This window comes from Streptomyces griseorubiginosus (genome assembly GCF_017614965.1).
Taxonomy (GTDB): domain Bacteria; phylum Actinomycetota; class Actinomycetes; order Streptomycetales; family Streptomycetaceae; genus Streptomyces; species Streptomyces griseorubiginosus_B.
The window spans coordinates 1-40,443 of sequence record NZ_WVUG01000046.1 but is presented as its reverse complement, the minus strand read 5'-3'; the positions used below and the strand labels follow the sequence as shown (position 1 = coordinate 40,443).

Here is a 40,443-nt window from a genome sequence, read left to right as displayed (position 1 = left end):
CGCTCCGGCGGTCCCGTCGGCGACGGTCCCGCCCGCCGCGGCACCCCCGGCGCCCGAACCCGCCATACCACCGCCCGACTTGCCGCGGGACGTGGCCGCCGAACCGGCCGCGGCCGCCACGGCGGCCTTGCGCATGGAGCGCAGCGCACCGCGCAGCTTCTCCCCGGCCTCCTCGCCCCGCTTGCTCCCGGAGCCGCCCGAACCGCCCTTGCCCGCGGGCCGGTCCGGCTGCGCCGGGATGGGCACGACCTTGGTCGCGTCCGCCGGCGGCTCCGGCTCGGCCCTGCGCTCGGGCGCGTGGATGACGGCGTTGAGCATCGCCCGCGCCCGGGCGTCGTCGAGCCGCTGCGCCGGGTCCTTGGTGAGCAGCCCGTAGATGACGTCCTTCAGCGGACCCGCGTTCTTCGGCTCCTCCAGCGGCTCGGTCATCACCGCGGTCAGGGTCGCGATCGCGGAGCCCTTGTCGTAGGGCGGCACGCCCTCGACCGCCGCGTACAGCAGTCCGCCGAGCGACCACAGGTCGGCCGCGGGACCCGGCTTGTGCCCGCGGGCCCGCTCCGGGGAGATGTAGGAGGGCGCGCCGACGAGCATGCCGGTGGAGGTGATGGACGGGTCGCCCTCGACCTGGGCGATGCCGAAGTCGGTGAGCACCACCCGGTCGGTGTCGGACTCCAGCAGGACGTTCGACGGCTTCACGTCGCGGTGCAGGATCCCCTCGCGGTGCGCCGAGCGCAGCACGTCCAGGATGGCGAGCCCGACCTCGGCGGCCCGCTTGGGCTCCAGCAGCCCGTCCTCCCGGATCACCTCGGCCAGCGACCTGCCCTCGACGAGCTCCATCACGATCCACGGCCGGTCGTCCTCGTCGACCACGTCGAAGACCGTCACCGCGCTGTTGTTGCGGATCCGCGCGATCGCCTTGGCCTCGCGCAGCGTCCGCGTGATCAGCCGGCGCTTCTCGTCGTCGTCGATGTTCGACGGGAACCGCAGCTCCTTGACGGCGACCGTCCTGCCCAGGGTCTCGTCCTCGGCCCGCCACACCGTGCCCATGCCGCCCCGGCCGAGCACGTCGTGCAGCCGGTACCGCCCGGCGAGAAGACGCTCGCTCTTGTCCTGACGAGAGTCCTGACGAGTGTCCTGACGAGATGTACCCGCCCGCTCCGCCTCCGACATGCGTCCCCTCATACAACCCGCCCTGACAGAGCCTCCATTGTCCCTCACCCGACAAGTGCCCGACGCCCAGGGTGCCTCTCGCCCTACGACGGCCCGCGCACACCGGTCCGACGGCCGACCGACCTCTCTCAGGCCCCTTACAGGACCATCACAACCACCACAAAGCCACCTCCTGACCACCAGACCCGGACCAAGTCCGCGTCTCGCCACCCTGGATGATGGGCCGTGACAAGGGAGGAGCCCGCCATGCCGTCGCTTCGAGCGCTGCTGGTCCTGCCCGTGTCCCTGGCGCTGCTCGCCCTGGCCCCGGCCGACTCCACCGCGCCCCGGCCGCCGACCACGGACACCGTCCTCCCGCTGCTGGTCACGCGGGGCGGCGCCCCGGCCGCGGCGCTGCTGGTCCGCGACGGAGCCGGCAGCCGCTACGCCCGGGCCGGCACCGGCATCACCCGCGACGACCACTTCCGCGCCGGGAGCATGACGAAGACGTTCATCGCGACGCTCGTCCTGCAACTGGCCGAAGAGCACCGGCTGAAGCTGTCCGACACCGTGGAGCAGCACCTGCCCGGCCTGGTGCGCGGGGCCGGCAACGACGGCCGCACGATCACTCTGCGCGCCCTGCTCACCCACACCAGCGGTCTGCACGACTTCACCGCCGACACCAAGGGCCTGGTCCCCCTCTCCCCTCGTCAGGCCGTACGCATGGCCCTCACCCACCCTCCGGCCCACCCCGGCCGCTTCTCCTACTCGAACACCAACTACGTCCTCCTCGGCATGGTCGTCCGGCAGGTGACCGGCCACTCCTACGCCGCCGAGGCCGAGCGCCGCATCATCGCTCCGCTGGGTCTGACCGGCACCTCCTTCCCTGGCTCCCGCATGTCACTGCCCTCCCCGCACGGCCGCGCCTACGCCGCCGACGGAACCGACGTCACCGAACTCGACCCGCGGGTGGCCGGGGCCGCGGGCGAGCTGGTGACCACGCTCACCGATCTGGACCGCTTCTACGCGGCCCTGCTCGGCGGGCGTCTGCTGCCCCCGCGCCGGCTGCGCGAGATGCGCGACACCCGCGCCGCACACGGCTTGTACGGCATGGGCCTGTATCCGGAGAAGCTGCCGTGCGGCACCACGGTGTGGGGACACAACGGCCGCATCCTCGGCAGCTACGTGCGCACCGCGGCCACCGTCGACGGCCGTCGCGTCCTCACCTACCGGGTGAACACGACGGCGATCACAGACCCCGACCTCGAACCGGCCCTGCTCGCCGCCGAGTTCTGCCCCCGCACCTCGTAGAACGACCCGGTTCCGAACCGCCTTACAACGGCACGATGTCCGGTGCCCCCAGCCGCGCCGCGTCCGCCGTCAGGTCGTCCGGCTGCCGCTGGGACTCCCGCTCGGCCTCCACCCGCTTCTCGTAGTGCTCGACCTCGCGCTCGATCTGATCCTTGTCCCAGCCCAGCACCGGCGCCATCAGCTCGGCGGCCTCATGAGCGCTGCGCGTCCCCCGGTCGAAGGTTTCGATGGAGATACGGGTGCGCCGGGTCATGACGTCGTCCAGATGCCGCGCCCCCTCGTGCGAGGCGGCGTACACGATCTCGGCGCGCAGATAGTCGTCGGCGGCCGGCATCGGCTCACCCAGCGAGGAGTCGGAGGCGATGAGGTCGAGGAGTTCCTCGGCCATCGAGCCGTAACGGTTCAGCAGATGCTCCACGCGCACCACGTGCAGCCCCGTCCGGGCCGCGATCCGCGCTCGCGCGTTCCACAGTGCCCGGTACCCCTCGGCGCCCAGCAGTGGCACGTCCTCCGTGACGCACTCGGCGACCCGCATGTCGAGCCCGTGCACCGCCTCGTCGACGGCGTCCTTGGCCATGACCCGGTAGGTCGTGTACTTGCCGCCCGCCACGACCACCAGCCCCGGCACCGGATGCGCCACGGTGTGCTCGCGCGACAGCTTGCTGGTGGCGTCGGACTCGCCGGCCAGCAGCGGGCGCAGCCCCGCGTACACGCCCTGGACGTCGTCGCGGGTGAGCGGCACCGCGAGCACCGAGTTCACATGTTCCAGCAGATAGTCGATGTCCGCGCTGGAGGCGGCCGGGTGCGCCTTGTCGAGGTCCCAGTCGGTGTCGGTCGTGCCGACGATCCAGTGCCGGCCCCAGGGGATGACGAAGAGGACGGACTTCTCCGTGCGCAGGATCAGGCCCGTCGAGGAGTTGATGCGGTCCTTCGGCACGACCAGGTGGATGCCCTTGGAGGCGCGGACGTGGAACTGCCCGCGCTCACCGACCATCGCCTGGGTGTCGTCGGTCCACACCCCGGTCGCGTTGACGACCTGCTTGGCGCGGATCTCGTACTCGCCGCCCGCCTCGACGTCCTGCACGCGCGCGCCCACGACCCGCTCGCCCTCCCGCAGGAAACCCGTCACCCGGGCGCGGTTGGCGCACCTGGCGCCATAGGCGGCCGCCGTGCGCACCAGGGTGGCCACGTAACGCGCGTCGTCCATCTGGGCGTCGTAGTACTGCAGGGCGCCGACCAGTGCGTCCTTCTTCAGAGCGGGCGCGACGCGCAGGGCGTGACGGCGGGTCAGGTGACGGTGGGTCGGCAGACCGCGTCCGTGTCCGCGGGCCATCGACATCGCGTCGTAGAGCGCGACGCCCGAGCCGGCGTACAGCCGCTCCCAGCCCTGGTGCTGCAGCGGGTACAGGAACGGCACCGGTTTGACGAGATGCGGGGCGAGGCGCTCCAGCAGCAGCCCGCGCTCCTTCAGGGCCTCCCGTACGAGGGCGAAGTCCAGCATCTCCAGATAGCGCAGTCCGCCATGGATCAGCTTGCTGGACCTGCTGGAGGTGCCCGATGCCCAGTCACGCGCCTCGACCAGGCCGGTGGACAGGCCGCGGGTCACGGCGTCGAGGGCGGTGCCCGCACCGACCACACCGCCGCCCACCACCAGCACGTCCAGCTCGCGCTCGGCCATTGCCGCCAGTGACTCGGCTCGCTGCGCCGGCCCCAGTGTCGCTGTCCTCACCGCTGCCTCCCGCTATCGATAGCGCCGGCCGCACCCGTCGGGCGAAGCCCGTGTCGTACCCCCCATGCCCAAATTCTGACCGTCTTGCCCGACTTCAGCCACCACGGCTCCCCACCCTGTGGACAACTTTCCCGGGACGACCGGAAAACACAGGCGACCAATCCCGCATAACGGTCATATTTACTCCTAGTCTGACATTGCGCTCGCCCATCCTGTCCACCGGGCTTGCGCACCTGTCCCGCTTCGGTTACTGGGAAGGACGGCCCACGCCATGCCCGCAGATCTCGCCGTCATCGGACTCGGCCCGTTCGGCCTGCCCCTGGCCCAGGCCGCCGTGGCCGCGGGCATCCCCACGCTCGGTTACCGCACCGGGCCGGAGCCCGGCTCCCTCAGCCCCGCCGAACTGCGCCGGATGCTCTCGGGGGGCTTCCGGCACGCCACCAGCCCCGCCGAGCTGGGCCGCGTCCGCACCGCGGTCATCTGCGCGCCGACCCCGCCCGGCCCGGACGGCGGTCTCGACCTCACCCAGGTGGAGGCGGCGGCCCGCACCCTGGCCGCGCACCTGCGCCCGCACACCACGGTCATCCTCGAGTCGGCGGTTCCCCCGGGCACCACGCAGGACCTGCTGCGCCCGATCCTCGAAGAGGGTTCACGGCTGCGTGCGGGGCGCGATTTCCACCTCGCCTACTCCCCCAGTCGGGTGGACCCCGGCAACCGCGACGTCACGCCCGCCGGCACGCCCAAGGTCATCGGCGGCCTCACCCCCGCCTGCACCGAGTCGGCCGCGGCCTTCTACGGCCGTCTCACCGACAAGGTGGTACGCGCGCGTGGCCTGCGTGAAGCGGAGACCGTCCAGCTCCTGGAGACGAATTTCCGGCACGTCAACATCGCCCTCGTCAACGAGATGGCCGTCCTCTGCCACGACCTCGGCATCGACCTCTGGGACGTGATCCGCTGCGCGGAGACCAAGCCGTTCGGCTTCCACGCCTTCCGCCCCGGCCCCGGCGTCGGCGGCCACGCCGTCCCCCAGGACCTGACCGTCCCCGCCGGCCGCACCCTGCGCATGGTCGAACTGGCCCAGCAGGTCAACAGCCAGATGCCGCGTTACGTCGTCCAGCGCGCGGCCACGCTCCTGAACGAACACGGCAAGTCCGCCCGCGGCGCCCGCGTCCTCCTGCTCGGCGTCACCTACAAGCCCGACCTCGCCGACCAACAGGCCACCCCTGCGCGCGAGATCGCCGTCCGCCTGATGGAACTGGGCGCCTCCGTCAGCTACCACGACCCGCACGTCCCGTCCTGGAACGTCCTCGACCGCCCGGTCCCGCGCGCCGACTCCCTCTACGAGGCCGCCGCCGACGCCGACCTGACGATCCTCCTCCAGCACCACCGCACGTACGACCTCCAGGGCCTGTCGGTGAAGGCCCAGCTGCTCCTGGACACGCGCGGGGCGGCGCCGACGGGGGCGGCGCACCGGCTCTGACGGCAAATTCACTGGTGGCCGTGTCAGTCCTGCCTGTTAGTCTCCCCTCACTCGTCGCACAGTCGTGCGCACGTTTCTCCGCTTCACCATTCCGCTCGTTCCATCCCGTGGGGGGATTTCTGTCATGAGCCAGTCAGCTCCACCGCCACAGCAGCCGCCTGCCCAGCCGCAGGCCGAGACCCAGCCGCAGCCACAGCCGCAGCCGGTCGACGGCAACCCGTACGCCCAGCAGCCGACCGACGGCGTTCCGTACGCCCCGCAGCCGGGCGCCGTACCCCCGCCTCCGGCACCGGGGGTCCCGTACGGGGCCGTCCCCGCTCCCGCTCCGGTGCGGAACAACATCGGCGTCGGTCTGGTGGCCGCCTTCGCCGCCGCCGTGGTCGCCGCCGGCGTCTACGGCGCGATCATCGGCCTGACCAAGCACGAGATCGGCTGGGCGGCGGTCGGCGTCGGCTTCCTCGTGGGACTCGCCGCGGGCCGTCTCGGCGGCCGCAACCCCGTGCTGCCGGTCGCGAGCGCGGCGCTGTCCCTGGGCTCCGTCTACATCGGCCAGCTGGTGGGCGAGGCGATGATCGGCGCGAAGGAGACCCCGCTCAGCTTCAACGAGCTGTTCTTCCAGCACTTCGACGTGGTCCAGGAGGCCTGGAAGGCGGACGCCGACCCGCTGACCTTCGTGTTCTTCGCGATCGCCGCGTACGTCGCCTTCACGGGGGCCAAGAAGGCGGCGCTCTGACGCTGCCGGTGCGCGGCGGAGGGGCGGCGCGTCGGTGGTGAAGGGGGGCGCGTGGGTGCGTCGGACTTCGGGGCTGGTGGCATGGGGGGCGCGGCGCGGGTACCTTACGGAGACAGGTGGGGCCGGTCGCAGGGGCTTACTGCGACAGGCTCGTGGATGGATCACGGAGTGTCCGCCCCTAGTTTGCTTGGGGACGGCCGCTCACCATCACACCCACTGGGTGGAGCCCACCGCAGCGGGTACTGCGGCAGGCTCCTGGATGGTTCACGGAGTGTCCGCCCCTAGGTTGTCTGGGGGCGGCCGCTCAGCGTCCCGCCAACAAGGTGGAGCCCACCGCAGGGGCTAGCTGCGGCAGGCTCCCGGATGGTTCACGGAGTGTCCGCCCCTAGGTTGCTTGGGGGCGGCCGCTCACCATCCGAAAATCCGCAAGATCCACCTCCTCCGGCACTTCACCATCCACAGACGGATCCGATCCCAGCGAGTGGGCTTGCGGTGACGTCCCATGGACGCCCCCTTCCACGACACCGCCCAGTAGCCCGGTGAGACGGTCCGTCGGAAATCGGGCCGGGCCCCGAGGAGCGGGGTCCGGAACCAAGTCCTTGGAAGGGGGCGCTCCAGCAACTTGGGGCGCCGACACGGACGTTATCGCCCCCGACCCGGCTGACCAGCCCGTATCTGCCCCGAACGCAACCGCACGCCCCCACACCACCCCACGCGCCCCGCGCAAGCCCCGGGCACACGAAGGGGGCCGGTCACCCCTCAGGTGACCGGCCCCCTTTCCGCCGTAACCCCTACCGCTTGTGCTGCGAGTCCGCCACCGTCACCTCGACGCGCTGGAACTCCTTCAGCTCGCTGTAGCCGGTCGTGGCCATCGCCCGGCGCAGAGCGCCGAAGAAGTTCATGGAGCCGTCGGGGGTGTGCGAGGGGCCCGTCAAGACCTCCTCGATCGTGCCGACGGTGCCGAGGTCAACCTTCTTGCCGCGCGGCAGCTCCTCGTTGACGGCCTCCATGCCCCAGTGGTGGCCGCGGCCCGGCGCGTCGGTCGCCCGCGCGAGCGGGGAGCCCATCATCACCGAGTCGGCACCGCAGGCGATCGCCTTCGGCAGGTCGCCGGACCAGCCCACGCCACCGTCGGCGATGACGTGCACATACCGGCCGCCGGACTCGTCCATGTAGTCGCGCCGGGCCGCCGCCACGTCCGCGACCGCGGTCGCCATCGGGACCTGGATGCCCAGCACGTTCCTCGTGGTGTGCGCCGCGCCGCCGCCGAAGCCGACCAGGACGCCCGCCGCGCCCGTGCGCATCAGGTGCAGGGCCGCCGTGTAGGTGGCGCAGCCGCCGACGATCACCGGGACGTCGAGCTCGTAGATGAACTGCTTCAGGTTCAGCGGCTCGTGCGAGCCGGAGACGTGCTCCGCGGAGACCGTCGTACCGCGGATGACGAAGATGTCGACGCCCGCGTCCACGACCGCCTTGGAGAACTGCGCCGTGCGCTGCGGGGAGAGCGCGGCGGCCGTGACCACGCCGGAGTCGCGCACCTCCTTGATGCGCGCGCCGATCAGCTCCTCCTTGATGGGGGCCGCGTAGATCTCCTGGAGACGGCGGGTGGCCGACTCGACGGGCACTTCGGCGATCTCGTCGAGGAGGGGCTGCGGGTCCTCGTACCGCGTCCACAGCCCTTCGAGGTTGAGCACACCGAGACCGCCGAGCTCGCCGATGCGGATCGCGGTGGCCGGGGAGACGACCGAGTCCATGGGGGCGGCCAGGAACGGCAGCTCGAAGCGGTAGGCGTCGATCTGCCAGGCGATCGAGACCTCCTTCGGGTCCCGCGTACGGCGGCTGGGGACGACGGCGATGTCGTCGAAGGCGTACGCCCGGCGGCCGCGCTTGCCGCGCCCGATCTCGATCTCAGTCACGTCTGTGGCCTTTCCCTGATGCGTTTCAGCGTCTTCCAGTATCGCCGACGGGTACGACAAGGGCGGCCCCGGATGCTTCCGGGACCGCCCCTCGCACGGCTGTCTGCCTACTTGCTGCTGTAGTTCGGCGCCTCGACCGTCATCTGGATGTCGTGCGGGTGGCTCTCCTTCAGGCCCGCGGAGGTGATCCGCACGAAGCGGCCCTTGGACTCCATCTCGTCGATGGTGGCCGCGCCCACGTAACCCATGGTCTGGCGCAGACCGCCGACGAGCTGGTGCAGGACGCTGGAGAGCGGGCCGCGGTAGGGCACCTGGCCCTCGATGCCCTCGGGCACGAGCTTGTCGTCGGAGGCGACCTCCGCCTGGAAGTAGCGGTCCTTCGAGTACGACTTGCCCTGGCCGCGGGACTGCATGGCGCCGAGCGAGCCCATGCCGCGGTACGACTTGAACTGCTTGCCGTTGATGAACTGCAGCTCGCCGGGCGACTCCTCGCAGCCCGCGAGCAGCGAGCCCAGCATCACGGTGTCGGCGCCGGCGGCGAGGGCCTTGCCGATGTCGCCGGAGTACTGCAGGCCGCCGTCGCCGATGAGCGGGATGCCGGCCGGGCGGGCGGCGAGGGAGGCCTCGTAGATGGCGGTGACCTGCGGGACGCCGATGCCGGCGACGACCCGGGTCGTGCAGATCGAGCCGGGGCCCACGCCGACCTTGATGCCGTCCACGCCGGCGTCGATCAGCGCCTGGGCGCCGTCGCGGGTGGCGACGTTGCCGCCGATCACGTCGACGCTCACGCTGGACTTGATCTTCGACATCCAGCTGAGCGCGTTGCTGTTGTGGCCGTGCGAGGTGTCGACGACCAGGAAGTCCACGCCGGCCTCGGCCAGCGCCTGGGCGCGCTCCAGCGCCTCGGGGCTCGCGCCGACCGCGGCGCCGACGAGCAGGCGGCCCTCCGAGTCCTTGGCGGCGTTCGGGTACTTCTCCGCCTTGACGAAGTCCTTGACGGTGATCAGGCCCTTGAGGACGCCGTTGTCGTCGACCAGGGGAAGCTTCTCGATCTTGTGCCTGCGCAGCAGTTCCATGGCGTCCACGCCGGAGATGCCGACCTTGCCGGTGACCAGCGGCATCGGCGTCATGACCTCGCGCACCTGGCGGCTGCGGTCGCTCTCGAAGGCCATGTCACGGTTGGTGACGATGCCGAGGAGCTTGCCGGCCGGATCGGTGACGGGGACACCGCTGATGCGGAACTTGGCGCACAGCGCGTCCGCGTCGGCGAGCGTGGCCTCCGGGTGCACCGTGATGGGGTCGGTGACCATGCCGGACTCCGACCGCTTGACCAGGTCGACCTGGTTGACCTGGTCCTCGACCGAGAGGTTGCGGTGCAGCACGCCGACACCGCCGAGGCGGGCCATCGCGATGGCCATGCGGGACTCGGTCACCTTGTCCATCGCCGCCGACAGCAGCGGGATGTTGACCCGGACGTTGCGCGAGATGCGGGACGAGGTGTCGACCGCGTTGGGGAGGACCTCGGAGGCTCCCGGCAGCAGCAGCACGTCGTCGTAGGTCAGCCCGAGTGTCGCGAATTTACCGGGCACTCCGTCGACGTTCGCAGTCATGACACCTTCCCCAAATGGCCTTGATCGGTGCGGATGTCCATGCTAACGGGAAGCAGGGCCGTCGAATTCCACGGTTCCGCGTGACCTCGGGCTTCGTATGTTCGTACGGAATCCCCGAGCGGCCTGTTCAAGAAAGGCGCCGGCTTCGGGAAAGCCGCCGACCGCCCAGGAATTACTGTTCCGCCAGTGCCCTGAGCCGGCTCAGGGCCCGGTGCTGCGCCACCCGGACCGCGCCGGGTGACATTCCCAACATCTGACCTGTCTCCTCGGCCGTGAGCCCCACCGCGATGCGCAGCAGCAACAGCTCCCGCTGGTTCTCCGGCAGGTTGGCCAGCAGTTTCTTGGCCCATTCGGCGTCGCTGCTGAGCAGCGCGCGCTCCTCCGGGCCCAGCGAGTCGTCCGGCCGCTCCGGCATCTCGTCGGACGGGACCGCCGTCGAGCCGGGGTGCCGCATCGCCGCCCGCTGCAGGTCGGCGACCTTGTGCGCGGCGATGGCGAAGACGAACGCCTCGAAGGGGCGGCCGGTGTCCCGGTAGCGCGGCAGCGCGAGCAGGACGGCCACGCAGACCTCCTGCGCCAGGTCCTCCACGAAGTGCCGGGCGTCGCCCGGCAGCCGGGACAGCCGGGTGCGGCAGTACCGCAGCGCCAGCGGGTGGACATGGGCGAGCAGATCGTGCGTGGCCTGCTCGTCCCCGTCCACCGCGCGATGGACGAGTGCACCGATCGCCCCTGCGGCGTTCGCCGCCTCGTCGTCGCGCATCGGTCCATGGTGCCTTGCGGCCGTGTCGTCCGTGGCACCGCGTCCGATGTTGTGCACCGAAGCGTTATGAGCAGGTGCGCCGGAACTCATCCCCTGCGCCCTCCCCTTCCGCTCGACCGACTCGTCCCCGAGAGACTCCACATCTTCAAGGATGCGGCATCCGCGCCGAAACGAGCAGCGGGTACCGACGGAGCCGATTGACCTGCGTCGCAAACCGCGCCCTGAAGGGGCGCGGAGCTGCATCAACTGCGGCTACCGCCGCGTGGGCGTGACCAGGCACGAACGGCCCGCACCAGAACGACAGCCGTTACGACCGAGCTCTCAGCGAACCAGACCCCACCGGAAGCCAAGTGCCACCGCATGCGCCCGGTCGGACGCACCCAGCTTCTTGAACAACCGCCGGGCATGCGTCTTCACGGTGTCCTCGGACAGGAACAGCTCCCGCCCGATCTCCGCGTTGGACCGCCCGTGGCTCATCCCTTCGAGCACCTGGATCTCCCGCGCGGTGAGCGTCGGCGCCGCCCCCATCTCGGCGGACCGCAGCCGCCGCGGGGCGAGCCGCCAGGTCGGGTCGGCGAGCGCCTGCGTCACCGTCGCGCGCAACTCCGCGCGGGAGGCGTCCTTGTGGAGGTAGCCCCGCGCCCCGGCGGCGACCGCGAGAGCGACACCGTCCAGGTCCTCGGCGACGGTCAGCATGATGATGCGCGCGCCCGGGTCGGCGGACAGCAGCCGGCGCACGGTCTCGACGCCGCCCAGTCCGGGCATGCGTACGTCCATCAGGATCAGGTCCGAGCGGTCGGCGCCCCAGCGGCGGAGGACTTCCTCGCCGTTGGCCGCGGTCGTCACGCGCTCGACGCCGGGCACGGTCGCGACCGCGCGGCGGAGCGCCTCTCGGGCAAGCGGGGAGTCGTCGCAGACGAGGACGGATGTCATGGCCGCCCTCCGCAGCTGATGCACGTCACCTTGAGCCTCCAGGCTGGTACGAAATCGTCACCTGTGCGGTCGACTGTCTCGGACACTAGCCCGAGCACTTCTTGTTTCAACCGCCTCCGCACTCTCAACGACGGTCACTCGAAAGAGTTACGGGGCCGTGTGCCATCTTCGGCACTCTACGTGAGGGAGCGGACACGGTGCAGACATGCGGGGCCGACCCTCAACGTTTCATCACAACCAGTGCCCCATTCAGCCCTATTTCTTCCCATCTGCTGGTGTCTGAGGCTAGATTCGCAATGAGTCATATTTTCATCTCCTTAGATGAGAGATGTACGGTCGTGGGCACCGTATCCGCTCAGAACGGCTACAAGGGGTCACGTAATGGCAGATTTCTCCCGCCTTCCCGGACCGAACGCGGACCTGTGGGACTGGCAGCTGCTGGCTGCCTGTCGCGGGGTGGACAGCTCGCTCTTCTTCCATCCGGAGGGCGAGCGAGGCGCGGCCCGGAGCGCTCGCGAGAACTCGGCCAAGGAGGTCTGCATGAGGTGCCCCGTGCGCGCGCAGTGCGCGGCGCACGCGCTGGCGGTGCGAGAGCCGTACGGCGTGTGGGGCGGCCTGACCGAGGACGAGCGCGAGGAACTCATGGGGCGGGCGCGGAACCGGCTGGTGTCAGCGGGGGCCACTGGCGCGGGCAGCGCCTCGAACAACTGAAGGAACGTTTCCGCGTTCCGGGTTTCCGAGCTCCAGGACCCAGAGCTCCCGACAAGAAGGGCACGCACGCGTGCCCTTCTTTTCTCACCCTCGCGCGTGCTCGTCCGCTACTGCCGGGCCGCCGCGTGCGCGAGGTGGTCCAGGGTCGCCGCGACGGCCGACACCTGGGCGAGGTCCGGCAGCGTCAGCGCCACGATCTCCCGCCGCACCGCGGGCCGCAGCGTCAGCACGCGCGCGTGGCGCGGCCGTACGGACTCGATGGCGAGCTGCGGCAGTACCGCGACGCCCAGACCGGCGCCCACCAGACCGACCACGGCCGGGTAGTCGTCGGTCGCGAAGTCGATCCGCGGGGTGAACCCGGCGCCCTCGCACACCTCCACCAACTGCCCGCGGCAGCGCGGGCATCCGGCGATCCACGGCTCGTCGGCGAGCTCCCCGATGGCCACGGACCCGGCGCCGGCGAGCCGGTGCCGCTCCGGTACGAGCCCGACGAGCCGGTCGCTCAGCAGGGGCCGTACGACGAGGTCGTCCCACTCCCCCTCCTGGCCGCCGGCCGCGCCCTCGTACCGGAAGGCGAGCGCCACGTCGCACTCGCCCTCGCGCAGCATCTCCACCGACGCGGGCGGTTCGGCCTCCTCGAGGGAGACCCGGGTGCCGGGGTGGGCGGCGCGCAGGGCCGCGAGCGCGGCCGGTACGAGGGTGGAACTGCCGCTGGGGAACGACACGAGCCGTACCCGCCCGGCGCGCAGGCCCGCGATGGCGGCGATCTCCTCCTCGGCGGCGGTGAGCCCGGCGAGGATGGTGCCGGCGTGCCGGACGAGTGCCTCGCCCGCCTGGGTGAGCCGCATCTCGCGTCCGCTGCGGACGAGCAGCGGGGTGCCGACGGACGCCTCCAGCGCCTTCATCTGCTGGCTGACCGCGGGCTGGGTGCAGCCCAGCGCGCGTCCGGCCGCCGAGAAGGAACCGGTGGTGGCGACGGCGCGCAGGACACGGAGATGACGGGCCTCGATCACCCTTCGAGGATAAGCGAACGATAAGCCAGACTTTGGCACGGCGCCGAATAATCGGTCGACGCTTTGAGACCCGGCGGCCTACGGTTTCGTCATGAGGCTTCTGTCGGTGAATCTGGGCAGCGCGCGGGCCGTGCCGTACACGGACAACCCCGAGGGGGTGACCGGTATCGACAAGCGGCCGGTGGCGGGGCCGGTGCGGGTGGCCGCGCCCGGGCCCAAGGGCGTCGGCGGGAGCGGGCTGGCCGGGGACGCGGTGTGCAAGCGGCAGCACCACGGCGGGGACGACCAGGCGGTGTACGCCATGGCACGCGAGGACCTGGACGGCTGGGAGCGCGAGCTGGCGCGCCCGCTGGCGAACGGCTCCTTCGGCGAGAACCTCACCACCGAGGGCCTGGACGTCTCGGGCGCGCTGATCGGCGAGCGGTGGCGGATCGGGGACCGGGTCGTGCTGGAGGTGACCTGCGGGCGGATCCCGTGCGGCACCTTCCAGGGCCATATGGGTGAGCGGGGGTGGGTGAAGCGGTTCACGCGCAAGGGCGCGCCCGGGGCGTACCTGCGGGTGATCGAGCCGGGCGAGATACGGTCCGGTGATCCGGTCGAGATCGTGCACCGGCCCGCCCACGACGTGACGGTGGCCCTGCAGTTCCGTGCGGTGACCACCGAACGGACGCTGCTGCCAAGGGTGTTGGCGGCCGGGGACGCACTGCATCCGGAGGCGATGGCCAACGCGCGGAAGTACCTCGAGAAGTACGGCACCTGAACCCCCCTCACCACCCGCCCGCGGATCGGACTCCTTGCCTCCGGGTAACTACGCTTGGGCCATGACAACGGCTCTGATTACGGGATCGACGGCGGGCATCGGTGCCGCGTTCGCACGGCGGCTGGCGGCGGACGGACACAACCTGGTCCTGGTGGCCCGGGACACCAAGCGGCTGCACGAACAGGCGACCGAACTCCACGACCGGCACGGCGTCGAGGTGGAGGTGGTGACGGCGGACCTGGCGACGGACGACGGCATCGAGACGGTGGCCGCCCGCCTCTCCGACCGCAGGAACCCCGTCGACCTGCTGATCAACAACGCCGGCTTCGGCAACAAGGGCCGCTATCTCGACGTCCCCATGGCGGACGAGCTGAAGATGCTCAAGGTCCACTGCGAGGCGGTGCTCCGGCTGACGTCGGCGGCGACGGAGGCGATGCGGGAGCGGGGGCGCGGGGGTGTCGTCAACGTCGCCTCCGTCGCCGCCTTCGTCCCGCGCGGCACCTACGGCGCGTCCAAGGCGTGGGTCGTGCAGTTCACCCAGGGCGCGGCGAAGGATCTCGCGGGCAGCGGCGTCCGCCTGATGGCCCTGTGCCCCGGCTTCGTGCGCACGGAGTTCCATCAGCGGGCCGGCATGGGCACGGACAACATCCCCGGCTGGATGTGGCTCGACGCGGACAAACTGGTGGCGGCGGCGCTGAGTGATCTCGCCCGCGGCAAGTCCCTCTCCATCCCGGACCCCCGGTACAAGGCCCTGATGGGGATCGTGAAGGTGACGCCGAGGGCCCTGCTGGGCGGGATCACATCGCGGACGGGGCGGAAGTACGGGCCGCAGTAGGGGCGCAGCAGGGCTGCATGGCCCGATGACGCCGGCGGGCAGAGAATGGGGGTGTTCAACCGGATCCAGGCGGACCGGAGGCAGCACCATGACCTTCGTACAGCTCATCGACTGCAGGACCAGCCGTTTCGACGACATGAACCGGCTGATGGACACATGGGTCGAACAGACCAGGGGGAAGCGGACGGCGACGCACGCGGTGGTCGGCAAGGACCACTCCGACGCGTCGCACTTCATCGAGATCGTGGAGTTCCCGTCGTACGAGGAGGCGATGCGGAACTCGAACCTGCCCGAGACGGACAAGATCTTCCGGGAGATGGTGGCCCTCTGCGAGGAGATGCCGACCTTCACGGACCTGGACGTGGTGCGGGACGACCGGCTGTACGCGGCGAACGTACGGCGGTTCTTCGAGACGATCGCCGTCAAGGGCGATCTCCCGCCGCTCGACGACCTGATCGCCGAGAACTACCACGACCACGATCCCGCCAACGAGCAGGACACCATGGGCATGGACGCCATGCGGCGGGAGATCGGCATGTGGCGCGCCGGCTTCGACTTCGCCTTCGACGTCGAGGACCAGATCGCGGACGGGGACCGGGTGTGCACCCGGTGGACCTGGCGCGGCACCCAGACCGGTGAGTTCATGGGGCTTCCCGCCACGGGACGGAACGTCGTGATGACCGGGGCGACCATCTTCCGGTGCGACCAGGACGGGAAGATCGTCGAGGGCTGGTGGCAGTACGACCGGCTCGGGCTGATGGCGCAGTTGGGCGCCCTGGACCAGCTGGAGCAGTAGACGCCGAAAGGCCCGGCACCCCCCAGAGGGTGCCGGGCCTTCGTGCTGCGGTGCGTCAGTGGGCGTGGCCGTGACCGTGGCCCGCGGCCGCCGGCTCCTCCTCTTCCTTCTTCTCGACGACCAGGGTCTCGGTCGTCAGGAGGAGGGAGGCGATGGAGGCGGCGTTCTCCAGGGCGGAGCGGGTGACCTTGACCGGGTCGATGACGCCGGCCTTGACCAGGTCGCCGTACTCGCCGGTCGCGGCGTTGAAGCCCTGGCCCTTGTCGAGCTCGGCGACCTTGGAGGTGATGACGTAGCCCTCGAGGCCGGCGTTCTCGGCGATCCAGCGCAGCGGCTCGACGACCGCGCGGCGGACGACGGCGACACCGGTGGCCTCGTCGCCGGTCTTGCCGAGGGAGCCCTCGAGCACCTTGGCGGCGTGGACCAGCGCGGAGCCACCACCGGAGACGATGCCCTCCTCGACCGCGGCGCGGGTCGCGGAGATGGCGTCCTCCAGACGGTGCTTCTTCTCCTTCAGCTCCACCTCGGTGGCGGCGCCGACCTTGATCACGCACACGCCGCCGGCCAGCTTCGCGAGGCGCTCCTGGAGCTTCTCGCGGTCCCAGTCGGAGTCGGTGTTCTCGATCTCGGCCTTGATCTGGTTGACGCGGCCCGCGACGTCCTCGGAGTTGCCGGCGCCGTCGACGATGGTCGTGTCGTCCTTGGTGACGGTCACGCGGCGGGCGGAGCCCAGCACGTCCAGACCGGCCTGGTCGAGCTTGAGGCCGACCTCCTCGGAGATGACCGTGGCGCCGGTGAGGACCGCCATGTCCTGCAGCATCGCCTTGCGGCGGTCACCGAAGCCGGGGGCCTTGACCGCGACCGCGTTGAAGGTGCCGCGGATCTTGTTGACGACCAGCGTGGACAGGGCCTCGCCCTCGACGTCCTCGGCGATGATCAGCAGCGGCTTGGAGGAGTTGGTCTGGATGACCTTCTCCAGCAGCGGCAGCAGGTCGGCGATCGAGGAGATCTTGCCCTGGTTGATCAGGATGTACGGGTCGTCGAGGACGGCCTCCATACGCTCCTGGTCGGTGACGAAGTACGGGGACAGGTAGCCCTTGTCGAAGGCCATGCCCTCGGTGAAGTCCAGCTCCAGACCGAAGGTGTTGGACTCCTCGACGGTGATGACACCGTCCTTGCCGACCTTGTCCATGGCCTCGGCGATCAGCTCGCCGACCTGCTGGTCCTGGGCGGACAGCGCGGCCACGGCGGCGATGTCGGACTTCTCGTCGATCGGGCGGGCGGTGGCGAGGAGGTCCTCGGAGACGGCGGCGACGGCCGCGTCGATGCCCTTCTTCAGCAGCGCCGGGGAGGCACCCGCGGCGACGTTCTTCAGGCCCTCGCGCACCAGCGCCTGGGCGAGCACGGTGGCGGTGGTGGTGCCGTCGCCCGCGATGTCGTTGGTCTTGGTCGCCACCTCCTTCACCAGCTGGGCGCCGAGGTTCTCGTAGGGGTCCTCGACCTCGACCTCTCGGGCGATGGTGACACCGTCGTTGGTGATGGTGGGCGCGCCGAACTTCTTGTCGATGACGACGTTGCGGCCCTTGGGGCCGATCGTCACCTTGACCGTGTCGGCCAGCTTGTTGACGCCGCGCTCGAGGGCGCGACGGGCGTCCTCGTCGAACTTCAGGATCTTCGCCATGACAGCGGGAGCCCTCTCGGATCTGTGGGTCTGACAAAGACACTGCGCCCCGGGCGCCCGGCTTCTTAGTGGTCGCGGGGGCCAGGGGCGCAGCGTGGAAAAAACTCTGAGGTGGTACTACTTCTCGATGATCGCGAGCACGTCGCGGGCCGAGAGGACGAGGTACTCCTCGCCGTTGTACTTCACCTCGGTGCCGCCGTACTTGCTGTACAGCACGATGTCGCCGGTCTTGACGTCGAGCGGCAGGCGCTCGCCGTTCTCGAAACGGCCCGGGCCCACGGCCAGGACGACGCCCTCCTGGGGCTTCTCCTTGGCGGTGTCCGGGATGACCAGGCCAGAGGCCGTGGTCTGCTCGGCGTCCAGCGGCTGGACCACGATGCGGTCCTCGAGCGGCTTGATGGCAACCTTGGAGCTGGCGGTCGTCACGATCCGACCTCCCCCTTCGGAGATCTCACGGGGTTAACTGTCTGAGGTGGCGACCAGGTCGATCCGTCGTCGCGGGTGCCGGACCTGCCCGTCGCTTGTTTGGCACTCTCCAGGGGGGAGTGCCAGAGCCGAGACTATGACCGCGATTAGCACTCGGTCAAGCGGACTGCTAATCCCGACGGCGCGTCGTCCCGCCATGCGGTCGACGGGGGCGTCGCGAGAGGGCCCCGTCCGCCGTCCGGACGCGTACCGTCGCACCATGCCCTCCCGGCGCTCGCGGTCCTGCTTCCCGCCGAATGCGCCTTCAACCTGGCGTTCGCCGGCGCCCTGGCACCCAACGGGCACGCGCAGGGCGCGGCGGCGTGGCCGGGCGGGCCGGTGGCGGCTCTGGTGTCCGGCGTCTTCTTCCTCCGGGACGGGTTCGCCGTGACCGGTAGGGGACGGATGCCGAAGGCCTCGCGATGGCGCTCGGCTACAGATAGTCCTCCAGACGCCCCACCGTCAGCCCCCGTTCCTCCAGCCGCGCGAGGAGGTGGGAGGTGCGTTGGGTGAGGGGCGGGCCCGTCGCGTCGTCCGGGGCCACGGAGACGATGTCGCCGGGGGTCAGGTGGCGGGCAGTGCGGGTGTAGGTCAGCCGGCCGGCGGAGTTCAAGGACGCGCGCCACAGCACCAGCGCCCTGACCCCGCAGTCACCGGCCGCGCGCAGGGTGGTGCCGTCGTACGCGCCGTGGGGCGGCCGGAACAGACGGGGCCGGGGCCGGTCGGGCCGGCCGCAGATCTCGGCGCGCTGGCCGGCGTAGGGCAGGCCGCGCAGGGTGGTGCGGCCGAAGCGGTGGCCGTGGGTGCCCGCGTCGGCCGGCCGTGGACGCGCGAGGTGGCCGTGGACCGGGGCGGCCGTGCCGTCTTCGGTGAACACGCTGATGGGCAGCCGGAGTTCGCGGACCATGTCGGCGAAGCGCGGGTCCCGCGCGGCGCCGTCGTCGTAGGTGAGGAAGACGACCCGGTCGTGGGTGGGGACATGAGAGAGGATCAGGGGGAGGGCCGGGCTCGCCGGACGGAAGGCCGGGGCGCGGGCGGGTCGCGGGGCACGGGGCAGCGGGGCCTGGAGGCCCCAGCGGCGGTACGACCGGACGGGCCGGCCGGCGCCTCCGTGTGGCCGTACCTCCTGCGCCGCCTTCCTGCCGAGCCGTTCGATGGGGTCGACGGACTGGGCGCAGCCGGTGAGGAGGGCGAGCGCCAGAACTCCGGCGGCCAGGTCCCGGAGCCTCACAGGTAGTCCTCCAGGCGGGCCACCGCGTACCCCTCGGCCGTGACCTTGTTCAGGAAGCGCCGCATGTCGTCGACCATGGTGCCCTTCCACTCGTCGCGGCCCCGGAAGTGGGTGAGCACGATGTCGCCGGGGTGCAGGTCCTGGTCGTCCTCGCGGTACTCCCAGTGGTCGACGAAGACCTCCTCGTCCCAGATCGGTGCGTACCGGATGCCGCAGGACTTCGCGGCGCGCAGGGTGTCCTGGTTGTAGTTGCCGAAGGGCGGCCGGAAGAGGGTCGGGGCCTTGCCGAACTGCTTCTTCATGACCGCCTGCATGCCGCAGATCTCGTGCCGCTGCTGCTCGTAGGAGAGTCCCGGCAGATAGGGGTGCGTGAGGGTGTGGTTGTTGAGGCTGACGCCCTGGGACTGCATCCGGCGGAAGTACCCGTAGTCGTCCTTGACCAGGAAGTCGCTGAGGAAGGCGGAGTACGGGATCTTCAGCTCGCTCATCATCCGCAGGAACGCCGGGTCCTTCTCGGCGCCGTCGTCGATGGTGAGGAAGACGACCCGCTGCCGGGTGGGGACCGTGGTGAAGACGGGCGGGAGATCCAGCTCCTCCTGGTCGTCCACCTCGAAGCCCCTGCGGGCGGTGATCCGCGGCTTGTGCGCCGGTGGCGGCGGAGCGGTCAGGGGCACCTGCCGCAGCCCCCAGCGCCGCGCGGCGGCGGCCCGCGCGGTGAGGGCCGCGCGCAGCTTCAGGGCGTACGAGTCCAGGGCGCGGGCCTCGGGTGCCTTCAGGGGCTGCTGGCCGGAGGCCGGGCGCACCTCCTGGCCGTCGTCCGTCGCACAGCCGGAGGCGATGGCGGCGACGGCGAGCACGGCGATCCCGCCACGGACTCGCCGCTTCCGGAACGCCCCGTTTTTATCGTTTTGTACGACTGCTCGCATGGAGCCGGATCCTCGCAGGCCGGGCCCGCGATCCCGGCCCGACACCGCGTCCACGGGCACACCATCCACCGACTGGCCCACAATGACCCGGTGAACGACCTCGCCCTCCTCCTCACCCCCGAAGGCCGCGCCCTCCTCGACGAGGTGCGTGACACGGCCCCGGCCGACGAACTCGCCGTGGCCACCCGGCTGCGCCGCGATCACCCCGCCGACCTGGTGTCGGCGGCCCTGGGGCAGGCGCGGCTGCGGCAGCGGGCGGCGGTGAAGTTCGGGGCGGCGGACGCCGGGCGGATGTTCTTCACGGCCAACGGGGTGGAGCAGTCGACGCGGGCGAGCGTGGCGGCGTACCGGGCGGAGTGCCTCCGGGCCATGGGGGTACGGTCCGTCGCCGACCTGTGCTGTGGGATCGGCGGGGACGCGATCGCGTTCGCCCGGGCGGGGATCGGGGTCCTGGCCGTGGACCGGGACCCGGCGACGGCCGCCGTGGCGCGGGCGAACGCCGAGGCGCTCGGGCTGGCGGACCTGATCGAGGTGCGGGAGGCCGACGTCACGGAGGTCGACGCGGCGGGGTACGACGCCGTGTTCGTCGACCCGGCCCGGCGCGGCGGACGCGGGCGGATCTTCGACCCAGAGGCCTACTCACCGCCCCTGTCCTGGGCGGTCGGGGCGGCCCGCAAGGCGTCCCGGGCCGCCGCGCTGAAGGTCGCCCCGGGCATCCCGCACGAGGCCGTGCCCGAGGACGCCGAGGCCGAGTGGATCTCGGACGGCGGGGACGTGAAGGAGGCGGTGCTGTGGTTCGGGACGACGCCCGGGGCGGTCCGCGCCACGCTGCTCCCCGGCCCCCGCACCCTGCTCGGAAGGGGGCTGCCCGATCCCCGGGTCCGCCCCGTGGGCCGCTACCTGTACGAGCCCGACGGCGCCGTCATCCGCGCCCACCTGGTCGCCGAGGTGGCCGAGGACCTGGACGCCGGCCTGATCGACCCCACCATCGCGTACGTCACCTCCGACGCCCTCCTCCCCACCCCGTACGCCACCGCCTACGAGATCACCGACCAACTGCCCTTCAACGTGAAGAAGTTGAAGGCCCTGCTGCGGGAGCGGGAGGTCGGGACGCTGACCGTGAAGAAGCGGGGGTCGGCGGTGGAGCCCGAGGAACTCAGGAAGAAGGTCAAGCCGGCCGGACCCAACGCGGCGACCGTGTTCCTGACCCGGGTGGCGGGGGCGCCGACCATGCTCGTCGGACACCCCGCCTGATCACCCCGCTCCGGCCGCCCGCCGCAGCAGCAGCTCCCGTTCCCGTTCGTTGCGGGTGAGCTCCGCCGCCCGGGCGAACTCGGCGCGCGCCTCGGCCGTACGTCCCAGGCGCTCCAGCAGGTCGCCGCGGACGCTGGGGAGCAGGTGGTAGTCGCGCAGGGCGGGTTCCGCGGCGAGGGTGTCCACGATCGCGAGCCCCGCATCCGGTCCCTCCGCCATCGACACGGCGACGGCGCGGTTGAGTTCGACGACCGGGGAGGGGGCGCGGGCGGCGAGCAGGCCGTAGAGGGTGGCGATGCTCGCCCAGTCGGTCTCCTCGTAGGTGTACGCGTGCGCGTGGCAGGCGGCGATTGTCGCCTGGAGGGTGTACGGGCCCGGGGCGCCGGTGGCGGTGGCCTCGGCCCGGTGCAGGGCCGTGATGCCGCGGGCGATGAGCATGCGGTTCCAGCGGCGGCGGTTCTGGTCCTTGAGCAGGACGGGTTCGCCGCCGGGGCCGGTGCGGGCCGCGGCGCGGGAGGCCTGGAACTCCAGCAGGGCGGCCAGGGCGTGCACCTCGGGTTCCTTCGGCATCAGCGACGACAGCACGCGGGCCAGCCGCAGCGCGTCCTCGCACAGCGCCGGGCGCAGCCAGTCGTCGCCGGCCGTGGCGGCGTACCCCTCGTTGAAGATCAGGTAGATGACGTCCAGGACGGAGCCGAGACGGGCCTCGCGGTCCGGGCCGTAGGGCACCTCGAAGGCGACGTTCTTGGTGGCGAGGGTGCGTTTGGCGCGGACGATGCGCTGGGCGACCGTCGGCTCGGGGACGAGGAAGGCGCGGGCGATCTCCGCGGTGGTCAGGCCGCCCAGCATCCGCAGGGTGAGGGCGGTGCGGGCCTCGGCGGACAGGACCGGGTGACAGGTGGTGAAGACCAGCCGGAGCAGGTCGTCGTCGATGTCCTCGGGGTCGGCGGGCTCCTCCGGCGGCGCGGTCGTCTCCAGACTCCGGCCGATCTCCGCCAGCTTGCGGGCGTAGTTCTCCCGGCGCCGGACCAGGTCGACGGCGCGGTGCCGGGCGGTGGCCGTCAACCAGGCGCCCGGGTTGTCCGGCACACCGTCCCGGGGCCACTGCTCCAGCGCGGCGACCAGGGCGTCCTGGGCGAGCTCCTCGGCGATGCCGACGTCACGCACGATGCGGGTGACGCCGGCGACGATGCGCGGGAACTCGAGGCGGAAGACGGTGTCGACGGCACGGGTGGCGGTGGGCTGCTGTTCCACAGCCCACCATGCAACACCCCCGACGGGCCTCGGGCCAACAGGCCCTAGCCCTCCGCGATCTCCCTGACCTCGCAGGTCACCGTCCAGTGCTCCTCGTGCACCTTCAGGAACCGCTTGGTCCACTCCAGCGCCTCGGCCTTGTCCTTGCACTGCATGATCGCGTAGCCGCCGACGACCTCCTTGGACTCGGTGAAGGGCCCGTCGGTCACGGAGAGCTCACCGCCCTCCCAGCGCACCCGCGTGCCCTGCGCGGACGGCGTCAGCCCAGCGGTGTCCAGCATCACGCCGGCCTTGGTGATCTCCTCGATCAGCTCCCCCATCCGCTGCATCAGCTCGGGGCTGGGGCCCTCGGCGGGGGCGGTCTTCTCGTCGATCTGTACGAGAGAGAGGTAGCGGGGCATGGTGACTCCTCGGTCGGTCCGGGGCCGGTCGCTGTCCGGCCTTTCACCAGTGCGTCGATCGGGGAGCCCGGGGATCGACAGGCGCGCCGGAATTCCCCGAAGTTTTTTCCGCCGCCCTTGTCTCCGCTGGTCAGCGCAGCGATTCCCACAGTTCGCTCGCAGCCGGTTCCTTCGCCACCACGCGGTTGGGGTCGGAGGGGGCCGTGACGACCGGCATCATCACCGTCTTGACGTGCTGCGCGGTCAGGCCCTTCAGGCTGCGCCCGAACCCGACCAGCTCGCTGATGGAGTCCAGGCCCGTGTCGGTGGTGAGGCTGTCCGTCAGGGCGTCGGCGACGGAGTAGAGCCGGGCGGGGTCGGTGAGGAGGTTCGTCGAGGAGATCTGTTCCAGCAGGGCCTTCACCAGCTTCTGCTGGAGGCCTATGCGGCCCAGGTCGCTGCCGTCGCCTATGCCGTGCCGGGTGCGGGCGAGGGCGAGGGCCTGCTTGCCGTCGAGATGGTGGGTGCCGGCCGCGAGGTGCAGATGGCTGTCGTCGTCGTCGATGTCCTGGTCCGTGGTGACGGTGACCCCGCCCAGGGCGTTCACCAGCTTCGCGAAGCCCGAGAAGTCGATCTCGATGTAGTGGTCCATGCGGACGCCGGTGATGGACTCGACCGTCTTCACCGCGCACACCGGGCCGCCCACGGAGTAGGCGCTGTTGAACATGGCGTTGTAGGCCACGGCCGTGGAGCCGCCCGACTTCAGCGGGCAGGACGGGCGGGTGACGAGAGTGTCGCGCGGGATGCTGACGATGGTCGCGTCCTTCCGGCCCGCGTCGATGTGCACCACCATCGCGGTGTCCGACCGGGCGCCGGAGCTGCTGCCCCCGCCGAGCGCCTTGTTCTCCTTGCCGCTGCGGGAGTCGGACCCGAGGACGAGGATGTTCAGGGAGCCGGTGGGCAGCGGGGACTCGGAGGCTCCGGGGGACGGGGTCGTCACCGCCTTCGCCGGACGGTCGTCGCCGAGCGCCTGGTTGATGTCGACGCTCTTGATGTTGCTGTCGAGGTGCCAGTAGACCCACCCCGCGGCCCCCGCGCCCAGCACCAGCAGTCCCGCCATGGTGAGGCCGGCGATCCTCAGTACGGTCGAGCGCCGGCCCCTGGATCTGCCCCCGCCGCCGCTCTCCGCCTGTCCCGGCTCAAGTCCCGTCACAGACAGGAACGTAAGTCCGAATTATTAGGAGGTTGTTAGCTGCGACCCCGAGGAGCGGTTTTCTACGGAAAATCTCATGCTTCTCAGAGGTCCGGGCGCTTCGAAAGTTTCGGACAGGTAACCGATTGGCTTCGGTGGAGCGCGGGCATGAGCGCACCGCCCGTCAATACCGCCACTTCCGGCCAACCCGCACCAGTGCCCTGTCAGACACCACTGGGCGGCGGTGCCGTGCTGCTGCGCACCACCAGGCTCGTGGCCAGCTCGACCCGGGTGGCCACCGGCGCCTGGTCCTCCCGCCCCAGGTCCAGCACCAGCTTGGCCGCCGCCTCGGCCATCTCCGTCAGCGGCTGCCGTACGGTCGTCAGCGGCGGCCCCACCCAGCGGGCGACCGGCAGATCGTCGAAGCCGACCACGCTCAGATCCTCCGGGATGCGCAGGCCGAGTTCGCGAGCGGCCTCGTACAGGCCGAGCGCCTGGAGGTCGTTGAGGGCGAAGACCGCGGTCGGGCGGTCGGGGCGGCGCAGCAGCTCCAGGCCCTGGCGGTAGCCGGTCTCGTGGTGGAAGTCGCCGGACGCGACGAGCGAGGGGTCGACGGGGAGCCCGGCCGTCTCCAGGGCGGCCCGGTAGCCGTCGACCCGCGCGCGGCTGCACATCATGCGGGAGGGGCCCGTGATGGCACCGATGCGGGTGTGGCCGAGCTCGACGAGGTGCCGGGTGGCGGCGAGACCGCCCTGCCAGTTGGTCGCGCCGATGGAGGGCACGTCGACGCCCGGATCCCCGGCCGGGTCCATCACCACGAACGGGATGGAACGGCTGGTCAGCAGGGCCCGCTGGGACTCGTCGAGGCCCGAGAGCACCAGGATCACCCCGTGCGGTCTGCGGGCGGCGACCTGGTCCGCCCAGGTCCGCCCCGGTGTCAGCCGCCCCGCGCTCTCGCTCAGCACCACGCTCAGCCCGGTGTCCCGGGCCACGTTCTCCACGCCCCGGATGACCTCCATCGCCCAGGCGCTCTCCAGCTCGTGGAAGACCAGGTCGATGAGCGGGGAGCGGCTCGCCTCGGCCCTGCGGCGCCGGTAGCCGTGTGCGCGCAGCAGCTCCTCCACCCGGGTGCGGGTGGCGGGGGCCACGTCGGCGCGGCCGTTGAGGACCTTCGAAACTGTCGGCGCGGACACGCCGGCCTCGCGGGCGATCTCGGCGAGCGTCGCGGTCTGCTGGGACCGGCCTGTCGTCGGGGTTGTCGTCCGCGTTTCAACGGGCTCCGGAGGCGTCATGGCGGCGATCGTATCCCTGCGCCCCCTCTTGACGAACCCTTGCGACCGGCCTAGGTTCCCGGAACATTCGAGGTAAAAAGCGAAACATTCGTGAGAGGGCCCGTCCCGACTCGACCAGAGCAGGAGTTTCATGACCACCGCGCCTTGGCGTGACCCCGCCCTGCCCGCCGCCTCCCGCGTCGACGACCTCCTCTCCCGGATGACCCTGGAGGAGAAGACCGCCCAGCTCTACGGCGTGTGGGTGGGCGCCGACACCGACGGCGACGGAGTCGCCCCGCTGCAACGCGAGATGAGCGCCGACTACGACTGGGACGAGCTGATCACCCACGGCCTCGGCCAGCTCACCCGCCCCTTCGGCACCGCCCCCGTGGACCCGGCGCTGGGCGCGCAGGCGCTGGCCCGCGCCCAGCGCCGTATCGCGGAGGCGGGCCGCTTCGGCATCCCCGCCCTCGCGCACGAGGAGTGCCTGGCGGGCTTCACCACCTGGCGGGCCACCGCCTACCCGGTACCGCTCGCCTGGGGCGCGAGCTTCGACCCCGCCCTCGTCGAGGAGATGGCCGCCGCGATCGGCCGCGACCTGCGCTCGGTGGGCGTCCACCAGGGACTCGCCCCGGTCCTGGACGTCGTACGGGATCCGCGCTGGGGCCGGGTCGAGGAGACCATCGGCGAGGACCCGTACCTGGTCGGCACCATCGGCACCGCCTATGTGCGGGGCCTGGAGTCGGCCGGGATCGTCTCCACGCTCAAGCACTTCGCCGGGTACGCCTCCTCGGCCGGCGCCCGCAACCTCGCGCCCGTGCGGGCGGGGGTGCGGGAGTTCGCGGACATCACGCTGCCGCCCTTCGAGATGGCGCTGCGGGAGGCCGGGGCGCGGTCGGTGATGGCCGCGTACAACGACACGGACGGCATCCCGGCCTCGGCGGACCCGGGTCTGCTGACCGAGCTGCTGCGCGAGCGGTGGGGCTTCACGGGCACGGTGGTCGCCGACTACTTCGGCGTCGGCTTCCTGCAGACCCAGCACCGGGTCGCGGGCTCCGAGGCGGAGGCGGCCCACGCGGCGCTCGCGGCGGGCCTGGACGTCGAACTGCCCACCCTGAAGTGCTACGGCACCCCGCTCGTCGAGGCGGTACGGGCGGGCGAGGTCCCCGAGTCCCTGATCGACCGGGCGGCCCGCCGGGTGCTGCTGCAGAAGTGCGAGCTGGGCCTGCTGGACGCGGACTGGAACCCGGAGCCGACGGCTCCCATCGACCTCGACTCGGCGTCGAACCGCGCACTGGCCCGCCGGCTGGCCGAGGAGTCGGTGGTCCTCCTCGACAACCCCGACGGACTCCTCCCGCTGGCCCCCGACACCCGTATCGCGGTGGTCGGGCCGCGCGCCGCGGACCCCCTCGCCATGCTGGGCTGCTACTCCTTCCCCTCGCACGTCCTCACGCACCACCCCGAGGTGCCGATGGGCATCGAGATCCCCACGGTCCTCCAGGCGCTGCGCGCCGAACTCCCCGACGCCAAGGTCACGTTCGCGGAGGGCTGCGGCGTCGACGACCCCGACACGGGCGGCTTCGAGGAGGCGGTGGCCCGGACGGCCGAGGCGGACGTGTGCGTGGCGGTCCTCGGTGACCGGGCGGGCCTGTTCGGGCGGGGCACCTCGGGCGAGGGCTGCGACGTGACCGACCTGCGACTGCCCGGGGTGCAGGGCGACCTGCTGGACGCCCTGGTGTCGACGGGCGTCCCCGTCGTCCTCGTCCTCCTGACCGGCCGCCCGTACGCGCTGGGCCGCTGGCACGGACGCCTGGGCGCGGTCGTCCAGGCGTTCTTCCCGGGGGAGGAGGGCGGCCCGGCGGTGGCGGGCGTGCTGTCGGGCCGCGTCAACCCCTCGGGCCGCCTTCCGGTGAGCGTTCCCCGGGTGCCCGGCGGCCAGCCCTGGACCTACCTCCAGCCCCCGCTCGGACTGGCCGGCGAGGTCAGCAACCTCGACCCGACCCCGCTGTACCCCTTCGGCCACGGGCGTTCGTACACGACGTTCACGTGGGAGTCGGACTCCACGGGGACGGAGATCGGCACGGACGGCTCGTACGACGTCTCGGTCACCGTCCGCAACAGCGGCGACCGGGCGGGCGCGGAGGTCGTCCAGCTGTACCTGCACGACCCGGTGGCGAGCGTGACCCGCCCGGACGTACGGCTGATCGGTTACCGGCGGCTGGAGCTGGAGCCGGGCGAGGCGGCCCGGGTCACCTTCCGCTTCCACGCGGACCTGTCCGCCTTCACCGACCGTTCCGGCGCCCGGGTGGTCGAACCGGGCGCGCTGGAACTACGGTTGGCGGCATCGAGCGCGGACGCACGGCACACGGCGCACCTGCTCCTCACGGGACCGATGAGAACGCTCGGCGCCGACCGGCGGCTGCGGTGCGAGACGGAGGTGGCGGGGGCGGGGTGACCTCCCGCGCCGCGGACACGGGGGGACGCGATGGTCAGGTACGTGCACCAGGAGTTGTGGACGGCGCTGGCGCTGCTGGCCGCCACGGCCGTCGGGGTGGTGGTGGCCGTCGGTGTGCACGGCAGTCCACCGGTGCGGGCGGACCGGGTGTGGCTGGTCGCCGTCCTCGCGCTCGGTTATCTGCTGCTGGTGACGCTGCTGCGGGGGTCGCGGCTCCGGTGGGTGGGCGAAGTGCGGCGCTTCGAGGCGGCGGTGCCGCTGACCGGCCGGGAACCGGGCCGTCAGCGCGGCCGGTTCCCGCTCCCGATCTTCGTGGCGTTCGTCGTGACGGCCTCGGTCTTCGCCCTCGTCGGGGGTCCGCTGATCCCCCTGCTGCCGCTGCTGCCGACGCTGGACTGGCTGGCCAAGGCCGCCGTGGGCGCGCGCTGGGAGCGCGGGCACGGCCGGCTGCTGTGGCGGGAGCACGACCGGCACGGGCCACAGGGGCTCTCCTACACCCCGTTCACCGCTCCGGCACCGACTCGAACCGCCACCGATGCACCGCCCGGCTGACCAACTCCCCGTCCGGCTCGGGGAGTTCGGGCAGGTCGGCGTCGTAGGGCGCGTCCCACCACGTGATGACGAGGACGCGGTCCTGCGGGGCCCGGAAGGTCTCCCGGCGTACCGGCCGGGCCGGCAGCTGCTGCGCCCGTGCCCAGGTCAGCAGTTCCTCGCCGCGGCCCTCGGCCGCCCGCGCCTCCCACATCAGGGCGACGGTCACGAGTAGAGGTTCTCCTTGCTGACCTCGTGGACGTGGTCGTGCCCCGGGACATGCGGGTCCGTGACCGGCAGGGAGGAGTCCGCCGAGAGGTCCCAGCCGGAGGCCGCCCGCCCCCGCGCGACCATCTCGGCGCCCAGCGCGGCGACCATCGCCCCGTTGTCCGTGCACAGCTTCGGCCGCGGCACCCGCAGCCGGATCCCGGCCGTCTCGCACCGCTCCTGCGCCAGCGCCCGCAGCCGCGAGTTCGCGGCCACGCCACCGCCGATCATCAGATGATCGACACCCTCGTCCTTGCAGGCCCGTACCGCCTTGCGGGTCAGCACGTCGACGACCGCCTCCTGGAAGGAGGCCGCCACGTCACGCACCGGCACCTCCTCCCCCGCCGCCCGCTTCGCCTCGATCCAGCGGGCGACCGCCGTCTTCAGACCGGAGAAGGAGAAGTCGTACGCCGGGTCGCGCGGCCCGGTCAGGCCGCGCGGGAACGCGATCGCCTCCGGGTCGCCCTCGCGCGCGTACCGGTCGATGACCGGACCGCCCGGGAACCCGAGGTCCAGCACCCGGGCGATCTTGTCGAAGGCCTCGCCCGCCGCGTCGTCGATGGTCGCGCCCAGCGGCCGTACGTCCGAGGTGATGTCGCTCGACAGCAGCAGCGAGCTGTGGCCGCCGGACACCAGCAGCGCCATGGTCGGCTCGGGCAGCGCGCCGTGCTCCAGCTGGTCCACGCAGATGTGCGAGGCGAGGTGGTTGACGCCGTAGAGGGGCTTGCCGAGCGCGTAGGCGTACGCCTTCGCCGCCGAGACGCCGACCAGCAGGGCGCCCGCGAGGCCGGGCCCTGCGGTGACCGCGATGCCGTCCAGGTCGCTCGCGCTCACCCCCGCGTCCTTCAGCGCGCGGTTGATCGTCGGCACCATCGCCTCGAGGTGCGCGCGCGAGGCGACCTCCGGGACGACACCGCCGAAGCGGGCGTGCTCGTCGACGCTGGAGGCGACCGCGTCGGCCAGCAGGGTGGTGCCGCGGACGATGCCGACGCCGGTCTCGTCGCAGGAGGTCTCGATACCGAGGACGAGGGGTTCGTCAGCCATGGATCTCGGTTCCTTGTACGGAGGTAGATGGGTCTGTGAGCCGCATGACCAGGGCGTCCACGTTGCCCGGCTGGTAGTAGCCGCGCCGGAAGCCGATGGCCTCGAAGCCGAAGCGCTCGTACAGCTTCTGGGCGCGGATGTTGTCGATCCGGCACTCCAGCATCACCTCACCGCACTCGAAGGCGGTGGCGGCGCGGAGCAGCTCGGCGAGCAGGCGGCCGCCGAGGCCCGTGCCCCAGTGGTCGCGGGCGACGGCGATGGTCTGGATGTCGGCGAGGTCCCCGGAGGCGGCGAGGCCCGCGTAGCCGACGATCCGGTCGTCGGTCTCGGCGACCACGTAGCGCCGCGTCGCCGCGGGGCCGCGGGCGTGGGCGAGCTCGGACCAGAACATGCCCCGGGACCAGGTGTCCTCGGGGAACAGCTCCTTCTCCAGCTCCAGCACGGGATCGATGTCCCACCAGCGCATCTCGCGCAGTCGAGGAGTCACGGCGTGGGTCACTTGGGCGTGACCACCTTGTAGTTCCTGGGCACCTGGGCGTCCGGCCGGCGCAGGTACAGCGGCCGGGGCGCCGGCAGCTCCTCCCCCTTGGCCAGCCGCTCGGCGGCCAGCGCGGCCAGTGCCGCCGCCGACACGTGCTCCGGGGCGTGCGCGTCGGGGAAGGTGTCCGGGTACAGCAGCGCGCCCGCGCCGACGGCCGGCAGCCCGGCCACCTGGTCGGCGATGTCGGCGGGCCGGTCGACGGCCGGGTCGGTCAGCCGGGTGCGGGAGTCCGCGTAGCGTGCCCAGTAGACCTCCTTGCGGCGGGCGTCGGTCGCCACCACGAAGGGGCCGCTCTCGATGTCGGCCGCGTACGCCAGCCCGTCCAGCGTGCACACCCCGTGCACGGGCACGCCGAGGGCGAGCCCGAAGGTGTCCGCGGTCATGAGGCCGACGCGCAGCCCGGTGTACGGGCCGGGTCCGATCCCCACGACGACACCGGTCACGGCGTCGAGCCGGAGCCCGGCCTCGGCGAGCACCCGGTCGACGGAGGGCAGCAGCAGCTCCCCGTGCCGGCGCGCGTCGACCTGACTGGACGAGGCGATGACGTCCGTCCCGTCGTGCAGCGCGACGGTCACGGCGGGAGTGGCGGTATCCAGAGCGAGCAAGAGCACGCAAACAGCGTACGGCGGTTTGGGGCTCGGCATCGCCGCCCGGGTGGAGCGGGCCGTGGCTGCTACGGTCGCCGCAAGTACGGCGGGCGAGACGATCGGTCAGGTGGGTGACGGTGGCAAAGGGCAGCTCCGGATTCGTGTTCGGGCTCACCGCGGCGGCCCTGGCGGCGGTCTCCTTCCTCGCCTACCAGGCCTCCGCGACCGTCCCGGCGAGCTTCAGCAAGCCGCAGGCCACGGCCTCGGCGACGGCGTCCGTCTCGCAGGCACCCAGCGTCGACCCGAACCCCGCCGCCCTGCCCGCCGGGACCGGTACGGGTGAACGGGTGGTGTACTCGGTGGACGCCGGCCGGGTGTGGCTCGTCGGCGCGCACGATCGGGTGCTCCGTACGTTCACGGTGACCCCGGGCAGCCTCGCCCCGTTCCCCGGCACCTACCCGGTCACCTCCCGCTCCAACTCGATCACCGGCACCGACGGCACCCCCATCGAGCACGTCGTCCGCTTCACCGCCGTGGACGGCGTGGCCATCGGCTTCAGCGCGGCGGTCGGAGTGCCGAGATCGGGAGCCGACACGGACGTACGCACCGGCGGCATCCGCGAGTCCCGCACGGACGGCGACGCGATGTGGCAGTTCGCGACGATCGGCGTCCCGGTGGTCGTCATCCGCTGACAGCGTGGACCCGGGCGGGCGTGATCCAGTCAGCGCGTGGACCCCAGCGGGCATGATCCGCTGCCCGCGCCGACCCAGTGGCCATGATCCGGTGGCCCCCCATGGTCCACTGACCGCGTTCACTCCATCGGGTAGGTCTCGTCCGGTGTGCCCGCTTGTCGGGCGGTCAGCCACTTCGCCGCGTACGCCACCGCCGGGGCCAGGGCGAGCAGTCGGCAGTCGGCGCCGCCCACGCGGACCCGGGTCACCGGCCGCTCCGGAAGCGCCTCGTAGGAGTCGCCCAGGGCCGGGAAGACCGAGGCGTCGAAGTCCAGGTCCCGGTACTGGTACCAGCGGCGGCCTCCCGGACCGTCGGCCACCGCGCAGCCGTACTCACGCATGGCCTGGCCCGGCACGCGGTACTCCGCCAGGTGGAAGGCCGTGCAGACGGAGTAGTCCACCCCCAGCAGCAGGATCCGCGCCTCCAGCTCCTCCAGCCGGGCCAGCGGGGACTCCTCGCCGAGGTGGCAGTCCAGCGCGTGCCCGGCGGTGATCCGCGCGGCGGCCGGTCCGAGCGCGGCGAACGAACTCTGCGGATGGCCGCTGCGCAGCGCCCCGGGGCGGGTGCGCACCTCCTCGGGCAGGACCCCGACCCCGAAGCTCGGGGTCCGGGCGGGATCGAAGGCGGGCAGGGAGGCACGCAGCCGCGGCCACTCACTGGCCGGCACGGCATAGCCGCGGGTGACGGGCCAGCGGGACGGATCGGTGTTGTCGGGGGTCTGCGTGTATACGACGAGGGTGCCGTCCGCCCCCAGCACGTCCAGCAGGGAGTCGGCGACGGCCCGCGCTCCCCCGCGCACCGGCCCGAGGGCCCGCAGGGAGGCGTGCACGAGCAGGGTGTCACCGGGGCGGATCCCCAACTCGCGCCAGTGGGCGGCCAGTTCCGTACGGCCGAGAGAAGAGGGAGAGGGCGTCATCGCAGGGCTTCCTGCCGGACGTCGACGACTCGGCGCAGGTCGCTCGGCAGCAACTCGTCCCACAGCAGGTCCAGATCGCGGCGGGCGGTCTCGGCCGGCGGTTCGCACGGCGAGCCGCCGTCCAGGAACTGACGCAGTCCGACGTCCCCGCCCCGCGCCATGGTGTACGGGGGCACGGCGTGCCGGGACAGCACCAGCGCCCCGGGCCCCTGCGCCGCCCCGGATGCGAACAGGCGTCGTACGTCGTGGAAGTGGCGCTCCTGGAGGCCGCCGATGTCGATCACCCTGGCGTCGGGCGGGACGGCGGTGCCCCGCTCCAGCGCCAGCGGGACGGCGGCGCGGTCGTGGACCAGGACGTGGGCGGCCGCGTACAGCAGCGTCTGCTCCTCGGCCGTCGCGCCGCCCTTGCCGCCGAGCCGCTCCAGGACGCGCGCCCGCCTCTCCGGGGTGAGGGTGCGCACCAGGTCCTCCAGCGCGGCCAGGACACCGGCCGGGGTCTGGGTGCCGTAGATCCCGTAGCGGTGCGGGATCAGCAGGGTCAGGAGCCGGTCGAGGCACCGGGTGAGCAACTCGTTCTCCTCGGCGACCGCGGAGGCGGTGAGGCCGTTGATGGGGCAGCCGAGGGATCCCGCGAGCACGACCTGGACGTGCAGGGCCCGGTGCCCGGCCGCGGCCAGCCGGGCCGCCATCCGGACGGCCGGCAGCACATAGCTCAGCGCCCGCAGCGGAACCTCGGTACTGGCGCCGTACACCACGCGCAGGACCAGCGGGGCGCGGACGGCCTCGCCGACGGTCCGCAGCAGCGGCTCCAGGCCGTGGCTGGGCAGCCCCCGGAGGTAGCACGCCTGCCGGGTCCGGGCTCCGATGACCGCGTCCAGCAGGCGGGGGCGCAGCCGGTTGAGCTCGCCCGCCTGCGACACGTCGGAGCCCGCAGGAAGTCTGTCCAGCGCGCTGCGGATGTCCCCGTCGGTCAGGGCGTGGAAGTCCTTGCCGCGTCCCAGGACAGGCACCCCCCGCATGATGGCAGTGAGCAGGTTCGCCTGCTTCTTTCCCAGGGACTGCTCCCCGACCGGCACGTTGGGCATGTTACCTGACAATTCGCCAATAAAGCCTGAATGGTTACGAGTTGATGGCGGGGATTCTGCCACGGCCGGTCCCCCGGGCTCGTGAGAAACTGGATTCAGGTACGCAAGCCACATACCGGGGGATGAGATGGTGCCCGTGTACCGCTATGCCGTCAGCTACGTGCGCGGCAGGGACGAAGCCTGGGTCGCGAGATTCCTGGACGAGCTGAGACGGCGTCTGGACGCCACGGGCGGACCTGGCTTCGACCGCCTCGTCCCGCCGCCCGCCTCCCCGGCCGAGCAGAGCAGGACGTACGGCGTCGAGAGCGCGGACATCGTACTGGCGCTGTGCAGCCCGGCGTACTTCAACGAGGGCCCGGCCCATCACGACTGGGCGGTGCTGGCGCTGCGGCGCAATCTGGGACAGGCGAGGACCGGGACCGCGCCGCAGCCGGCGCTGCCCCTGGTCTGGGAGCCGGTCGAACGGCGGCTGCCGGGACCGGTCGCCACGGCCGACACCTTCTCCGCGGGCCAGCCGCCCGAGTACCGCTCGCTGGGGCTGGCCCTGATGACCATGCAGGCCCCGCGTTACCGCGCGGCGCTGGACCGCGTCCTGGACGGGATCGTGGCCCGTATGACGGCGATGGCCGCGGGCTCGGCCCCGGCGCCCGTGCTGGACGACCGCTCCGTCGGGAACGCGCCCGACGCCCTGGCGGCGGACGACGGGTCCTTCACCGAGCAGTTCCGCAAGGAGGTGGCACCGGCCCTGCCCGCGATGCCGGTGGCCCGCACCCTCGACGTCCGCGCCGGCCGGGGCGCGCCGGAGCCGGACCGTGACGTCCCCGCGGAGCTGCTGCCGGAGCTGGGGCGGCGCATCCTGCTCGTCGGTCCCACGGGGGCCGGCCACAGCACCGAGCTGGCGCGGCTCGCCGCACAGGCGCTGGACGACCCGGGACGGGGGCCGGCGGGTGCGGGCCGGGCGCCCTGGGGCTGCCGGACACCGCTCGTGCTGTCGGCGCGCTCGGGGGCGCTGCCCCGGCTGGACGGCATGGTGCCCACGCTCGCCCCGCTGGCCGCCCCGCAGGAACCGGCGGGCTGGGTGGCCCGGCAACTGCGGTCCGGGCGGGCCTTCCTGGCCGTGGACGACCTGGACGCGGTGCCCGAGGGCAACCGCGCCGCCGTGTGGGACCACCTGCTGCGCCTGCTCGACGCCCACCCCCAGGCGCCGTGTGTCATCGCCACGAACGGCACCGGGGTGCCCTGGGCCCGCCTCGGGGAGGGCTTCCGGGTCGTCGGGCTGCGGCCCCTGTCCCCCGACGGCGTGCACACCCTGCTCGCCTCCCTCACTACGGCGACTCCCGAGGACCGGCAGGCCCGGGCGCTCCTCACCGACCGGTTCGCCACCGATCCGCTGCTCGTCGGCGTCGCCCGCCGCCCGGCCGCCGTCTCGGCACTGCTGCGGGCGGTGCGCCGGACCGGTCGGCCGATGCCGGTCGCCCGGCACCGGCTGCTGCGGGCCGGTGTCTCGGCGGCCTGGCGGCGGCCCCCGGAGGAACCGGCCGGCTCGTCCGACCCGGCCGTGCCCGGCCTCGCCGCGCGCCAGGTGCCCGACAGTGTCCTGCGGGCGGCCTCCGGCCGGCTGGCCGTCGCCACGCTCGGCGTGGACGCCTCGCGGGTCCCGCTGCGGACCGCGCTGAGCGCGCTGCGCGACCCCGGCGCCTCCGACGCGGCCTCCCCCGAGCGCCTGCTGGCCGCGCTCGCGGACCGGGCGGGCGTGGTGTTCCGCCCCGGCCCGGACACCGTGGCCTTCCCGGGCCCCGAGGTCAGGACCTTCCTGGCCGCCCACCACCTGGCCCACGCGCCGGGCACGAGCCCGGGCGAACTGCTCGGCCGCCACCCCTCCCCCGAACTCCACGAGCTCCTGGACGAGTTGCGGGCCGCCGAGTCGGACCAGGGCACCGCCCGCAGTGTGCTGGCGCCGCCGGGACGGCCGCCGAGGCGGCTCTCGGCCCTCGGCGCCCGTCCCCGGCCCGCGGAGCGGCGGGTGCGCGTACGGTCGTCCGCTCAGGTGCGCGCGCTGCTGCGGGCCGGCACCCCCGTGCCCGAACTGTGCTGCTCGGGCCGGGTCGACGGACTGGCCGAGGTGCTGCCACGGCTGCCCGGGCTGCGCTCACTGGTCCTCACCGACGACCCGGAGCTCGTCGCCCTGCCCGCACTGACCGGGTGCCGGTCGCTGCGGTCGCTGCGGATACTGCGCTGCCCGAACCTGCTGGATCTGACCGCGCTCGAGACCTCGCCGGTCATGTTCCTCGACATCGACCCGTGGCCGGACCTGCCGTTGCCGGAGGGCCTGCGCCGGGCGCCCTGGCTGAGCCGGGTGGACGTGACGACGGGTGTTCGGCGCGCGCTCGCTCCCGAGCAGGCGGCGCCCACCGGCTTCCCGGAGGTGCGGATACGGCGCCGGTCGGTGAGCTGAGGCTCCGTCACCCGCCCGCGCCGCCGGACAGATTCGCCGTCGGAGTACTGGCCGCGCGTGCCATGGGGAAGAGAGCAACGGGGTAGGCCGGAGATCTGCGCCGACATGTGATCCGAGAAGTGATCCGACATGCGTCCGGCAGGTGATCCGGCACGTGATGCGACGTCTGGCCGACATCTGGTCCGGCGTCCGGTCCGACGTCTGGTCCGACAAGGGGGACAGTAGGCTTGATCAAGCTTTTCGACCCGGCCGGGGAGTCGGAGCGGCCCGCGGAGGTCACCCGCGTACCACCGCGCGACACGGCCCGCCTCGACGACCAGGTGTACCTCTTCGACGACCGGACCGTCCTGGCCGTCAACGTCGCCCTGGCGTCCAGCCGTCCGTTACTGGTGCTCGGCCCGCCAGGGTCGGGCAAGTCGACCCTGGCGCCGAACGTGGCACGGCTGATGCGTCTGCGCTACTACGCCGAAGTGGTCACCGCCCGCACCGAACCGCACGACCTGCTCTGGCGCGAGGAGGCGTTCCGCCAGCTCAACGACGCCACGCTGGGCCGGCTCAAGGGCTCCGGTTCACGGTCCTACGTCCGGCCGGGCCCGCTGTGGAAGGCGCTCGACCCGGCCATGGACGAACACTGCCCGCCCGCCCTGCGCGACCGGCCCGCGGTGGTCCTGATCGACGAGATCGACAAGGCCGACCCCGATGTCCCCGACGCCCTGCTCGATCCGCTCAACAACCTGCGCTTCATGGGCCCGGACCGGCGGATGGTGACGGCGGCCGAGAGCGCGGGTGCACCGCTGGTGGTGATCACGAGCAACGAGGAGCGGGAGTTGTCCGCCGCCTTCCTGCGCCGCTGCATCCTGCTGAAGCTGGAGTCGCCGGACCGCGAACACCTCCTGAAGGTCGCCCGGTTGCACATGGGGGACGACTACGACGAGGCGCTCACCCTGGAGTTGGCCGAGATGTTCGAGAGCGAGTCGGTGGCGGCGCGGCCGGCGGCGAGCACCGCCGAGTTCCTGGACACGCTGCGGGCCTGCCACCAGATGGCCCTGACGGCCGACTCACCGGAGTGGCGGGCCGTCGCGGACCTCGCCATGGTGAAGGGCACGCCCGACACCTCCGCCTACGCATGAGCCCGGGCCCGGCCCGTCTGGGGGATCTGCTGCGCGCGGCCCGCGTCCTGGGGGTGTCCGATCCGGCCGGCATGACCACGCTGGCCAGGGCCATGGGCCTCGCGCTGCCCTCCGCGAGCCGTGCCCCGTCCGCGCCCTCGGGGGATGCGCCCACGGATGACGCGCCCACCGGCCGGGGCCGAGCCGCGGCGCCCCCACCACGGCCACCGCGCGGCGGCGACGGTACGCCGGCCCGCGCCGGCGACCCGCCGCACCGGACGGACAAGCCCGGTGCGACGGCAGGCACCGCGCCCTCGCGGCCCGGTCCCGGCCTGGGTTCAGCGGGTGGCCCGGGACGGCTCCCCGACCCGGACACCCGCCCGCCCACCGGCGGTTCGCTGCTCCTGGTCCGCGCCGCCCGGCCGGCACCGGACGCGGAGGCGGGCCGAGAGCTGTGGCGCGAGGGCGTCGCGCCCGACCCCGGGGACGACGACGCCGGGACGCTGCTCGGCCACACCGAGGCGTTCGACGTGCCCTGGGCCACGGCTCCGCCGCTGCCCGCCTCGCCGTGGAACCCGCAGACCGAGCGGGCGATCTTCCTCGCGGTGGCCAGCACCTACCGGACGGGACGGGCCGTCGACCACGTCCGGCTGGTGGACCTCGTCGTACGGGGTCTCGCGGGCGGCCGGGTCGCCCGGCAGCGGGTGCCCTACCGGCGCCGGCCCACGACCCGGGCCGGGGCACTGCTGCTGATCGACCGCGGTGAGTCGATGCGCCCCTTCCGGCACGACCAGGAGTGGGCGGCCCGGCTCGCGGCCCGGATCCTGCCACCGGGCGGGCTGCGCGTGCTGGACCTGCGCATCACCCGGGGCGTCAGCCGTGACCGGGGCCGCACCTGGGAGCCCCACCCGGTGCCGCCGCACGGGCAGCCGGTGATCCTGCTGTCCGACCTCGGACACCTGCAGCCGCCGCTGCCCGGCCGGCACCACTCCTCGCCGGCCGGCTGGCTGCCGTATCTGCGGCGGCTGCGCGAGGCGGGCACCTCCGTCGTCTGTCTCACCCCCTATCCGGCGGAGGAGTACCCGGCGGCCGTGCGACGGACGGTCGCTCTGGTCCCGCTGGACCGCCGGGTGTCCGTACGGTTCGCCCAGACGGCGGCCCGGGCGGCCCGCCAGGATCCGCGGCCGGCGGGACGGCCCCGATGACGGCGGCGCCCGAACGCAGTGGCGCGTTCCGGCTGATCGCGGAGCAGCGCAGGCATCAGCCGGACGTGGTGCGGCTGGCCCGCTCGCTGTGCCTGGCCGCGCAGGCGGAGCCGTACTTCCTGCGCGGAGCCCGGCTCCGGTTCGCCCCGGACAGCGCTACCGGTCTGGAGGCCAGGCTCTCCTTCTCACCGCTGGTGGAGGCCGCCGACAGCCGCGCCCTGGTGCTGTACCCGGAGGTGAGCGCGGCCCTGCGGCGGGAGCTGTACGTCCACGACCCCCATCTGCTCGGTTCGGTCCGCGACTTCACCCTCTCGGCGCATCGCTGCGCACCACCCCTCGTGCGCGGTTTCGAGGAGTTGCTGTGGACGGCGACCATCGGCCCGCCGCCCGCCGAGGCCGAGGTCGAACGCACCCTCACCCCCCTCTTCCGGCAGGTGCTCGCCGAGGGCACCGCCGCCGCCGAGGCCAGTCGCTGGATCCTGCACTTCCTGCCCCGGCTGCCGGAGGCCGTACGGGAGTCGCTGCCGGCCTGGCGGCTGCGGGTGATGGCGGCGGAGCGGCTGGGCATGGAACCGCCGCCGGGCCTGGTGAGCCGGGCCGACGCCGAGGAGATACGGACGGTACGGACGCTGGTCCACACCGAGGTGGACATCGGCGTCCGGGCCGAGCCGGACGGCCTGACCCTGAGCCGCCCCCCGGACCGCGACGCCCTGGTCCTCGGCGCGAGCGGGGCGGGCCGGGTGCGGCTGCGGCTGCGCGGCGCGCTGCCGGGGGCCGCCTGGCACGACCTGGACCTGTACGACGGCGAGCACACCACCCTCGGCGTGGGCGTGGCCGCCGAGGCCCGCGCGGACGGAACCGTGCTGGCCGCACAGGCGGAGCTGGGCGGCACGCTGCTGTGTGCCCGGGCCGGCCACCGGGCGGCCCTGGCAACGACCGCTGACGGCCGTACCGTCCTGCGCCTCGACGACGGCGAGTCCGTCCTCTCGGTCGATCTGCCGGCCGAGCCGCACCTGCTCGCGGTCGCGGACGCGGGGCCCCCTGCCACGGCCGTGGTCGGCGACAAGGGGCTGCACGTGGTGACGACGGCCGTCGACGGGACCGCCGACGCCGTCCTGCATCCACTGGCGGTGCGGCCGGCGGCGGTGGGCTGGTCCCGGACGGCCGAGCGGGGCGTGCTGTGCCTGGCCAGGGGGAACGAGGTGCTCATCGTCGACGACGGGGACCCCGGCCGGATCCTGGGCTCGCTGTCGCATCCGGCGCCGGTGCTGCGGCTGTGGTGCTCGGTGCGGGCCGGGCTGGTCGCCGCGGCGGACGCCGAGGGCGGCGTGACGGTGCACCATCTGACCGCGCCGCCGGAGAGGAGGACCGTGCGGTGGCTGCCGGGCCCGGAGGTCACCGCGCTGGGCGGAGACCCCCGGTCCGGGGCGGTGGTGTGGGCCACGGCGGACGGGCGGGTGCACGGGACGGCGGAGGGCGGCCCGGACGCTGCGGCCACCGTACTGGGCAGGCTGCCGGCGCCCGCGGTCTCCCTGGCGTTGCTCGCGGAGGCGGGGCTGGTCGTCGCCGCGGACGGCGGTGACCGGCTGCTGCGCCTGGACTGGCCCGGGGGCGGCCCGGTCACGGCGGTGCCCGTGCCCTTCCGGGTGCGGGAGGTCCATCCGGCGACCGGCGACCTGCTCCTGCTGTCGGGGCACGGCGGCGAGGTGGAGATCCGCGCGGAGGACGGCCGGACCCATCTGCTCACCCCGGGACCGCTGCCGCCGCCACCCCACCCGGCGGCCCCCGGCTGGCTCCGGGACAGCCTCGGAGTGGTCCTGCCCGCGCGCAACGCGACCCTCCCGGCCGGGATCCGCCGCTGGGGCATCGGGCACGTCTGCCTGCCCGCCTCCCTCCCGCCCGGATCGGAGGAGTTCACCGCGCTGCTGACCCGGGCCCGGCAGGAGGGGCTGCGCGTGCTGGCCGAACTGGCGCCCCCGCGCGGGGACTCGGCTCACGGTGAGCTGCTCAGGCGGGCCTACGACCTGCTGGAGGAACCGGTCGACGGACTCAGGCTCCGCGAAGCCGACCGCTGGCCCGCCCCCCTCCTCACCCGCCTGCGCCATCTCCTGGACGCCTACCCGGAG

At 72.6% G+C, this 40,443-nt stretch carries 36 protein-coding genes; 15 read left to right on the top strand and 21 right to left on the bottom strand.

From position 1 onward, the window contains the following. Window positions 1-1,170 (bottom strand): serine/threonine-protein kinase (locus tag GRC12_RS12170; RefSeq protein WP_208779242.1); only part of this gene is annotated, 1,170 nt, incomplete at its 3' end. A gap of 246 nt (window positions 1,171-1,416) precedes the next feature. Between GRC12_RS12170 and GRC12_RS12165 the strand changes: the two genes are divergently transcribed. After that, the gene (locus GRC12_RS12165; RefSeq protein WP_208779241.1) at window positions 1,417-2,460 is read left to right on the top strand and encodes a serine hydrolase domain-containing protein; all 1,044 of its coding nucleotides are present in this window, start codon (window positions 1,417-1,419) and stop codon (window positions 2,458-2,460) included. A gap of 22 nt (window positions 2,461-2,482) precedes the next feature. Here the strand turns inward: GRC12_RS12165 and GRC12_RS12160 are convergent, their stop codons facing one another. Further along, window positions 2,483-4,189: a glycerol-3-phosphate dehydrogenase/oxidase gene (locus GRC12_RS12160; protein WP_208779240.1), complete on the bottom strand. Its 1,707-nt coding sequence runs from the start codon at window positions 4,187-4,189 to the stop codon at window positions 2,483-2,485. A 271-nt stretch (window positions 4,190-4,460) separates the two neighbouring features. Between GRC12_RS12160 and GRC12_RS12155 the strand changes: the two genes are divergently transcribed. Together GRC12_RS12155 and GRC12_RS12150 are read left to right on the top strand one after the other, a co-directional pair. Then, window positions 4,461-5,669, top strand: a complete 1,209-nt coding sequence (locus GRC12_RS12155; protein WP_208779239.1) for a nucleotide sugar dehydrogenase — start codon at window positions 4,461-4,463, stop codon at window positions 5,667-5,669. Window positions 5,670-5,793: 124 nt separating this feature from the next. Next, on the top strand, window positions 5,794-6,402 hold the full coding sequence (locus GRC12_RS12150) for a hypothetical protein (protein ID WP_208779238.1): 609 nt from the start codon (window positions 5,794-5,796) through the stop codon (window positions 6,400-6,402). A 791-nt stretch (window positions 6,403-7,193) separates the two neighbouring features. Here GRC12_RS12150 and GRC12_RS12145 read toward each other — a convergent pair. From GRC12_RS12145 to GRC12_RS12130, 4 genes are all read right to left on the bottom strand, one after another. Next, on the bottom strand, window positions 7,194-8,318 hold the full coding sequence (locus GRC12_RS12145) for a GuaB3 family IMP dehydrogenase-related protein (protein ID WP_208779237.1): 1,125 nt from the start codon (window positions 8,316-8,318) through the stop codon (window positions 7,194-7,196). Window positions 8,319-8,425: 107 nt separating this feature from the next. Beyond that, window positions 8,426-9,928, bottom strand: coding sequence for an IMP dehydrogenase (gene guaB, locus GRC12_RS12140; RefSeq protein ID WP_208779236.1), 1,503 nt, complete (start codon window positions 9,926-9,928; stop codon window positions 8,426-8,428). Between the two features lie 172 nt (window positions 9,929-10,100). After that, window positions 10,101-10,688 (bottom strand): sigma-70 family RNA polymerase sigma factor, encoded by a 588-nt coding sequence (locus GRC12_RS12135; protein WP_093724548.1) that lies wholly within the window; start codon window positions 10,686-10,688, stop codon window positions 10,101-10,103. 321 nt (window positions 10,689-11,009) lie between these two features. Then, entirely contained in the window at window positions 11,010-11,621 is a 612-nt protein-coding gene (locus GRC12_RS12130) for a response regulator transcription factor (RefSeq protein ID WP_003948568.1), read from the bottom strand. 381 nt (window positions 11,622-12,002) lie between these two features. Here GRC12_RS12130 and GRC12_RS12125 point away from each other — a divergent pair, with 381 nt between their 5' ends. Then, window positions 12,003-12,332: a WhiB family transcriptional regulator gene (locus tag GRC12_RS12125; RefSeq protein ID WP_208779235.1), complete on the top strand. Its 330-nt coding sequence runs from the start codon at window positions 12,003-12,005 to the stop codon at window positions 12,330-12,332. A gap of 107 nt (window positions 12,333-12,439) precedes the next feature. Here the strand turns inward: GRC12_RS12125 and GRC12_RS12120 are convergent, their stop codons facing one another. Next, window positions 12,440-13,345, bottom strand: coding sequence for a LysR family transcriptional regulator (locus GRC12_RS12120; protein ID WP_208779234.1), 906 nt, complete (start codon window positions 13,343-13,345; stop codon window positions 12,440-12,442). Window positions 13,346-13,436: 91 nt separating this feature from the next. Between GRC12_RS12120 and GRC12_RS12115 the strand changes: the two genes are divergently transcribed. The 3 genes from GRC12_RS12115 (at window position 13,437) to GRC12_RS12105 (ending at window position 15,736) form a co-directional block, all read left to right on the top strand. Further along, window positions 13,437-14,105, top strand: coding sequence for an MOSC domain-containing protein (locus GRC12_RS12115; protein ID WP_208779233.1), 669 nt, complete (start codon window positions 13,437-13,439; stop codon window positions 14,103-14,105). 61 nt (window positions 14,106-14,166) lie between these two features. Beyond that, window positions 14,167-14,940, top strand: coding sequence for an SDR family NAD(P)-dependent oxidoreductase (locus GRC12_RS12110; protein ID WP_208779232.1), 774 nt, complete (start codon window positions 14,167-14,169; stop codon window positions 14,938-14,940). A gap of 88 nt (window positions 14,941-15,028) precedes the next feature. After that, window positions 15,029-15,736, top strand: coding sequence for an ester cyclase (locus GRC12_RS12105; protein ID WP_208779231.1), 708 nt, complete (start codon window positions 15,029-15,031; stop codon window positions 15,734-15,736). Window positions 15,737-15,791: 55 nt separating this feature from the next. Here GRC12_RS12105 and groL read toward each other — a convergent pair whose 3' ends face one another. The 4 genes from groL to GRC12_RS12085 form a co-directional block, all read right to left on the bottom strand. Continuing rightward, window positions 15,792-17,417 carry a chaperonin GroEL gene (gene groL / locus GRC12_RS12100; protein ID WP_208779230.1) on the bottom strand — a complete coding sequence of 542 codons (1,626 nt, stop codon included), beginning with the start codon at window positions 17,415-17,417 and terminating at the stop codon, window positions 15,792-15,794. Between the two features lie 117 nt (window positions 17,418-17,534). Further along, window positions 17,535-17,843 carry a co-chaperone GroES gene (gene groES / locus GRC12_RS12095; RefSeq protein WP_055493212.1) on the bottom strand — a complete coding sequence of 103 codons (309 nt, stop codon included), beginning with the start codon at window positions 17,841-17,843 and terminating at the stop codon, window positions 17,535-17,537. A 472-nt stretch (window positions 17,844-18,315) separates the two neighbouring features. Continuing rightward, window positions 18,316-19,113, bottom strand: coding sequence for a polysaccharide deacetylase family protein (locus GRC12_RS12090; protein WP_208779229.1), 798 nt, complete (start codon window positions 19,111-19,113; stop codon window positions 18,316-18,318). Then, window positions 19,110-20,039 carry a polysaccharide deacetylase family protein gene (locus GRC12_RS12085; RefSeq protein WP_208779228.1) on the bottom strand — a complete coding sequence of 310 codons (930 nt, stop codon included), beginning with the start codon at window positions 20,037-20,039 and terminating at the stop codon, window positions 19,110-19,112. The genes GRC12_RS12090 and GRC12_RS12085 overlap by 4 nt, the downstream gene beginning before the upstream one ends. A gap of 90 nt (window positions 20,040-20,129) precedes the next feature. Here GRC12_RS12085 and GRC12_RS12080 point away from each other — a divergent pair, with 90 nt between their 5' ends. Next, window positions 20,130-21,293, top strand: a complete 1,164-nt coding sequence (locus GRC12_RS12080; RefSeq protein ID WP_308286533.1) for a class I SAM-dependent methyltransferase — start codon at window positions 20,130-20,132, stop codon at window positions 21,291-21,293. On the opposite strand, the gene GRC12_RS12075 is transcribed toward GRC12_RS12080, so the two are convergent. From GRC12_RS12075 to GRC12_RS12060, 4 genes are all read right to left on the bottom strand, one after another. Further along, window positions 21,294-22,547, bottom strand: a complete 1,254-nt coding sequence (locus GRC12_RS12075; protein WP_208779226.1) for an RNA polymerase sigma factor — start codon at window positions 22,545-22,547, stop codon at window positions 21,294-21,296. Window positions 22,548-22,591: 44 nt separating this feature from the next. After that, the gene (locus GRC12_RS12070; RefSeq protein WP_208779225.1) at window positions 22,592-22,948 is read right to left on the bottom strand and encodes a YciI family protein; all 357 of its coding nucleotides are present in this window, start codon (window positions 22,946-22,948) and stop codon (window positions 22,592-22,594) included. 130 nt (window positions 22,949-23,078) lie between these two features. Next, window positions 23,079-24,047 (bottom strand): LCP family protein, encoded by a 969-nt coding sequence (locus GRC12_RS12065; RefSeq protein WP_208779243.1) that lies wholly within the window; start codon window positions 24,045-24,047, stop codon window positions 23,079-23,081. A gap of 296 nt (window positions 24,048-24,343) precedes the next feature. Further along, window positions 24,344-25,411: a LacI family DNA-binding transcriptional regulator gene (locus tag GRC12_RS12060; protein WP_133043239.1), complete on the bottom strand. Its 1,068-nt coding sequence runs from the start codon at window positions 25,409-25,411 to the stop codon at window positions 24,344-24,346. Between the two features lie 130 nt (window positions 25,412-25,541). Here GRC12_RS12060 and GRC12_RS12055 point away from each other — a divergent pair, with 130 nt between their 5' ends. Beyond that, window positions 25,542-27,845: a glycoside hydrolase family 3 N-terminal domain-containing protein gene (locus GRC12_RS12055; protein WP_208779224.1), complete on the top strand. Its 2,304-nt coding sequence runs from the start codon at window positions 25,542-25,544 to the stop codon at window positions 27,843-27,845. Window positions 27,846-27,875: 30 nt separating this feature from the next. After that, window positions 27,876-28,397, top strand: coding sequence for a hypothetical protein (locus GRC12_RS12050; RefSeq protein WP_208779223.1), 522 nt, complete (start codon window positions 27,876-27,878; stop codon window positions 28,395-28,397). Here GRC12_RS12050 and GRC12_RS12045 read toward each other — a convergent pair. The 4 genes from GRC12_RS12045 to tsaB are packed head-to-tail and all read right to left on the bottom strand — an operon-like array spanning window position 28,348 to window position 30,839. Further along, window positions 28,348-28,605 (bottom strand): hypothetical protein, encoded by a 258-nt coding sequence (locus tag GRC12_RS12045; RefSeq protein WP_208779221.1) that lies wholly within the window; start codon window positions 28,603-28,605, stop codon window positions 28,348-28,350. The two genes, GRC12_RS12050 and GRC12_RS12045, sit on opposite strands and share 50 nt — an antisense overlap. Further along, on the bottom strand, window positions 28,602-29,687 hold the full coding sequence (tsaD, locus tag GRC12_RS12040; RefSeq protein WP_208779219.1) for a tRNA (adenosine(37)-N6)-threonylcarbamoyltransferase complex transferase subunit TsaD: 1,086 nt from the start codon (window positions 29,685-29,687) through the stop codon (window positions 28,602-28,604). The genes GRC12_RS12045 and tsaD overlap by 4 nt, the downstream gene beginning before the upstream one ends. Further along, the gene (gene rimI, locus GRC12_RS12035) at window positions 29,680-30,186 is read right to left on the bottom strand and encodes a ribosomal protein S18-alanine N-acetyltransferase (protein WP_208779217.1); all 507 of its coding nucleotides are present in this window, start codon (window positions 30,184-30,186) and stop codon (window positions 29,680-29,682) included. The genes tsaD and rimI overlap by 8 nt, the downstream gene beginning before the upstream one ends. Next, entirely contained in the window at window positions 30,183-30,839 is a 657-nt protein-coding gene (gene tsaB, locus GRC12_RS12030) for a tRNA (adenosine(37)-N6)-threonylcarbamoyltransferase complex dimerization subunit type 1 TsaB (protein WP_208779215.1), read from the bottom strand. The genes rimI and tsaB overlap by 4 nt, the downstream gene beginning before the upstream one ends. 113 nt (window positions 30,840-30,952) lie before the next feature. Here tsaB and GRC12_RS12025 point away from each other — a divergent pair, with 113 nt between their 5' ends. After that, the gene (locus tag GRC12_RS12025) at window positions 30,953-31,507 is read left to right on the top strand and encodes a hypothetical protein (RefSeq protein ID WP_208779212.1); all 555 of its coding nucleotides are present in this window, start codon (window positions 30,953-30,955) and stop codon (window positions 31,505-31,507) included. A gap of 119 nt (window positions 31,508-31,626) precedes the next feature. Here GRC12_RS12025 and GRC12_RS12020 read toward each other — a convergent pair whose 3' ends face one another. Both GRC12_RS12020 and GRC12_RS12015 read right to left on the bottom strand, forming a co-directional pair. Beyond that, window positions 31,627-32,463: an aminoglycoside N(3)-acetyltransferase gene (locus GRC12_RS12020; protein WP_208779210.1), complete on the bottom strand. Its 837-nt coding sequence runs from the start codon at window positions 32,461-32,463 to the stop codon at window positions 31,627-31,629. Continuing rightward, entirely contained in the window at window positions 32,460-33,548 is a 1,089-nt protein-coding gene (locus tag GRC12_RS12015; protein ID WP_208779208.1) for a hypothetical protein, read from the bottom strand. Before GRC12_RS12015 ends, GRC12_RS12020 begins: the two co-directional genes overlap by 4 nt. Before the next feature lie 127 nt (window positions 33,549-33,675). Between GRC12_RS12015 and GRC12_RS12010 the strand changes: the two genes are divergently transcribed. The 4 genes from GRC12_RS12010 to GRC12_RS11995 all read left to right on the top strand — a co-directional run. Further along, the gene (locus GRC12_RS12010; protein ID WP_244372660.1) at window positions 33,676-36,003 is read left to right on the top strand and encodes a large ATP-binding protein; all 2,328 of its coding nucleotides are present in this window, start codon (window positions 33,676-33,678) and stop codon (window positions 36,001-36,003) included. 227 nt (window positions 36,004-36,230) lie between these two features. Further along, the gene (locus tag GRC12_RS12005; protein WP_208779205.1) at window positions 36,231-37,133 is read left to right on the top strand and encodes an AAA family ATPase; all 903 of its coding nucleotides are present in this window, start codon (window positions 36,231-36,233) and stop codon (window positions 37,131-37,133) included. Further along, a complete protein-coding gene (locus GRC12_RS12000) occupies window positions 37,130-38,317 on the top strand; it encodes a hypothetical protein (protein WP_208779203.1) in 1,188 nt (395 codons plus the stop codon). The genes GRC12_RS12005 and GRC12_RS12000 overlap by 4 nt, the downstream gene beginning before the upstream one ends. Beyond that, the coding region (locus tag GRC12_RS11995; RefSeq protein WP_208779202.1) for a hypothetical protein at window positions 38,314-40,443 on the top strand (2,130 nt) is incomplete at its 3' end. The genes GRC12_RS12000 and GRC12_RS11995, both read left to right, overlap by 4 nt.

Bases quoted from the DNA above. Each gene is read 5' to 3' on its own strand.
- GRC12_RS12165 (WP_208779241.1), top strand. From the start codon at position 1,417: ATGCCGTCGCTTCGAGCGCTGCTGGTCCTGCCCGTGTCCCTGGCGCTG.
- GRC12_RS12155 (WP_208779239.1), top strand. From the start codon at position 4,461: ATGCCCGCAGATCTCGCCGTCATCGGACTCGGCCCGTTCGGCCTGCCC.
- GRC12_RS12150 (WP_208779238.1), top strand. From the start codon at position 5,794: ATGAGCCAGTCAGCTCCACCGCCACAGCAGCCGCCTGCCCAGCCGCAG.
- guaB (WP_208779236.1), bottom strand. From the start codon at position 9,928: ATGACTGCGAACGTCGACGGAGTGCCCGGTAAATTCGCGACACTCGGG.
- GRC12_RS12135 (WP_093724548.1), bottom strand. From the start codon at position 10,688: ATGCGCGACGACGAGGCGGCGAACGCCGCAGGGGCGATCGGTGCACTC.
- GRC12_RS12130 (WP_003948568.1), bottom strand. From the start codon at position 11,621: ATGACATCCGTCCTCGTCTGCGACGACTCCCCGCTTGCCCGAGAGGCG.
- GRC12_RS12125 (WP_208779235.1), top strand. From the start codon at position 12,003: ATGGCAGATTTCTCCCGCCTTCCCGGACCGAACGCGGACCTGTGGGAC.
- GRC12_RS12115 (WP_208779233.1), top strand. From the start codon at position 13,437: ATGAGGCTTCTGTCGGTGAATCTGGGCAGCGCGCGGGCCGTGCCGTAC.
- GRC12_RS12110 (WP_208779232.1), top strand. From the start codon at position 14,167: ATGACAACGGCTCTGATTACGGGATCGACGGCGGGCATCGGTGCCGCG.
- GRC12_RS12105 (WP_208779231.1), top strand. From the start codon at position 15,029: ATGACCTTCGTACAGCTCATCGACTGCAGGACCAGCCGTTTCGACGAC.
- groL (WP_208779230.1), bottom strand. From the start codon at position 17,417: ATGGCGAAGATCCTGAAGTTCGACGAGGACGCCCGTCGCGCCCTCGAG.
- GRC12_RS12085 (WP_208779228.1), bottom strand. From the start codon at position 20,039: ATGCGAGCAGTCGTACAAAACGATAAAAACGGGGCGTTCCGGAAGCGG.
- GRC12_RS12070 (WP_208779225.1), bottom strand. From the start codon at position 22,948: ATGCCCCGCTACCTCTCTCTCGTACAGATCGACGAGAAGACCGCCCCC.
- GRC12_RS12065 (WP_208779243.1), bottom strand. From the start codon at position 24,047: ATGGCGGGACTGCTGGTGCTGGGCGCGGGGGCCGCGGGGTGGGTCTAC.
- GRC12_RS12060 (WP_133043239.1), bottom strand. From the start codon at position 25,411: ATGACGCCTCCGGAGCCCGTTGAAACGCGGACGACAACCCCGACGACA.
- GRC12_RS12055 (WP_208779224.1), top strand. From the start codon at position 25,542: ATGACCACCGCGCCTTGGCGTGACCCCGCCCTGCCCGCCGCCTCCCGC.
- GRC12_RS12050 (WP_208779223.1), top strand. From the start codon at position 27,876: ATGGTCAGGTACGTGCACCAGGAGTTGTGGACGGCGCTGGCGCTGCTG.
- tsaD (WP_208779219.1), bottom strand. From the start codon at position 29,687: ATGGCTGACGAACCCCTCGTCCTCGGTATCGAGACCTCCTGCGACGAG.
- GRC12_RS12020 (WP_208779210.1), bottom strand. From the start codon at position 32,463: ATGACGCCCTCTCCCTCTTCTCTCGGCCGTACGGAACTGGCCGCCCAC.
- GRC12_RS12015 (WP_208779208.1), bottom strand. From the start codon at position 33,548: ATGCCCAACGTGCCGGTCGGGGAGCAGTCCCTGGGAAAGAAGCAGGCG.
- GRC12_RS12010 (WP_244372660.1), top strand. From the start codon at position 33,676: ATGGTGCCCGTGTACCGCTATGCCGTCAGCTACGTGCGCGGCAGGGAC.
- GRC12_RS12000 (WP_208779203.1), top strand. From the start codon at position 37,130: ATGAGCCCGGGCCCGGCCCGTCTGGGGGATCTGCTGCGCGCGGCCCGC.